44 protein-coding genes and 1 pseudogene (2 of these 45 running past the window's edge) are annotated in these 57,671 nt (G+C 70.8%); 9 read left to right on the top strand and 36 right to left on the bottom strand.

The features are described from left to right. Both ACIPSJ_RS05395 and ACIPSJ_RS05390 read right to left on the bottom strand, forming a co-directional pair. Positions 1-1,487, bottom strand: partial view of an FdhF/YdeP family oxidoreductase gene (locus ACIPSJ_RS05395; RefSeq protein ID WP_401343644.1) — the 5' portion only. Its footprint begins 865 nt before the window's first position; the window shows 1,487 of its 2,352 coding nt (coding positions 1-1,487); the start codon lies at positions 1,485-1,487; its stop codon lies off the left edge, out of view. A gap of 173 nt (positions 1,488-1,660) precedes the next feature. Continuing rightward, a complete protein-coding gene (locus ACIPSJ_RS05390) occupies positions 1,661-2,110 on the bottom strand; it encodes a Clp protease N-terminal domain-containing protein (RefSeq protein WP_355727039.1) in 450 nt (149 codons plus the stop codon). 106 nt (positions 2,111-2,216) lie between these two features. Between ACIPSJ_RS05390 and ACIPSJ_RS05385 the strand changes: the two genes are divergently transcribed. Further along, the gene (locus ACIPSJ_RS05385) at positions 2,217-2,684 is read left to right on the top strand and encodes a nuclear transport factor 2 family protein (RefSeq protein ID WP_359223171.1); all 468 of its coding nucleotides are present in this window, start codon (positions 2,217-2,219) and stop codon (positions 2,682-2,684) included. Between the two features lie 55 nt (positions 2,685-2,739). Here the strand turns inward: ACIPSJ_RS05385 and ACIPSJ_RS05380 are convergent, their stop codons facing one another. From ACIPSJ_RS05380 to ACIPSJ_RS05250, 27 genes are all read right to left on the bottom strand, one after another. Next, complete coding sequence (locus ACIPSJ_RS05380) at positions 2,740-4,161, bottom strand: MFS transporter (RefSeq protein WP_401343640.1); 1,422 nt, start codon at positions 4,159-4,161, stop codon at positions 2,740-2,742. Continuing rightward, positions 4,158-5,105 carry an alpha/beta hydrolase gene (locus tag ACIPSJ_RS05375; protein WP_401343637.1) on the bottom strand — a complete coding sequence of 316 codons (948 nt, stop codon included), beginning with the start codon at positions 5,103-5,105 and terminating at the stop codon, positions 4,158-4,160. The genes ACIPSJ_RS05380 and ACIPSJ_RS05375 overlap by 4 nt, the downstream gene beginning before the upstream one ends. After that, the gene (locus tag ACIPSJ_RS05370; RefSeq protein ID WP_355729664.1) at positions 5,102-5,686 is read right to left on the bottom strand and encodes an NAD(P)H-dependent oxidoreductase; all 585 of its coding nucleotides are present in this window, start codon (positions 5,684-5,686) and stop codon (positions 5,102-5,104) included. The genes ACIPSJ_RS05375 and ACIPSJ_RS05370 overlap by 4 nt, the downstream gene beginning before the upstream one ends. Further along, the gene (locus ACIPSJ_RS05365) at positions 5,656-6,657 is read right to left on the bottom strand and encodes a DMT family transporter (protein ID WP_401343634.1); all 1,002 of its coding nucleotides are present in this window, start codon (positions 6,655-6,657) and stop codon (positions 5,656-5,658) included. Before ACIPSJ_RS05365 ends, ACIPSJ_RS05370 begins: the two co-directional genes overlap by 31 nt. Positions 6,658-6,664: 7 nt before the next feature. Beyond that, a complete protein-coding gene (locus ACIPSJ_RS05360) occupies positions 6,665-8,419 on the bottom strand; it encodes an acetyl/propionyl/methylcrotonyl-CoA carboxylase subunit alpha (RefSeq protein WP_401343632.1) in 1,755 nt (584 codons plus the stop codon). A 53-nt stretch (positions 8,420-8,472) separates the two neighbouring features. After that, complete coding sequence (locus tag ACIPSJ_RS05355) at positions 8,473-8,706, bottom strand: acyl-CoA carboxylase subunit epsilon (RefSeq protein ID WP_401343629.1); 234 nt, start codon at positions 8,704-8,706, stop codon at positions 8,473-8,475. 11 nt (positions 8,707-8,717) lie between these two features. After that, positions 8,718-10,283 (bottom strand): acyl-CoA carboxylase subunit beta, encoded by a 1,566-nt coding sequence (locus ACIPSJ_RS05350; RefSeq protein WP_401343626.1) that lies wholly within the window; start codon positions 10,281-10,283, stop codon positions 8,718-8,720. 40 nt (positions 10,284-10,323) lie between these two features. Further along, on the bottom strand, positions 10,324-11,292 hold the full coding sequence (fabD, locus tag ACIPSJ_RS05345) for an ACP S-malonyltransferase (protein WP_401343623.1): 969 nt from the start codon (positions 11,290-11,292) through the stop codon (positions 10,324-10,326). Further along, a complete protein-coding gene (locus ACIPSJ_RS05340) occupies positions 11,289-12,365 on the bottom strand; it encodes a 4'-phosphopantetheinyl transferase family protein (protein WP_401343620.1) in 1,077 nt (358 codons plus the stop codon). Before ACIPSJ_RS05340 ends, fabD begins: the two co-directional genes overlap by 4 nt. Continuing rightward, positions 12,362-13,831 (bottom strand): MFS transporter, encoded by a 1,470-nt coding sequence (locus ACIPSJ_RS05335; RefSeq protein WP_401343617.1) that lies wholly within the window; start codon positions 13,829-13,831, stop codon positions 12,362-12,364. Before ACIPSJ_RS05335 ends, ACIPSJ_RS05340 begins: the two co-directional genes overlap by 4 nt. A gap of 64 nt (positions 13,832-13,895) precedes the next feature. Continuing rightward, positions 13,896-16,292: an SDR family oxidoreductase gene (locus ACIPSJ_RS05330; protein WP_401343614.1), complete on the bottom strand. Its 2,397-nt coding sequence runs from the start codon at positions 16,290-16,292 to the stop codon at positions 13,896-13,898. Positions 16,293-16,294: 2 nt separating this feature from the next. Continuing rightward, entirely contained in the window at positions 16,295-17,236 is a 942-nt protein-coding gene (locus ACIPSJ_RS05325) for an aromatase/cyclase (protein WP_365695697.1), read from the bottom strand. Between the two features lie 49 nt (positions 17,237-17,285). After that, positions 17,286-18,071, bottom strand: a complete 786-nt coding sequence (locus ACIPSJ_RS05320; RefSeq protein WP_355712811.1) for an SDR family NAD(P)-dependent oxidoreductase — start codon at positions 18,069-18,071, stop codon at positions 17,286-17,288. Positions 18,072-18,242: 171 nt separating this feature from the next. Further along, entirely contained in the window at positions 18,243-18,512 is a 270-nt protein-coding gene (locus ACIPSJ_RS05315; protein WP_355712813.1) for an acyl carrier protein, read from the bottom strand. Positions 18,513-18,584: 72 nt separating this feature from the next. Next, positions 18,585-19,799 (bottom strand): ketosynthase chain-length factor, encoded by a 1,215-nt coding sequence (locus ACIPSJ_RS05310; protein ID WP_401343610.1) that lies wholly within the window; start codon positions 19,797-19,799, stop codon positions 18,585-18,587. After that, positions 19,796-21,067: a beta-ketoacyl-[acyl-carrier-protein] synthase family protein gene (locus ACIPSJ_RS05305; protein WP_355712819.1), complete on the bottom strand. Its 1,272-nt coding sequence runs from the start codon at positions 21,065-21,067 to the stop codon at positions 19,796-19,798. The genes ACIPSJ_RS05310 and ACIPSJ_RS05305 overlap by 4 nt, the downstream gene beginning before the upstream one ends. Continuing rightward, positions 21,064-21,393, bottom strand: a complete 330-nt coding sequence (locus ACIPSJ_RS05300) for a TcmI family type II polyketide cyclase (RefSeq protein ID WP_355712822.1) — start codon at positions 21,391-21,393, stop codon at positions 21,064-21,066. Before ACIPSJ_RS05300 ends, ACIPSJ_RS05305 begins: the two co-directional genes overlap by 4 nt. An 82-nt stretch (positions 21,394-21,475) precedes the next feature. After that, positions 21,476-22,966 (bottom strand): FAD-dependent monooxygenase, encoded by a 1,491-nt coding sequence (locus ACIPSJ_RS05295; RefSeq protein WP_401343606.1) that lies wholly within the window; start codon positions 22,964-22,966, stop codon positions 21,476-21,478. 316 nt (positions 22,967-23,282) lie between these two features. After that, positions 23,283-23,906: an O-methyltransferase gene (locus ACIPSJ_RS05290; protein ID WP_401343603.1), complete on the bottom strand. Its 624-nt coding sequence runs from the start codon at positions 23,904-23,906 to the stop codon at positions 23,283-23,285. A gap of 77 nt (positions 23,907-23,983) precedes the next feature. After that, positions 23,984-26,341 (bottom strand): hypothetical protein, encoded by a 2,358-nt coding sequence (locus ACIPSJ_RS05285; protein ID WP_401343601.1) that lies wholly within the window; start codon positions 26,339-26,341, stop codon positions 23,984-23,986. Positions 26,342-26,742: 401 nt separating this feature from the next. Continuing rightward, positions 26,743-27,402: an antibiotic biosynthesis monooxygenase family protein gene (locus tag ACIPSJ_RS05280; RefSeq protein ID WP_401343599.1), complete on the bottom strand. Its 660-nt coding sequence runs from the start codon at positions 27,400-27,402 to the stop codon at positions 26,743-26,745. Between the two features lie 81 nt (positions 27,403-27,483). Beyond that, entirely contained in the window at positions 27,484-29,082 is a 1,599-nt protein-coding gene (locus ACIPSJ_RS05275; RefSeq protein ID WP_401343596.1) for an MFS transporter, read from the bottom strand. Between the two features lie 64 nt (positions 29,083-29,146). Then, entirely contained in the window at positions 29,147-30,124 is a 978-nt protein-coding gene (locus tag ACIPSJ_RS05270; protein ID WP_401343593.1) for a DUF6081 family protein, read from the bottom strand. Continuing rightward, a complete protein-coding gene (locus ACIPSJ_RS05265; protein ID WP_365695689.1) occupies positions 30,121-31,284 on the bottom strand; it encodes an acyl-CoA dehydrogenase family protein in 1,164 nt (387 codons plus the stop codon). The genes ACIPSJ_RS05270 and ACIPSJ_RS05265 overlap by 4 nt, the downstream gene beginning before the upstream one ends. A 54-nt stretch (positions 31,285-31,338) precedes the next feature. After that, positions 31,339-31,923 carry an NAD(P)H-dependent oxidoreductase gene (locus ACIPSJ_RS05260; RefSeq protein ID WP_355712841.1) on the bottom strand — a complete coding sequence of 195 codons (585 nt, stop codon included), beginning with the start codon at positions 31,921-31,923 and terminating at the stop codon, positions 31,339-31,341. 163 nt (positions 31,924-32,086) lie between these two features. Then, entirely contained in the window at positions 32,087-32,551 is a 465-nt protein-coding gene (locus tag ACIPSJ_RS05255; protein ID WP_355712844.1) for a nuclear transport factor 2 family protein, read from the bottom strand. Between the two features lie 104 nt (positions 32,552-32,655). Then, positions 32,656-33,339 (bottom strand): response regulator transcription factor, encoded by a 684-nt coding sequence (locus ACIPSJ_RS05250; protein WP_401343588.1) that lies wholly within the window; start codon positions 33,337-33,339, stop codon positions 32,656-32,658. Positions 33,340-33,786: 447 nt separating this feature from the next. Here ACIPSJ_RS05250 and ACIPSJ_RS05245 point away from each other — a divergent pair, with 447 nt between their 5' ends. After that, a complete protein-coding gene (locus ACIPSJ_RS05245; protein ID WP_401343585.1) occupies positions 33,787-34,353 on the top strand; it encodes a TetR family transcriptional regulator in 567 nt (188 codons plus the stop codon). A gap of 85 nt (positions 34,354-34,438) precedes the next feature. Here the strand turns inward: ACIPSJ_RS05245 and ACIPSJ_RS05240 are convergent, their stop codons facing one another. Further along, entirely contained in the window at positions 34,439-35,119 is a 681-nt protein-coding gene (locus tag ACIPSJ_RS05240) for a ScbR family autoregulator-binding transcription factor (RefSeq protein ID WP_401343582.1), read from the bottom strand. Between the two features lie 168 nt (positions 35,120-35,287). Between ACIPSJ_RS05240 and ACIPSJ_RS05235 the strand changes: the two genes are divergently transcribed. The 3 genes from ACIPSJ_RS05235 to ACIPSJ_RS05225 all read left to right on the top strand — a co-directional run bounded on the left by ACIPSJ_RS05235 (position 35,288) and on the right by ACIPSJ_RS05225 (position 39,189). Further along, on the top strand, positions 35,288-36,322 hold the full coding sequence (locus ACIPSJ_RS05235) for a ScbA/BarX family gamma-butyrolactone biosynthesis protein (protein WP_401343579.1): 1,035 nt from the start codon (positions 35,288-35,290) through the stop codon (positions 36,320-36,322). Between the two features lie 517 nt (positions 36,323-36,839). Next, on the top strand, positions 36,840-37,886 hold the full coding sequence (locus tag ACIPSJ_RS05230; protein WP_401343577.1) for an NAD-dependent epimerase/dehydratase family protein: 1,047 nt from the start codon (positions 36,840-36,842) through the stop codon (positions 37,884-37,886). A gap of 13 nt (positions 37,887-37,899) precedes the next feature. Then, positions 37,900-39,189: a cytochrome P450 gene (locus ACIPSJ_RS05225; RefSeq protein ID WP_401343575.1), complete on the top strand. Its 1,290-nt coding sequence runs from the start codon at positions 37,900-37,902 to the stop codon at positions 39,187-39,189. A gap of 312 nt (positions 39,190-39,501) precedes the next feature. Here ACIPSJ_RS05225 and ACIPSJ_RS05220 read toward each other — a convergent pair whose 3' ends face one another. The 4 genes from ACIPSJ_RS05220 to ACIPSJ_RS05205 form a co-directional block, all read right to left on the bottom strand. Then, positions 39,502-39,996 carry a hypothetical protein gene (locus ACIPSJ_RS05220; protein ID WP_401343572.1) on the bottom strand — a complete coding sequence of 165 codons (495 nt, stop codon included), beginning with the start codon at positions 39,994-39,996 and terminating at the stop codon, positions 39,502-39,504. 92 nt (positions 39,997-40,088) lie between these two features. Then, positions 40,089-40,283, bottom strand: coding sequence for a hypothetical protein (locus ACIPSJ_RS05215; RefSeq protein WP_401343569.1), 195 nt, complete (start codon positions 40,281-40,283; stop codon positions 40,089-40,091). Between the two features lie 96 nt (positions 40,284-40,379). Then, positions 40,380-40,913 (bottom strand): SMI1/KNR4 family protein, encoded by a 534-nt coding sequence (locus ACIPSJ_RS05210; RefSeq protein WP_401343566.1) that lies wholly within the window; start codon positions 40,911-40,913, stop codon positions 40,380-40,382. Beyond that, positions 40,910-50,542 carry a LamG-like jellyroll fold domain-containing protein gene (locus tag ACIPSJ_RS05205; RefSeq protein WP_401343564.1) on the bottom strand — a complete coding sequence of 3,211 codons (9,633 nt, stop codon included), beginning with the start codon at positions 50,540-50,542 and terminating at the stop codon, positions 40,910-40,912. The genes ACIPSJ_RS05210 and ACIPSJ_RS05205 overlap by 4 nt, the downstream gene beginning before the upstream one ends. 1,272 nt (positions 50,543-51,814) lie before the next feature. Between ACIPSJ_RS05205 and ACIPSJ_RS05200 the strand changes: the two genes are divergently transcribed. From ACIPSJ_RS05200 to ACIPSJ_RS05185, 4 genes and pseudogenes are all read left to right on the top strand, one after another. Then, positions 51,815-52,438 carry a hypothetical protein gene (locus ACIPSJ_RS05200; protein WP_401343561.1) on the top strand — a complete coding sequence of 208 codons (624 nt, stop codon included), beginning with the start codon at positions 51,815-51,817 and terminating at the stop codon, positions 52,436-52,438. Positions 52,439-53,768: 1,330 nt separating this feature from the next. Then, complete coding sequence (locus tag ACIPSJ_RS05195; RefSeq protein ID WP_401343559.1) at positions 53,769-54,083, top strand: PadR family transcriptional regulator; 315 nt, start codon at positions 53,769-53,771, stop codon at positions 54,081-54,083. 133 nt (positions 54,084-54,216) lie between these two features. Further along, entirely contained in the window at positions 54,217-54,939 is a 723-nt protein-coding gene (locus tag ACIPSJ_RS05190) for a hypothetical protein (protein WP_401343556.1), read from the top strand. Between the two features lie 474 nt (positions 54,940-55,413). Beyond that, positions 55,414-56,236, top strand: a pseudogene (locus tag ACIPSJ_RS05185) (IS5 family transposase). A gap of 20 nt (positions 56,237-56,256) precedes the next feature. Here the strand turns inward: ACIPSJ_RS05185 and ACIPSJ_RS05180 are convergent. Continuing rightward, on the bottom strand, positions 56,257-56,661 hold the full coding sequence (locus tag ACIPSJ_RS05180) for a hypothetical protein (RefSeq protein WP_401343553.1): 405 nt from the start codon (positions 56,659-56,661) through the stop codon (positions 56,257-56,259). A gap of 201 nt (positions 56,662-56,862) precedes the next feature. Next, on the bottom strand, positions 56,863-57,671 hold the final stretch of the coding sequence (locus ACIPSJ_RS05175; protein WP_401343550.1) for a CHAT domain-containing protein. The gene runs 2,053 nt beyond the window's last position; only the last 809 of its 2,862 coding nucleotides appear in the window; the start codon falls outside the window, past its right edge — the gene reads right to left on this strand; the stop codon is at positions 56,863-56,865.

Here is a 57,671-nt window from a genome sequence, read left to right as displayed (position 1 = left end):
GCGAGGGCGAAGTTGCCGCCCATGCCGACGAACACGCTGATGTCGCCGTGGAGCATCGCCCGGATGGTGCCGACGGTGTCGAGGCCGTGTGCGCGGGGCGGGTCGATCCCGCAGACCCGGGCCAGCCGGTCCAGGAACTCCGGCTCGGGCCGGTGGTCGATGCCGCAGGTGCGGTTGCCCTGTACGTTGCTGTGCCCGCGCACGGGTGAGGGACCGGCGCCCTCCCTGCCGAGGTTGCCGCGCAGCAGAAGGACGTTGACGATCTCCCGTACGGTGTCGACCCCGTGCTCGTGCTGGCTGACGCCCAGGCACCAGCTGAAGATGGAGCGGTCGGCGTCCCGGTAGATCCGGGCCGCGCGGAGGATGTCGGCGCGGCCGATGCCGGACTGGCGCTCGATCTCCTCCCAGGGCGTGGCCTCGCACAGCTTGCGGTAGTCCTCGAAGCCGCTGGTGTAGCGGTCGACGAACTCCCGGTCCAGCGCCTTGGGATCGGACGTGGACTGGTCGAGGACGGCCTTGGCGATGCCCCGCAGCAGGGCCATGTCGCCGCCGACGCGCACCTGGAGGTCGAGGGTGCCGGTGGGGGTGGCGTGGTTGACGGCCATGTCCACGAAGTCGTGCGGGATGATCGTGCGCCGGGAGGCGGCCTCGATCAGCGGGTTGACGTGCACGATCCGGGCTCCGCGCCGGTAGGCGTCGGCGAGGGCGGTGAGCATGCGGGGCGCGTTGGACGCGGCGTTCACGCCCATGATGAACAGGGCGTCGGTGGCGTCCCAGTCCTTGAGGTCGACGGTGCCCTTGCCGGTGCCGAGGGAGTCGGTGAGGCCGCGTCCGCTCGCCTCGTGGCACATGTTGGAGCAGTCCGGCAGGTTGTTGGTGCCGAGTTCGCGGGCGAGGAGCTGGTACAGGAAGGTGGCCTCGTTGCCGAGCCGCCCGGAGGTGTAGAACGCCGCCCGGTTCGGGTCGTCCAGCTCCCGCAGTGCCCGCCCGGCCAGGGCGAACGCGTCCCGCCAGCTGATCGGCACATAGTGGTCGGACTCGGCGTCGTACACCATCGGCTCGGTCAGCCGGCCCTGGTCCTCCAGCGCGAAGTCGCTCCACCCGGAGAGTTCCGTGACGGAGTGGGCGGCGAAGAACTCCCGTCCGACCCGCTTGCGGGTCATCTCCCAGGTGACGTGCTTGACCCCGTTCTCGCAGAGGTCGAGGTGGAGCCCCTTGGTGTCGTCCGGCCAGGCGCAGCCGGGGCAGTCGAACCCCTCCCCCTCGTGGTTCATCTTCATGATCGCCCGCGGCCCGTCCACGAGCGCCCGCTCCCGCACGAGGAACTTGGTCACGCTCTTGGCGGCGCCCCAGCCGGCGGCCGGGTGGTGGTAGGGGTGGAAGAACGGCTCGCCCTCGGGCCGGGGCCCCACCCGGGCCTCGACCCCGTCCCCCGCTCCCGTCGCCTGCGGCCGTGCCCGCTTCTGCTCGTCGTGGGAGGTGCTCACGGCTCTCACCCTTCGCCGTCCAGAGCGCACACCGCCGGACCCGACGGCGTCCTCTGCCATGCTAGGCACGCCGGTCGGGCGGGGCGAGGCGAGCGGGCCGCGGTGCGCGACGGGTACGGGCGGACACGGACCGTCACGGCCGTGCGCCTCCGCCGTCCGGGACGGCCCGGGGGTCAGACGTTCGTGTTCTTGCGCAGGGCGTCCAGGCTCTTGCGGACCGGTGCGTACGACAGGCCGAAGACGGCCCAGGCGCCCTTGCCGGGACGGTACTTGAGCGCCGCCAGCAGAAGGTGCTCGGTGCCGAGACCGCTGTCGCCGATCTCCCGCATCTCGGCGGCCGCGCCCTCCAGCAGGGCCGCGTGCTCCTGGCTCGGCAGGATGTCGTCCGCGGACGTCCGCGCCACCGGCGGAATCATCTGCCGGCTGCGGTTGACGGCGAATTCATGGAAAGCCGCGAGATCCACGCCGTTGGCCACCAGCAGAGCCGAGAAAGTGGAATCGTCCTGCGCACTGAGAACGGTGAGCAGATGAATGGTGAATAATTCGGGACTGCGCTGAGCGGCGGCGAGTTCGCTCGCCGACCGCACCGCGGCGGCCATCCGGTCGGTGTACTGGACCTGCATGAGAAATTCCCTTCGCGGGCGAACTTCCGCCGTCGAATTCACGCGAACTCGACTGACTAAATAGCAACTTGACGATACATCGGCCAGGGATGGCAGTCTACATGGCATGACAAGCCAAGAGGACGAGAGAGCAATAACTGTACTCGTGGGCCGGTTTTTCCGAGCCCTCAATGAACGCCGCTTCGAAGGGGATTGGGGCAGCGAATACTTCACCGACGACGTAAAGGCCGAGAGCCCGCACGGAACGGCCGTGGGCGCCGCGGCCGTTCGCCAGTCGCAGCAGGCCGTGGAGGACTGGGCGGCGATCCAGTACATGAACACGGACCTCCTCGTCGAGGGTGACGCGGCCGATCCGGACGCCGCCACGGCGTCCTGGAACTCCCTGATGACCCATATCCACCACGAGGCCACGCTCCGGAAGCTCGGCGAGGGTCTCGACCCGCTGTTCACCGTGGGCGGCGTCTGGGACGTGGACCTGCGCCGCACGGCCGACGGCTGGCGTTTCTCCCGGACCTCGGTCCGCCCGGTATGGATGTCCGGGACCGCGCCGCAGCTCCCGGCGGCGGCCGAGTGATCCGGCGGAGGCCGGGGTTCCGCGACGGAACCCCGGCCTCCGCCGCACCGGCCGATCAGATCCGGCCAATCGCGTCGGCTTCACCGTCCGCCCTCCCCTCCCGGGACACCCGGACGGTGCGCAGAGCCCGCAGAGCGAGCGCCGCCAGGCCCACCGCCGACGAGATCAGGCCGCCGTAGACCAGAGCGGCGCGAGCGCCCTGGTGGGCGGCGACCCAGCCGGTCAGCAGCGCGCCGAACGGGGTCGAGCCCTGCACCAGCAGGGTGTAGAGCGCCAGGATCCGGCCCCGGTGGCCGGGGTCGGACCCCAGCTGGACCCGGTGGTTGACGGCCTGGGTGAAGTAGAGGGCGGTCAGGCCGGTGACCGCCAGCAGCACCAGGGCGGTGCCCTGCCCCGGGGCCAGCCCCGCCAGCGCCTCCGCCGCCCCGAAGGCGAGGGCGGCACCGGCCACCAGCGTCTCCGACGGACGGCCCACGCGTCCCGTGCCGATCAGGGCGCCGAGCAGCGATCCCACGGCGACGGCCGAGGTGAACAGGCCGAAGGAGCCGGCGTCGGCGTGGAACACGGTCTTGGCCAGCAGCGGCAGGGTGAGCTGGAAGTTCAGGCCGAAGACCCCGACCAGGGCGACCGCGGCCAGCGGCAGCAGCAGGTCGGGGCGGGCCGCCACGTACCGCAGGGCGTCGACGGTCCGTCCGTCCCGCGCGGGGCCGGCCCGCCGCAGCAGTTCCCCGGGGCGCATCAGCAGCAGCGCCGCCACCGTGGCCAGATAGCTGGCCGCGTTGAGCAGGGACACCGGTCCGATGCCGAGCCAGGTGATCGCCAGACCGCCCAGCGCGGGCCCGAAGATGCGCGCCAGGTTGAAGTAGGCGGCGCTCAGCGCCGAGGCGTTGGGCAGCAGGTCGCCGCCGACCATCTCGTGCACGAAGGACATCCGGGCCGGCGTCTCGATCGCGTTGACCAGGCCGAGGCAGAAGGCCAGCGCGCACACGTGCCACACGCGTACGGCCCCCGTGAACACCAGAGGGGCCAGGATCAGGGACAGGGCGGCCGAGACCAGGTTGGCCGCGAGCAGGATCACCCGCTTGTCGTGGCGGTCGGCGAGCCGGCCGCCGTAGAGGGAGAGGAACAGCATGGGCGCGAACTGAAGCGCCGTCACCAGGCCGAGAACGGTGGCCGAGTCGCCGGACAGGGAGAGCACCAGCCAGTCCTGGGTGACGAGCATCATCCAGGTGCCGATCACCGAGACGAGCTGGCCGACGAAGAACAGCCGGAAGTTGCGCACCGACAGGGACCGGCCGATGGACCGGAGGTTGCGGCGTACGGACCAGGACCGGCCGATGGCACGGAAGTTGCGCACCGACAAAGCCCGGCCGGTGGCACGGAAGGTGCGACGCACCGACCAGGACCGCCCGATGGCCCGGAACCGGGGCGTGGGCCCGGTGGGCGGCGCGGGGCGCGGGCGGGTCTCCTGGTTCACGGGCCCGCCTGTTCGCGGCACGCGAGCAGTTCCTCCAGGAAGCCCAGGACGCGCAGATGGTAGGAGCGGGCGGCCCAGCCGAGGCTGATGTTGTGGCCCGCGTCCGGCTGCCGGTCCACCGTGACCCGGGCCGACCGGAGATGCCCGGCGAGCTCCGTCAGGGTGTCGGTGTCGTGCAGCCACCAGTTCTCGTACTCCGCGAACGTGAACCGGACCGGGACCCGGACCCGGGCGGCCACGCCGGGGAACAGCTCCGACCACTGCCCCAGCTCCCGCAGCTCCACCGGGGGCATCGGTGCCAGCAGGGGCCTGCTGTAGCGGAAGCTGTTCGGCGGGTAGAGCCGCAGCGGCCCCCAGTGCCACTTCCAGGACTCGCGGGCGAGGTCGCCCGGCGGTTCCCCGAGGTCCACGGCGTAGCGGTGGCCGCACCCGGACACGTCCACGCCGATGATCCGGTCGCACACGTCGTCGGCGGTGGCCGTCAGCGCCACCTTGCCGCCGAAGGAGTGCGCGACCAGCAGGAACCCGGCACCCGTGGGAAAGCGCCGGGCGTAGTCGTCGAGCGCCGCGTGCAGGGTCGCCGACTGTTCGGCGAGGCTCTGCCCCTCGGGTATCTCCCGGGCCGACCGGCCGTAGCCGGGACGGTCCAGGCTCAGCACCGCGAACCCGAGGCTCGCCCCCAGCCCCAGCAGCGACACGCTCGGATGCGCCTGCCCGTCGAAGTACCCGGCCGTCATCCCGCCCCCGTGCACGGCGACCACGACCGCCCGGGGCGGCGGCCCGTCCGGCGCGATGTGCAGCCCCGACAGGGTGATGCCGCCCGCGTCCAGGGTGATGTCCGTGACTCCGGAGGTCCTGGTCGCGAGGGTGCGCTCCAGGGCGGGGGCCGAGGCCGGGGTGTGCTGCGTCCGCTGCGTCGCCACCGTCGTCTCCTTCGTGCTCATGCCGTGTACGGGCGGCGCCCGCGGGCCTGTCGGAGGGCGACGGCCCACCACACCAGCTGGCCGAGCATGGTCTTCGCCGCCGCGTCGAGGCCCGGCACGTCCCGTGGGTTGCCGTCCTCGTCGAAGTGGCTGCGGGCGTCCGCGAAGCTGACGCCGTCCCGCAGGGTGGCGACATGGAGCTCGGCGAAGATCTGCCGCAGCTGCTCCACCGCCCGCAGCCCCCGGGAGCGGCCGCCGTAGGAGACGAAGGAGACCGGCTTGCCGCGCCACTGCGTGGGATGCCAGTCGAGCACGCTCTTCAGGACGGCGGGGCAGCCGTGGTTGTACTCGGCGGTGACGACCACATAGGCGTCGGCCGCCTCGATGCGGGTCGCCACCTCGTCGAGCCGGTGCCGGGCGGCGGCGGCCCGGTCCGGGGAGACCACCACCGGCAGATCGGCCGCGACGGCGTCGATCACGTCGACACTGAACCCGCCGTACTGCTCGGCCTGCCGGGTCAGCCAGCGGGCGACCACCGGACCCGAGCCGCTCTCCGGCGGACTGCTGGTGATCACTGCGAGGCGTACGGACTCTCCGGGCATGGCTGACCTCCCCTGGGATCGGAATTCTCTGTGGCACGGTCTCTGGCACGGGCTGACAGGCAGGGCACGGGCGGCTCCCCCGGCGAGGCGCGCGGGGCGCCGCCGGCCACCAGGACGGTCCGCTCGCCGCGGCCCGCGGCCTCGGGGCCGGTCCGGTCGCCGACCACCATCAGCAGTCCGACGGCCGCCGTCGCCGCCGCGGCCACCGCCAGGGCGCCGCCGGCGGCGCCGAGGTGGAAGCCGTCGTCCAGGACGGCGACGCCGACCAGGGACGCGACGACGGGATTGGCGAGCGTGGTGGCCACCAGTGGCACGGTGAGTCCGGCCCCGCGGTACGAGGCCTGGGACGCGGCCACCCCGGCGAGGGCGAGCACCCCCGTCAGGCACAGCCCCGCCGCCTCGGCGCCCGCGCCGGACACGCCCCAGCCGGCCACGACCGCCTTGACGTGGACCGAGGCCACTCCGAACGCCACTCCGGCCGCCACCCCGAGCACGGCTCCGCGCGCCGCCGGCCACCGGGTCGCGGCCGCGGCCCCGGCCAGCAGGGCCACCGCGCCGACGCCCAGGGCCGCGACCACCGACTGCTGCCGGACGGACAGCAGCACCTCCGGCCCGGTGTCGACCAGTCCGGTCAGCACCGCGAGCCCACCGGTGACCAGCCCCACCCCGGCCCACACCGCCCGCCGCCCCGGCACCGCCCGGCCCGGCGCGGCGAGGGGCAGGGCGAACACCAGGGTGAGCGCTCCCAGCGGCTGTACGAGGGTGAGCGGACCCCAGCGCAGCGCGAGCGCGTGCAGCAGTCCGCCGCCGCCGTTCAGGGTGAGCGCCGTCCACCAGAGGCCGGAGCGCAGGGTGGCCCGCACGGCCGACTGCCGGGCCGCGCCGGCGACCCGCTCCTGGAACAGCGCCCCCACGGCATAGCAGGCCGCCGACACCAGACAGAGCAGGACCGACAGCGCCAAGGAACTCATCGTCCGTTCAGTCCTTGATCTCGCAGATCACGGCGCCGGAGGTGAGGGAGGCACCGACCTCGGCGGCGAGGCCCTTGACGGTGCCGGCCTTGTGCGCGTTGAGCGGCTGTTCCATCTTCATCGCTTCGAGGACGACGATCAGGTCGCCTTCCTCGACCTCCTGGCCCTCCTCGACGGCGACCTTGACGATCGTGCCCTGCATGGGCGAGGCGAGGGTGTCGCCGGAGGCGACCGGGCCGGACTTCTTCGCGGCCCGGCGCTTCGGCTTGGCCCCGGCGGCCAGACCGGTGCGGGCCAGGGTCATGCCCAGGGTGGAGGGCAGCGAGATCTCCAGCCGCTTGCCGCCGACCTCGACGACCACGGTGTCGCGGCCCGTCTCGTCGTCCGTCTCGGTGTCGACGGGCACCGTGAAGGGCTTGATCTCGTTGGCGAACTCGGTCTCGATCCACCGGGTGTGGACCGCGAAGGGCTCGCCCGTGAAGGCGGGGTCCCTGACCACCGCGCGGTGGAAGGGGATGGCGGTGGCCATGCCCTCGACCTGGAACTCGTCCAGCGCGCGGGCGGCCCGCTGGAGGGCCTCGGCGCGGGTGCGGCCGGTCACGATCAGCTTGGCGAGGAGGGAGTCCCAGGCCGGGCCGATCACGCTGCCGGCTTCGACGCCCGCGTCCAGGCGGACACCGGGCCCCGAGGGCGCGTCGAAGCGGGTGACGGTGCCGGGGGCGGGGAGGAAGTTGCGGCCGGGGTCCTCGCCGTTGATCCGGAACTCGAAGGAGTGCCCGCGCAGGGCCGGGTCGTCGTAACCGAGTGGTTCGCCGTCGGCGATCCGGAACATCTCCCGCACCAGGTCGATGCCCGCGACCTCCTCGGTCACCGGGTGCTCGACCTGGAGGCGGGTGTTGACCTCCAGGAAGGAGATCGTCCCGTCCTGCCCGACCAGGAACTCACACGTACCGGCGCCCTCGTAGGCGGCCTCCTTGAGAATGGCCTTGGACGCCCGGTACAGCTCGTCCACCTGCGCCTCGGACAGGAACGGCGCGGGCGCCTCCTCCACCAGCTTCTGGTGGCGGCGCTGCAGGGAGCAGTCGCGGGTGGAGACGACGACCACGTTGCCGTGCTTGTCGGCCAGGCACTGGGTCTCCACGTGCCGGGGGCGGTCCAGGTAGCGCTCGACGAAGCACTCGCCACGCCCGAACGCGGCCACCGCCTCACGCACCGCGGACTCGTACAGCTCGGGGACCTCTTCGAGGGTCCGGGCGACCTTCAGGCCGCGCCCGCCTCCGCCGAAGGCCGCCTTGATGGCGATCGGCAGACCGTGCTCGGCGGCGAACGCGACGACCTCGTCGGCGCCGGAGACCGGATCGGGGGTACCGGCCACCAGCGGGGCACCGGCCCGCTGGGCGATATGACGGGCCGCCACCTTGTCACCCAGATCACGGATCGCCTGCGGCGGCGGGCCGATCCACGTCAGACCCGCGTCCAGGACCGCCTGCGCGAACTCGGCGTTCTCCGAGAGGAAGCCGTAACCGGGGTGGACCGCGTCCGCGCCGGTCTCCCGGGCGGCCCGCAGCACCTTGTCGATGTCCAGATAGCTGGTGGCCGGGGTGTCACCGCCCAGGGCGAACGCCTCATCCGCGGCGCGGACATGCAGAGCGTCACGGTCCGGATCCGCATAGACGGCCACGCTCGCGAGACCGGCGTCCCGGCAGGCCCGGGCCACGCGGACAGCGATCTCACCGCGGTTGGCGATGAGCACCTTACGCACGATGATCCATCCTTTCCTTGTCGCAGCCCTGGTGGGGGCCGGTCGATGAGGGGTCAGCCCAGCCAGGGCCGGCGGGCGGTGTTCCGCAGGTGCGCCGAGCGCCAGCTCAGCGGGGCGTCCGCGGTGTGGCGGGTGCCCGACCTGCTCCAGCGCGGGGACTGTGCGCACGGCTCCTCGGCGCACACCTCGTGGTGTGCGACGCGCTGCAGCAGTACGGCGGTGAGGGCGGCCAGTTCGGCGGGGCCGACGGTGCCCTTCTCGACGCGGATCAGTGGTTCGGTGGTCATCGGGACACTCCTCATTGCGGCGGGTTGCCGTGCTTGCGGGAGGGCAGTTCGGCGTGCTTGGCCCGGAGCATCGCCAGGGACCTGATCAGCACCGCCCGGGTCTCGCGCGGGTCGATGACGTCGTCGATCAGGCCGCGTTCGGCGGCGTAGTAGGGGTGCATCAGCTCGGTGCGGTACTCCTCGATCTTTCGCCGCCGGACCGCGTCCGGGTCGTCGGAGGCGTTGATCTCCCGGCGGAAGATGACGTTGGCGGCGCCCTCCGCGCCCATGACCGCGATCTCGTTGGTGGGCCAGGCGAGGGCGAGGTCGGCGCCGATGGAGCGGGAGTCCATGACGATGTACGCGCCGCCGTACGCCTTGCGCGTGATCAGGGAGATGCGCGGGACGGTGGCGTTGCAGTACGCGTAGAGCAGCTTGGCGCCGCGCCGGATGATGCCGTTGTGCTCCTGGTCGACGCCGGGCAGGAAGCCGGGGACGTCGACCAGGGTGACCAGGGGGATGTTGAAGGCGTCGCAGAGCTGGACGAACCGGGCCGCCTTCTCCGAGGACTCGATGTCGAGGACCCCTGCGGTGGCGGCGGGCTGGTTGGCGACCAGGCCCACGACATGCCCGTCCAGCCGGGCGAAGGCGACCACGATGTTGGGCGCCCACAGGGCGTGCACCTCGAAGAAGTCGCCGTCGTCGACGATCTCCTCGATGACGGCCCGGACGTCGTAGGAGCGGTTGGCGTCGGCCGGGACCAGGTCCAGCAGGGCGTCCGTGGGGCGGTCGGCCGGGTCGTCGGTCGCGACGGCCGGCGGGGTCTCCCGGTTGTTGGAGGGGAGCAGTCCGAGCAGGAAGCGGACGTCCTCCAGGCAGCCCTCCTCGTCGTCGTAGGCGAAGTGTGCGACACCGCTGGTCGCGGCGTGCACATCGGCGCCGCCGAGGCCGTTCTGGGTGATCTCCTCGCCGGTCACGGCCTTCACCACGTCCGGTCCGGTGATGAACATCTGCGAGGTGTCGCGGACCATGAAGACGAAGTCGGTGAGGGCCGGCGAGTAGGCCGCGCCGCCCGCGCACGGGCCGAGCATCACGCTGATCTGCGGGATGACGCCGGAGGCACGGGTGTTGCGCTGGAAGATGCCGCCGTAGCCGGCGAGTGCGGTGACGCCCTCCTGGATGCGGGCGCCGGCCCCGTCGTTGAGGCTCACCACGGGCGCGCCGGCCGACTCGGCCATGTCCATGATCTTGTGGATCTTCTGGGCGTGCGCCTCGCCGAGGGCTCCGCCGAAGATCCGGAAGTCGTGGGCGTAGACGAACACGGTCCGGCCGTCGATGGTGCCCCAGCCGGTGACCACGCCGTCCGTGTAGGGCTTCCTGGCCTCCAGGCCGAAGCCGGCCGCGCGGTGCCGGCGCAGCGGCTCGACCTCGTTGAACGAGTCCTTGTCCAGGAGCAGTTCGATGCGTTCCCGGGCGGTGAGTTTTCCCTTGCCGTGCTGGCGCTCGGTGGCCGCGGGGTCCGGTCCCGCGAGGACCGACTCCTTGATCGCGGCCAGTTCGTCCAGGCGGTCCTGGACGGTGTTCCCACTGGCGGGCATGGCTTCCCCCTTCTCGGCGTGGTGTGGTGTGAGGTGCCGGTCAGACGGCGGTGACGGGGTCCCCGGCCGCGGCGAACAGTTCCAGGGCGGACGCGACATGGGCCGCGTCGTGCGTGGTGTGGGCGGGGACGCCGGGGGCGATCCGGCGGCAGAGTCCGGCGAGGACCTTGCCGGGGCCCACTTCGAGGATCCGGTCCGTGCCGGCGTCGGCGATGCGGGTGACCGACTCGGTCCAGCGCACCCGGCCGGTGAGCTGCCGCCGCAGGGCGTCGACGACCTCGTCGGCACTGGTCAGCGGTGCGGCCGTGACCGCGGAGAGCACGGGGACGGCCGGGTCGCGGAACTCGGTGTCCAGCAGGGCGCGGGTGAACTCCTCCTCCACGGGCGCCATGAGGCTGCTGTGGAAGGGTGCGCCGACCTTCAGCGCGAGGGCGCGGGTGGCGCCGGCGGCCCGCGCGGCCGTGATCAGCTCGTCGACCGCCGCGGCCTGTCCGGAGACGACGGTCTGCGCGAACTCGTTGTCGTTGGCGACCTCGACGACCTGGCCGGTCAGTTCCTGGACGGCGGTGCAGAGGCCTTCCACGGTGCGCAGGTCCAGGCCCATCACCGCGGCCATCCGGCCGGGCACCCGCTCGTTGACGGCGGCCATCAGCCGGCCGCGCAGCCGGACCAGCCGCAGGGCGTCGCGCCAGTCCAGGGCGTCGGCGGCGACCAGCGCCGCGAACTCCCCCAGGCTGTGCCCGGCCACCAGGGCGGGGCGGACCCCGTGGCGGCGCAGGACGTCGAGCACGGCGACGCTGGTGAGCAGGATCGCGGGCTGGGTGATCGCGGTGTCGGCGAGCGTCTCGGCGGGGCCCTCCTGGCACAGTTCGGTGAGCGGGAGGCCGAGGAGTTCGTCGGCGGGCCGGTAGTAGGCGTCGAGCAGATGGGGCCAGGTCTCGACGAGGTCCCGGCCCATGCCGACGCGTTGGGAGCCCTGGCCGGGGAAGACGAAGGCGGTGGTGGTCATGTCGTTGTCTCCTTCACACGTACGGCCCTGGTCAGGTGCGCGATCCCGGCCAGCGCGGGGGCGGCGTCGCCCTCGTGGAGCCACTCGGCGGGCAGCGGCCGGATCCGCAGGGGCAGGGCCGGGGCGCCCGGGACGGCGACGGCCGCGTGGGCGGGGGCGCGGGACAGGTCGAGGACCGTCCAGTGCGGGGGCCGGCGCCAGGGGCCGTGGCCCGGCGTGCCCAGGTAGTCGGCGTGCGCGGGGCGTTCCAGTCCGGTGCCGATGCCCTTGAGGTAGGCCTCCTTACGGGCCCACAGCTGTCCGAGTGCGGCGCCGCGCCGGTCCCGCGGCAGCGCTTCGAGTTCGGCGCGCTCACCGGGGTGCAGCAGGCCGACGCACACCTCCGTGGCCCGCTCGGTGGGCCGACGCTGGATGTCGACCCCCACCGGCGCCGGGGCCACGGCGACCAGGGCGCACCCGCCGCTGTGCGACAGCGAGAAGTGCGGCGCGGGCGCGGGGCCGGGCCGCACGGCGGGCCGGCCGTGCGGTGCGCCGCAGCCCGGGCAGAGTTCACGCACGTACGCCACGTCCTCGGGCGCGAGGCCGAGCACGGCAGCGAGCAGCCGGCGCAGTGCGATATGCGCGGCCGTGTACAACAGCCCGTCCCGCGGCCGCAGAAAGCCTGCGGCCCGGCTACGCTCCCGCCCGTCGAGCTCGGCCACAGCAAGCCGACGCCCACCACCGGCCGGGACCGGCGACCGCACCAACCAGAGGTCGACGGGGATCCGGGCATCCTGCTCGGCAGACACCCGAACGCCCCGCTCGGCAGGCATCCCGTCGGCCCGCTCGGCAGGCATCCCGTCGGCCCGCTCCACCGGCACCCGCACGCCTCGCCCCACGAACACCCGGTCGTCCCGCTCGACGGCGATCCCGTCGGCCCGCTCGACGGACGCCCGAGCGTCCCGCTCCACGGACACCGGGGCATCCTGCTCGGCGGGCACCGGGGCGTTCCGCTCGGCGGGCTGCCGGGGGGCTCCGGTGGTGTGCCGGGTGGAATGGGCCGTCGGCGCCTTGTCCTCGCTGTGGTTCGTCATGGCGCGCTCGACCGGGAGGTGCGGCGGGGCAGGAAGGCGGTGGCCGAGACGGCGAGTCCGGCGGTGCCGACGGCGGTGATGAGGAGGAGGGCCGGGTGGTAGGCGGCGAGGGTGTCGGCGGCGGAGGCTCCGGGTCCCGGGCGGTGGGCCGTCATCAGCGCGGCCACCAGGGCGGGCATCAGGACGGCCCCGAACTGGACGGCCGTCTGGTAGACGCCGCCGGCGACGCCGGGTTCCGCCTCGGGGGCGGCGGCGAGGGCCTGGAGGTGCAGCGCGGCGAAGCAGAGGACGAAGGCCGCGCCGAGCAGGAGCAGGGTGGGCAGGACGTCGGTGGCGTAGCGGGTGGGGACCGACGTACGGAGGTACAGGGCGTAGCCGAGCGGCGGTGCCAGATAGCCGACGCCGATCAGGCGGGCGGCGCCGAAGCGCTGCACCAGCCGCCCGGAGTACGCGGCGGAGAGCGCCAGTGGCAGCGCGGCGGGCAGCAGGGCCAGTCCGGTCCTCGCCGGTGACCAGCCCAGGACCGTCTGGAGGTGGAAGGTGACGACGAACAGCAGGCCCAGATACGACCCGTTGAGCGCGGCGGCGCCGAACGCGGAGCGCCGCAGGGCGGGTCGGGCGAGCACCCGGGGCGGCAGCAGCGGGTGCTCGGCCCGCCGTTCCCTGGCCACGACCAGCGTGGTCAGGGCGGCGGCGAGTCCGAACGCGGTGAGCGTCCCGGGCGCGGCCCAGCCGTGCCGGGGCACGTTCACGATGCCGTACACCAGGGCGGGGAGCGCGGCGGCCAGGCCCAGCGCGGTGGGCAGTTCGTAGGGCCGGCCGCCGTCCGCCCGGGTCCTGCCGCGCTGTTCGGGTACGAGCCGCAGCCCGGCCAGCAGCAGCACCGCGGCGACCGGGGCGGGGAAGGCGAACGTCCAGCGCCAACTGGCCTCGGTCAGCAGCCCGGAGAGCACCAGGCCCAGGGAGAAGCCGCTCGCCCCGAAGAGGCTGTACACGGAGACGGCGCGGTTGCGGGCGGGGCCCTCCGGAAAGGTGCTGGTGATGATCGCCAGTCCGGTGGGTGCGGTGAGCGCGGCGCACACGCCCTTGACGATCCGGGTGGCGACCAGCAGCCCCATGGTGTCGGCCAGCGCCCCGGCCAGCGAGGCGGCGGCGAAGACGGAGACGGCGGCGAGGTACACCCGGCGCCGTCCGAGCCGGTCCACCAGCCGGGTGCCGAACAGCAGGGCCGCCGCGAAGCCGGTGGCGAAGCCGGTCATGACCCACTGCAACGTGGTCGGGTCGGCCCCCAGGTCCTTGCCGACGGAGGGCAGGGCGACCACGCTCACCGACACCTCCAGGGCGTCGATGAGCATGTTGCCGGCCAGCACCGTCAGCAGCGCCCACTGGCGCGGGCTCCACCGGCCGGCCGCCGTGCCGTCCGCGCCGGGCTGTTCGGCGACCGGTGTCGTGGTCGTCGGTCTCATCGTCCTGCCCCCGTCCCGTCCTGTCCCGTCCCGCTGTCTCGTCCTGTCCGTCCCCGTCGTGCGGTCAGCCGACGAGGGTGCCGCCGCTGGCGTCGACGAAGGAGCCGGTGATCCAGCGGGCCTCGTCGGAGGCGAGCAGCGCGACGACGTCGGCGACGTCCCGGGGTTCGCCGACCCGGTTGAAGACCGACAGCTGGGCCATCTGCTCGACGGCCTCGGGGATGTCGAAGACCGGGTTGTCGTTGCGGGTGATGCCGGGGGCGACGCTGTTGATCGTGATGCCGCGCGGGCCGAGGTGCTTGGCGAAGTGCAGGGCGAGCATCTCGACGGCGCCCTTGCTCATCGCGTAGGCGATCTCCTGGGGGTTGGCGGTCTTGGTGAGGCCCGTGGAGATGTTGATGATGCGGCCGCCGTCGGGCATGACGGTCAGCGCCCGCTGGATGATGAAGAACGGCGCCTTGGCGTTGACCGCGACGATCCGGTCGAACAGCTCGGGGGTGGTGTCCTCCGGCGCCACCCCGCCCATCACCCCGGCGTTGTTGACGAGGATGTTCAGGTCGGTGGTGCCGGTGCGCTCCTTGAGCCCCTGCTCCACACCGAGGAACAGCTCGTGGACGTCGCCGGGAACGCCGAGTTCGGCCTGGACGGCGAAGGCCCGGCCGCCCTCCTTCTCGATGGTGCGGATGACGTCGTCGGCCGCCTCCTGGTTGCTGGTGTAGTGCACGGCGACGAGTGCTCCCTCGCCGGCCAGGCGCAGGGCCGTCGCCCGGCCTATGCCTCGGCTCGATCCCGTGACCAGTGCTGTCTTGCCGGTGAGCGTTCCCATCGTGGCCTTCCTCAGGTTGCCGTGGCCGGCCGCTGCGGCGGATGCCCGGGCCGGTGTGTCGGTTGCGGTGGTGCGTGGGCCGGGCGCGGGGGCGCCGGGCGGGGTGCCGAACCAGCGGTGCAGGGCCGCCGGGAGGCCGGTGGTGGTGCCGGGCGTCGCCGCCCAGGCGGTGTAGCCGTCCGGGCGGAGCAGGACGGCGGCGGTGTCCGCGAGGTCCGCGCTGTCCGCGCTGTCCGTGGTGTCCGCGCTGCGCGTCGTGTCGGCGCCGTCCCGGAGGCGGGCCGTCACGAGGGACACCCGCCCGGCCCAGGGGCGGAGCACGGCGGACCACTCCGCCTCGCGCCCGGCGTCCCCGGAGAGGTCGAGCAGCACGCCCCGGCCCGCCCGCAGCAGCGCGGCCGGGGTGGTCTCGCCGTCCGGGGTGGTCAGGGCGAACGGGGGGCAGCGCCGGCCGAGCAGCGGATGCGCGTCGCCCGCGGAGTCGCCCGCAGAGTCGTACGCGATGTCGAGGCCCGCGATCATGGCGGCGAGGTGGGCGCGGGCGGGCGGCAGCGCGGCCAGTTCCGCGAACACCTCGCGGACGGCCTCCACCTCCGGGCCGCCGAGCAGCAGCCGGGCCTGGGTCCTGATGTTGCCCAGGATGCGGCGGCCGACCGGATGGCGGTCGCCGTGGTAGGAGTCGAGCAGTTCCTCGCCGGCCCGGCCGGTCACCCGGGCGGCCAGCTTCCAGCCGAGGTCGACCGCGTCCTGGAGGGCGAGGTTGAGGGCCTGGCCGCCGATCGGCATCTGCCGGTGGGCGGCGTCCCCGGCGAGCAGGACGCGTCCCCTGCGGTACTCGGTGACCTGCCGGGAGGCGTCGCCGAAGGAGTTGACCCACAGCGGGGTGCCGTGGCCGATCTCCTCGCCGGTGACCCGGCGCCAGACGCCGGCGATCTCCGTGAAGGCGGGGTCCGTGGTGCGGGGCCGGGCGGGGCTGCCGAAGGCGTGCACCATGACCCGGGTGACGCCGTCGGGGCGGCGGGCCGCGATCGCCAGCCCCCGTTCCAGCCGCTGGAAGCGCCGGTTGGGGATGTCGATGCCGGCGACGTCGGCCCGCAGCAGTTCCCGCTCGGCGTCCGTTCCGGCGAAGTCGAAGCCCGCCAGCCGTCGTACGGCGCTCTGCTCGCCGTCGCATCCGACGACGTACTCCGCGCGGACCGTCACCGGCCCGTCGGGGCCGGTGAGTTCGGCCAGGACGTGGTCGGAGGCGGTGGTGGTCAGCGCGCGTAGTTCGTGGCCGCGCAGCAGCTTCGCGTCCTGTCCGGTGCTCCACTCCTGCAGCACCCGTTCGACGTCCGCCTGGAGGATCTTCCACTGCCCGGGGTGGCTGCTGGGCAGGGTCAGGTCGAGCGGGATGCCGCCGAAGTGCCCGGCCGGTTCGTTCGGCGGGGTGCCGAACGACTCCAGCAGGCCGCGGGCGTCGAGGGTCTCCATGGTCCGGGCGTGCAGGGTCGAGGCCCGGGACTCGGTGGTGGGGGTGGTCAGCCGTTCGGCGACCAGCACCTCGGCGCCGCCGAGCCGCAGTTCCCCGGCGAGCATCAGCCCCGCGGGGCCCGCCCCGACCACGAGTACCTGGGTGCGCAGGGTGCCGGACATGGTCAGCGCGCCTCGGCGTGGGCCTTGGCGTGCCCCAGCGTGGCGCGGCTGTTGGTGCTCAGCGCGGTGTGGACGTACTCCCGGGCCTCGGCGACACCGGCGTCCGGGCCGAGGATCCGGCTGATGTTCGCGGTGTTGAGGACCACGGTGTGCTGGGAGGAGGCCGTCGTGCCGTCCGCGTCCTGGGTGAAGGTCCAGTAGCCGGTGTGCAGGGTCATCAGGGCGGGCAGGGTCACCTGCTTGTAGGCGATCTTCCGGCCCTCGAAGCACACCCGGTAGGACTTGGTGAGGTGGGTGGAGCCGTCCTTGGCGCGGGTCTCCATCTCCAGGGTCTGCAGCCCGGGCACGTCCTCGTCGAGCCGGACCGAGGCGACGTGCGGCAGCCGCTCCTGCCACAGGTGGGCCTCGTTGATGAAGTCGTAGGCGTCCTTGGCGGAGCCGGCGATCCGCACGGAGTCCTCGAAGGAGAAGGTCACCTCCTCGGCGGCGTGGGCGAGTTCGACGTTGGTCTTCAGGGCCGCGAGTTCGGAGCGCGAGTTGCGGTCCACCGCCTCGTCGATCCAGCGCAGGCCGTCCGGGTCGTCGTCGACGGCGCGGTAGTCGTGCAGCAGCCGGATCCGGGAGGTGGACTCGTCGAGCGGCTCGATGATCCAGGTGCCGCCCATGGCGGCGACCGGCGGGGTGGAGACCTCCTGGCGGAACTCGATGCGCAGCCGGCCGGGGTCCAGGACGCGGCGGGAGGTCCAGTTCTTGGCCTCGCCGTTGGCCGTGGCCCAGATCCGGATGCGTTCGGTGTCCCCGGCGCGCTCCAGGTGGTCCACGTAGATGGTCGGCGGGAAGATCCGCGGCCAGTTCTCGACCTCGGCGATCAGACGGTAGACGGCGGCGGCCGGAGCCGAGACCGTGATCTCGTGCTCCACCTCGCGCAGGCCGGGCTGCGGCATGGTCAGGCTCCTTGGGGTGAGTGCGGGGTCGTGGGGCGGGGCGGGGCGCTCAGAAGTTGCCCAGGCCACCGCAGACGTTGAGCGCCTGGGAGGTGATGGAGGCGGCGGTGTCGGAGGCCAGGTAGCCGACCAGGCCGGCCACCTCGTCCGCGGTGGAGTAGCGGCCCAGCGGGATCTTGGCCTGGAACTTCTCCAGGATCGCGTCCTCGGTGACCTCGTAGGCGGCGGCGTAACCGGCGCGCACCCGCTGTGCCATCGGCGTCTCGACGTAGCCCGGGCAGACCGCGTTGACGGTGATCCCGGTGGGCGCCAGCTCGTTGCCGAGGGCCTTGGTGAAGCCGACCACGCCGTGCTTGGACGCGGAGTACGGGGCGCCGAGGACGACGCCCTGCTTGCCCGCGGTGGACGCGATGTTGATGATGCGGCCCCAGTCCTTGTGGCGCAGGCCGCCGGTGTTGAGGACCGCGTGGGTGAGGCGGAAGACGCTGTTGAGGTTGGTGTCGATGACGTCGTCCCACAGTTCCTCGGCGATGTCGGCCGTGACACCGCCGCCGCTGCGGCCCGCGTTGTTGACCAGGATGTCGACGGTGCCGAAGCGGTCGACGGCGGCCTGGACGAAGGCGTGCGCCGATTCGGTGGAGCGCACGTCGAGGGTGGCGCCGTCGGCGTCGATGCCCTCGCTCTGCAGCTGCTTCACCGTCTCCGTCACGTTCTCGGCGTTGCGGGCGCCGATGAACACCCGGTGGCCCGCGGCGCCCAGGATGCGGGCCGCGGCGAGGCCGATTCCGCTGGTGGCGCCGGTGATCAGGGCGACCCGGCCGTTCTGCTCTGTCATGTGCTTCTCCTTGCGCGGGAAGGGTCGAGGCGGCCCGGGGCGGGCGGGACCCGGGAAGGGCATGGCCCGGGATGGGCGGAGCCTGGGGTGGGAGCGGGCCGGTCCGTCGGGGGACGTACGGTCCGGCCCGCTCGGTCGGCCTGATCGGGGGAGGTCAGGCCGGGTCTGGGGTCAGGCGGCGACGTCGGCCGAGAGGAGCTCGTTGACGGCGGCGACGAGGGCCCGCGGGGTGGTGATGTCGGAGAGGTTGACGTCGTCGAGGCTGACGCCGAACTCGCGCTCGATACGGCCGCCGGTCTCCAGGAGCGCGAGGGACTCGTAGCCCAGCTCCTCGAAGTCGCTGTCCTCGATGTCGCCGTAGAGGTCGACGCCCTCTTCGCTGCCCGCGCTCTCCAGCAGGATGCGGCGCAGGTCGTCGAGGGTGAAGGTGCGTTCGGGCATGACGGTTTCCTCCGTGTGCCGGTGTGGGTGAAGTGGGGTGGGGGTGTGCGGTGGGATCGCGCGGGCGGCGGGTCAGTCCGCGGCGCGTACGACCACCGCGGAGTTGAAGCCGCCGTAGCCGCGGGCGACCACCAGGGCGGCGCGGACGGCGGCGGTGCGCGGGGCTCCGGTGACCAGGTCGAGCCGGTACTCCTCGGCGGGCCGCACGTTGGTGGTGGGCGGGACGACCCCGTCCTGGATCGCGAGCAGCGCGGCCGCCACGTCCAGGGGCGCGGCGCCCGAGTAGAGGCGTCCGGTCATCGTCTTGGGTGCCGTCACGGCCACTCCGCGCGGGCCGAAGACCTCGGTGAGGGCGTCGGCCTCGACGCGGTCCAGTGCGGGCACGCCCGCCGCGTCGGCGAAGACCACGTCGATGTCGCCGGGTTCGGCGCCGGCGTCGGCGAGCGCGGCGCGGATCGCCTGGCGCAGGCCGGGCGGGCGGCCGCTGTCGGGCCGGGGGTCGAAGGTGGCGCCGTAGCCGGCGATCTCGCCGTAGCTCCGGGCGCCCCGGGCGCGGGCCGTCGCGCCGTCCTCCAGGACGAGGATGGCACCGCCCTCGCCCGGTACGTGCCCGCCGGCGAGCGCGTCGAAGGGCACGTACGCCCGGTCCGGGTCGTCCTGCCGGCTCAGCCGTTCGGCGGCGAGCTGGGCGACCCAGCCCCAGGGGCAGATCGAGGCGTCGATCGCGCCGGAGACGATGAGCCGGGTGCCCTTGCGGATCTGCCGGCGCGCCTGGGCCAGGGCGTCGAGACCGCCCGCCTGGTCGCTGACCACGACACCGCTGGGGCCCTTCATGCCGTTGCGGATCGAGATCTGGCCGGTGTTGACGGCGTAGAACCAGGCGAAGGACTGGTAGGCGCTGACGTACTGGCCGCCCTTGCTCCAGAGCTTCTGCAGCTCGTTCTGCCCGAACTCGAAGCCGCCGGAGGAGCTGGCGGTGATCACGCCCATGTCGTAGGCGTTGAGTTCGCTGGGGGTGACCTCGGCGTCCTCCAGCGCCCAGTCGGCGGCGACCAGCGCGAGCCGGGTCATCCGGTCGGTCTGCGGCAGCAGCCGGCCGGGCAGATGGTCCTCGGCCACGAAGCCGGGCACCTCGCCGGCCAGCCGCGCCGGGTACTGGTCCGGGACGAACCGGGTCACCGGCCCGATGCCGCTCTCGCCCCTGAGCGTGGCCGCCCAGAAGTCCTTGGTGCCGAGGCCGTTGGGAGCGGCGATGCCGAGGCCCGTGACCACAACCGGGGTCGTCATGCGATGCTCCTGTCGGGCCGGGCCAGCACCATGGCGCTCTGGAAGCCGCCGAAGCCGCTGCCGACGGTCAGGACGGTGTCGGTGCGCCACTCCCGCGCCGTGATCGGCACGTAGTCGAGGTCGCACTCGGGGTCCGGGGTGTGCAGGTTGGCCGTGGGGGGAACGACGTTGTTCTCCATGGCCAGCGCGGAGGCCGCGATCTCGATGGAGCCGATCGCGCCGAGCGAGTGGCCCACCATCGACTTGATCGAGCTGACCGGCGTCCGGTAGGCGTGCTCGCCGAGGCTGCGCTTGAACGCGGCGGTCTCGTGGCGGTCGTTCTGCTTGGTGCCGGAGCCGTGCGCGTTGATGTAGTCGATCGCCGTCGGGTCGATCCGGGCCTCGTCGAGGGCGACGCCGATGGCCTCGGCCATCTCGGCGCCGTCCGGACGCAGTCCCGTCATGTGGAAGGCGTTGCAGCGGGAGGCGTAGCCGGCGATCTCCGCGTAGATGTGGGCTCCGCGGCGCCGGGCGCTCTCCAGCTCCTCCAGGACGAACACCGCCGAACCCTCGCCGAGGACGAAGCCGTTGCGGGTGCCGTCGAAGGGGCGGGAGGCGTGCTCCGGGTCGTCGTTGCGCGGGGTGGTCGCCTTGATCGCGTCGAAGCAGGCGACGGTGATCGGCGAGATCGGCGCGTCCGAGCTGCCCGCGATCATGACGTCCGCGGTGCCCTCCCGGATGATGTCCACCGCGTGCCCGACCGAGTCGAGGCCGGAGGTGCAGCCGGTGGAGACGACGGTCGAGGGGCCCTCGGCGCCCACCGCCCAGGCGACCTCGGCCGCGAAGGAGCTCGGCACGAAGTGGTTGTAGAGGTGCGGGACCGCGTAGCGGTGGTCGACCAGGTCGAGCCGGCCGCCGTCACTGACGACCCGGTACTCCTGGTCGAGGCCGGTGGTGGCGCCGACCGCGCTGCCGATGGTCACGCCGGTGCGGTGCGGGTCGAGTTCGGCCAGGGCGATGCCGCTGTCGGCGACGGCCTCCCGGGTCGCCACCACGGCGAGCTGGGCGGCCCGGTCCATCCGGCGGATCTCCTGCGGGCTCAGCCCGTGTTCCTCGGGGTCGAAGTCGATCTCCGCGGCCACCCGGGACCGGAAGGGAGCGGGGTCGAAGAAGGTGATGCCCCGCGTCGAGGTCCGCCCCTCGCTCAGCAGATTCCAGAAATTCTTCGCGCCTATACCGCCCGGAGCGAGCACTCCGATTCCGGTGATGGCGACACGGCGACCGGTCACGAGGAGGCTTCCCAGTGGTAGAACGACTTGGCCATGGCATCGGCGGGAGAGCGCCAGGTGGCGGGGTCGTAGGCCTGAATGTACGGCTTGAGGTCCTCGCTTATCTTCACGAAGCGGGGATCCGTCTTGGCCTCTTCGATGATCTCTCCGCCGTTGTCGGTGTCGAATTCCTGGAGATGGAAGTAGAGACCCTTGTAGAGAAAGAGCTGGCGGCGCCGGGTGCCCATGATGTGCGGCATTTCGGTGCCGTCGAACTCCTTGAAGAGCCGGGCCACGTCATAACGTGCGCCGGGTTCCATCCGGGCGACGATCAGCGTGCTGTGCATGGTTTTCTTCTTCTCCTTCGCTGCGAATGCGCTGCGATGTCGCTGTGGTTTCGCTGCGCTCGGGTGCGGACCGGGACGGCGGTCAGCGCGGCAGGCCCGCCCGGGCCGGGCCGAACCAGCGCTCCAGCGCCATGGGCAGGTCGTGGTGGCTGCCGGGGGCGGCCCAGCCGACGTAGCCGTCGGGGCGGACGAGGACCGCGGCGGTGCCGGACAGCGGGCTGCCGGCGGTGACCCCGACGGGGGTCGCCGTGACGACGTCCACCCGGTCCGCCCACGGCCGGGCCCGCTCCCGCAGGGCGGCGGTGTCCTCCAGGTCGAGCAGGACCCCGCGGCCCGCGGTGAGCAGGTCGAAGCTGGTGGTGGTGCGCGCGGCCGAGGGGGTCCGCACCTCCAGCGACGGCATCCGCCGGCCGAGCAGCGGGTGGGCGCCGGTGCCGACGTCGTAGCGGATCTCCAGGCCGCTCACCATGCCGGCCAGGTGCCGGGACACCTCGGGGTAGGCGATGAGCTCGGTGAGCACGTCACGGACCGGCTGGACCTCGCCGCCGCTGAGGAACAGCAGGCCCTGGGCGCGGGTGTTCATCAGCAGGCGCCGGCCGACCGGGTGGCGCTCCTCGTGGTAGGTGTCGAGCAGGGCCTCGGGCGCCCGGCCCTGGACCACCGCGGCGAGCTTCCAGCCCAGGTTGACGGCGTCCTGGATGCTGGTGTTCATGCCCTGGCCGCCGGCGGGCAGATGGATGTGCGCGGAGTCCCCGGCCAGCAGGATCCGGCCCCTGCGGTACTGCGTCACCTGGCGGGTGGCGTCGCCGAACGCGCTCACCCACACCGGCTCGCCGTGCGCGATGTCGACGCCGGTCAGCCGCTTCCAGGCGGCCGCCACATCGGCGTACGCGGGGGCCTCGGTACGGCGCTGCGGAGGCGTGCCGCGCTCGCAGACGATCAGCCGGGTGATGCCGTCGGCCAGGTGACCGACCATCACCATGCCGCCGGGCAGCGTCTCGCCGATCATGCGCGGTTCGAGATCCAGGCCGCGTACGTCGGCGAGGTACATCTCCAGCGTGGCCGCGGTGCCCGGGAAGTCGAAGCCGACGGCCTTGCGGACCTTGCTGCGGCCGCCGTCGCAGCCGATGAGGTAGCGCGCGCGGAGCTCGTGCACGCCGTGCGGGCCGCGCACCTCGACGAGGACGCTGTCGCCGTCGTCCTTGACGGAGAGCACCTCGTGGCTGCGGCGGACGTCCGTGCCGAGGTCGGTGACCCACTGCTCCAGCACCGTCTCGGTGTGGGACTGGGGCACGGTCTTCGCCGCCTGGTGGGCTCCGTCGAGGAGGCCGAAGTCGACGGGCAGGCCGCCGAAGTGCCCGAAGGCGCTGACCTCGATCTCCCCGAACCGGGAGAGCAGACCGCGCTGGGCGAACACCTCCATCGTCCGTGCCGTGAAGCCGAGTCCGCGCGATTCACCGGTGCGTTCGGCGAGTCGTTCCAGAAGGACGACGTCGACTCCGGCGAGCCGCAATTCGCCGGCGAGCATCAGCCCTGCCGGGCCGGCTCCCACGACTATGACTTCGGCGTCCATGCCACTCTCCTCGGTCATCCTGGGGAATTCATTTCGGAATCGATGACTAACCGACGGCCGATCGACCTACCTTCAACAGGTGGTCAATTACTCGTCATTGGCCCGCCCATACTGACAGCTCGTCAATAGCGGTGCCCGCTGCGCCGTCTCCGGAAGCCGACTAAATAGTCCGTCAAACCGACCGACCCGTTCAAGAAGATTCGGACGGAACCTCGTCAGGGCTGTGCGAAGTTGCGTCAGGTCTCTGTGAAGTGATGCCGCACGGATGACGGAATTGTTTCCGCCGAATCGATTTCCCCTCACCGCCCGTCCCGGGTCAGCCCGGCCAGCGGCTGACCTCGAACCCGCAGTCGTCCACCGGCAGGGTGGTGGTGGCGATCGCCCCCCGGTCCTTGGCGAAGGCCGCGTAGTCCCGCAGATCCCAGGCGAAGACCGGGTGGCACACGTCATGGGCGATCACCAGCGCGCCCGGCGCCAGATGGGGCAGCCAGCGCTCCAGCAGCCGGGCGTAGCCGGACTTGCGCGAGCCCGGCACGTCGATGTCGATGAGCAGCAGGTCCCACCGCTCCCCCGTGCTGTGCTCCGCCGCCTCGAAGGCATCTCCTACGACGGCCCCGGCGCCCGGCGCGAACCCGGCCCGCCGCAGGTTGCCCTCGGCGAGCGCCACCGGCTCGGCGGCCACGTCCAGCCCCAGGGACCGCCGTCCCGGATACCGCGGCTCGGGCCCGAACCCCGGCCCCGACACCCACGCCATCAGGTTCCCCGCGAAACACCCCAACGTCGCCACCGCCGCCGGCCGCCGAGCCGCCGCCAGCCCGTACAGCACGCGTGCCGCGAGCGGCGTGAGCGTGGTGGTCGGCACCTCGAAGGACGCCGCCAACCGCGCCCGGAACGCGTGGAACTCCCCCCACGACACCTCGGGCGCCCCCGCGTCCAGCACCCCCGCTCCCCTGCAGTGCTCCAAAAACCGCCCCGCCAACGCATCCGCCTGAGGCCCCGTCAACCGCGGCAACGAACTCACGCCCGACCCCCTCCCACGACGACCCGCCCGGAACCGGAGACGCCGTCCACCACCGTCACGCCTGGAACTGCGGGTTCCCGCGCAACGGCCGCGTCCGGAGAGGCGGGTTCACGCGCCACGGCCGTGTCTGGAGAGGCCGGTTCCCGCGCAACGGCCTCACCTGGAGAGGCGAGTCCACGCGCGACGCGCCCATCCGGACCGGTCACCCTCTGCGCGACGGCCCCGCCCGGGTCGGCAACTTCCCGCGCAGTGACCGCACTTGGAGCGGCAGCTCCCCACGCGACAGCCCCGTCCGGACCGGCCGCCCTCTGCGCGACGGCCGCATCCGGGTCGGCGGCTTCGCGCGCCGCAGCATCGCCTGGACGTGCGGCTCCCCTTGCCGCAGCCCAGCCCCTCTCAGGCCCCCCTGCCTCCGGAGCCTCCCCTGCCCTGCCCGTTCCCTCGGCCGTGTTCTGCGTCAGCAGCGCGCTCGGGTTCTCGCGGGTGGTGATGCCGGCGAGGAAGCGGTTGAGGTCGCGGCCGGGGAGGCCTTCGAGGTCGACTGCGGGGAGGTAGGAGGGGAGTTTGGAGGAGGGGGGCGCGATGTCGGCGCCGGCGGCGGTCAGGGCCTCGGCGAGTTCGTCGCGGCCGGCGCCGCGGTCGTACGCTCCGGCCGCCTCGGGGTACCAGATGCGGGCCGCGGCCAGGGTGTGCCGGTCCCAGCGGGCGCCCTGCAGGGTCAGCGCCCAGAGCAGTCCCGCCAGGTCCTGGGCGAACGCCGTCTCGTCGCAGAGCCGGCGAGCCGTGCGCGCCGCGTCCCGGTAGTGGCGGGCGGCGCCCGGGTGATCGCCGCGCCGCAGGTCCGTGTAGCCCGCGGCGGCGAGCAGCTTCTCCAGGTGGAAGGGGTCCCGCAGGCTGTGGGCGACGCGGACGGCCGCCGCGAAGGAGGCCGCGGCCTCCTCGTGACTGCCCCGGCGCAGCTGGAGGACGGCGATCGCGTAGTGGTGGGGCACGAAGAACTCGGGCCTGCCGGTGCCGAGCATCGTCGCCGACACGGAGCGCAGGAACTCCTCGGCCTGCCGGTGCCGGCCGGTGATCTGGAGCAGGAAGGCCAGGTTGTGACTGAGGTTGTAGCGCAGGTAGAAGGCGCTGTCCCCCGGCATCTCACGGACCATCCGGAAGGCGTCAAACTCCAGTTCGAAGGCGCTCTGGAACAGCTCGTCCCGGCGCTCCGCGTCCGACGTCTCGCGGGCGTCGATGGCCGCGGCGAGCGCCAGGCCGTTGAGGATCCACGCCCGCTCCACCTGCGCGTCCACACCCGGCTCGGCCAGCTCGTCCAGGCACTCCAGGCCACGCAGGTAGAAGGTGCGCGCCGCGTCGGTGTCGTCCTTGCGCTTGGTGACCAGCAGCGCCACCAGGTAGTTCAGATGGGCCCTCAACTCCGGCTTGCCGGCCAGCTCCAGGGACCGCTCCAGCTTCGCGACGGCGCTGTCGATCCGCCCGGTCTGCGCCTCCGAGATCGCCTGGAGCCTGATCAGGTCGGCCGTGTCGTCGGCCCGCAGGGGGTCACCTCCGACGGCCGCAAGATGCGCGGCGATCAGCAGATCGGCCCGCTCGAAGTTCTGCAGGGCGATCGCGTCGCCGATGGCACGCAGTGGGCCGGCCGAGCCGTCGGAGTGCCAGGGTTCGACCGCGAGGCCGGGCACACCGGGCGCGCCGGGGAGAGTCTCCGCCACCGGCGGCAGCACCCCGCACACGCCGACCGCCCGCTGCCCGGAGAGCCGCTCCAGGAACAGGCTGCCGCCGTCCTTCAGCAGCCCCCGGACGGTGATGCCCCGGCCCTGCTGGTCCGCGAGCAGCACGGTCCGGTACAGGATGCGGACCGAGATACGGTCCCAGCGGTCGAAGGCGTCCAGGACCAGGACGGGCCGCTCGCCCAGCGCGGGAAGGGCGTCCACGAGGAAGCGGGCCGCGCGGTCGATCCAGCCGGCGGTGATGTGGGACTCCCGGCTGATGCGCCGGGTGGTGCCGAGCGAGGCGGTCTCGGACACCGGCACGAACCGGCCCCGGGGCGCCTGCGCGTCCTGCGGTCGCGTGAGCAGGGCGAGGACCTCGGCGTGCCGCTCCGGCACCTCGGGCCGGGCCTCGCGCACGGCGGGCAGCAGGACGGCCAGCAGCTCCTGGAGTCCGCAGAGATGGTCGTGACCGGCGGCGGGCGGGCCGACGGCCACGGCCGCCCCGACGGCGTTCGGGCCGAGGCAGTCGGCGAGGTCATGGGGTCGGGCGCAGAGCACCACACCGTGTACGGCGGGGCGCCATGCGAGGGTCGGTTCCTGCAGCCAGGCGGGCCGGGAGGCCACGGCACCAGCGGTCACGGCGCGCTCCTAGTTTCCTTGTTCCTGCTGATTCCGGCACCGGTGCCCGGTACCGGCTCCCGGGTTTCCGGTGTCCGGTGTCCGGTTCCGGCTTTCCGGGAGAAGAGACCGGCCCCCGCTGCGGGGCAGCGAGGGCCGGCTACGGGGAGACCGTGGACTACCAGGTCTCGTTGCCCAGGGCGAGCTCGAACTCGTTCTCGGTCAGCTCGTTCTCGGCCGAGAACGTGGCGAGGACCTCCTCCAGAGCGGCGCTCAGCGCGGCGTCGGTCATGGGTGTCACCTCCTCCCTTCGGTGTCGCGGATGTGCTGGGGACTCCCGTACGCACCTGGCGCGGGCCCTCCGGGGCGGACGGCGCACCAGGGGTGTACGGAAGGGTCTGCGACGGGCCTGTGACGGTCCGTCAGATCTTGGTGGCCTCGGTGATGTAGGCGATCCGCAGCGCGTACTCGCGGATGTCGATTCCGTCCAGGGCGGCGGGCCGGCCGCCGCTCGCGTCGCGGCCGGCACGGAAGGCCTGGTACGCCTCCTCGCTCTGCCACTGCGAGTAGCTGACGACGGCCTCGCCCTCGAAGTCCCGGTGCACGCTGTGCGAGACGTAGCCCGGCGTGGTGTCGAGCACCGCGTTGGGCTGGGCCACCACCGCGAGCAGCGCGTCCTGCTGGGCCGTGGACCGGGTGCGGGCCACCTCGATGACCGTGAAGACGTCCTGCTGCTCCGTGATCTCGATGGTCGGGTCGCCCAGCTTCGGGTTGCGCTGGGTGTACACGACCTCGCAGTGGATGCTGTCGAACGTCGCGAAGGTCATGACCTCCTTGAAGCGCTCCTGCCGGCTCGGATCGCTGAGGATGCCCTCCCAGGCGGCCTTGTCGCGCCACTGTATGTAGCTGATCACGGAGTTGCCGTCGTAGCTGAGGTGGGCGTTGACCGAGACCAGCCCGGTCCGCTCGTCCGCCGCGCCGAGACTCTGCCAGATCTCGATCAGCCGGTGCTGGTGCTCCGGGGACGTCTCGAAGATGTTGACCAGTGTGTAGTACTGGTCCTTGACACTGATCCTCGTCATACGAGGAACCTCCTTGTCGGAGCGGGCGGGGCCGGGCGGCGCCCCGTCAGGGGCGCCGGGCTGGGGTGGTGTGCGGAGCGCTCAGGCGCTCTGCGCGCCGGAGGGCAGCGTCTCCTCGGCGGCACCGGCGGCACCGGCCGTCTGCGGCGCCGGCTGCGCGGCCGGGGCGGGCAGCGCCCTGCGCAGCAGGACGGCGACGAGCGCGGCCATCGCGAGGAGCACACCGATGGAGACGTACGAGGCGACCTCCATGCCGTGGGCGAAGGCGTCGTGGGCCGCCGCGCTCAGCTGGTCGCCGAGCTTGCCGGGGAGCTGACCTGCCACGGCGGCCGCCTCGGAGACGCTGTTGCGCGCCGCGTCGTGGGCCGAGCCGGTGACCCCGGCGGGCAGGTGGTCGTCGAGGCTGGAGCCGTAGACGGCGGTGGCGAGGCTGCCGACGAGGGCGATGCCGACCGCGCCGCCGAGTTCGTTGGTGGTGGAGGCCAGCGCGGACGCGGCACCGGCCCGCTCGACCGGGGCCGCCTGGACGATGGTGCCGATGCCGAGCGCCATCACCGGGGCGAGACCGACGAACATGATCGCGGACGAGGTGATGACCAGCGCCGTACCGGAGTTGCCGTCGACCTGGGTCAGCACGCCGAAGCCGACGGAGCCGACCAGCAGGCCGGCGATGAGCACCGGCGGCGTACCGATCTTCTGGGAGATGCCGGTGCCGACCACGGCGGCGACCATGCCGGGGATGATGACCGGCAGCTGCCACAGACCGGCCTCGGCGGGCGACATGCCGAGGACGATCTGCAGGTAGGTGGCGAGCAGGTACTGGATGCCCATCATCAGGCCGGTGGTCAGCAGCAGGGTGCCGACGGAGACCGAGAAGGCCGGGCGGGAGAACAGGGAGACGTCCATGAGCGGGACGGACAGGCCGCGCTGGCGCAGCACGAAGGCCACACCGAAGGCCAGGCCGACGACGAGGCTGACGGTCGGCCAGGTCTCGAAGCCGTTGCGGGCCAGTTCCTTGACGCCGTAGACGGCCGGCAGGATCGCGGCCAGCGACATGCCGACGCTCAGCAGGTCGAGGCTGCCACCGGCCGGGTCCTTGTACTCGGGCAGCAGGAGCGGACCGGCGATCAGCAGCAGCACCATGACCGGTACGGCCATCAGGAAGGGCGCGCCCCACCAGAAGTGGTCCAGCAGCAGGCCACCGGCGATCGGGCCGACGACACCGCCGACCATGAAGGACGTGGTCCAGATGGTGACCGCGGTGGTGCTCTCCTTCTCGTCCCGGAACATGACGCGCAGCAGCGACAGCGTCGAGGGGGCCAGGGTGGCGGCCGAGATGCCGAGCAGGGCCCGGGCGGCGATCAGCATCTCGGGGCTGTTCGCCTCCGCGGTGAGGACCGAGGCGACCCCGAAGAGCACGGCTCCGATCAGGAGCAGCCGGCGGCGTCCGATGCGCTCGCCGAGCGTTCCCATGGTGATCAGGAAGCCGGCGATCAGGAAGCCGTAGATGTCGCTCGCCCACAGCAGCTGGGTGCTGGAGGGGTTCAGGTCGGCCGTCAGCTTGGGGACGGCCATGAACAGCAGCGTGAGGTCCATGGTGGTGAGCAGCGCCGGCAGGCAGAGGACTGCCAGGCCGATCCACTCACGGCGGCCCGCCTTGGCGGGCGTTACTGCGGTCACAACGAGTTCCTTTGCAACTCAATGGGGGGATGGCGGAGTTCTTCGGGCCGCTGGGGGCCCGCGGTCAGGCGGTGGTGACGGAGAGGTCGCGCACGTTCAGCGCGACGCCCTGCCCCCAGAGGCGGTGGGTGGGTGTGCTCTGTTCGTCGAGGAACTTCTGCGGCCAGGGCGCGCCGGCGCGCGGGTCGACGTAGTGGGAGGGCGCCGAGTCGATCCGCACCAGGCCGGTGGCGTCGGCCCCCAGGGCGCCGTCGAGCAGGGTGAACATGCCGATGCCGGATATCAGTTGGCGCGGCGTGATGTCCTCGGGCTCGCCCGCGTGGTCCAGCAGCTGGTGGGCGCGGTCCAGGACGGGGTGCCCGATCCGGTCCACCGACAGCGCCGGTACGCCGTTGACCTCCCAGGTCACGGTGGAGCGCGCGCGGTCCAGGGTGATCCGCAGGGTGTCGACGTCGCCGGGTGCCCGGTCGGCGACCGGGACGGCGTAGGTGTAGGCCGCGTAGGTGGTGCCGGGCAGGCGCAACCGCTCGTAGTTGGCGTACACGCGGGTGTTGGTGACGAAGAACCCGAAAATCGAGGCGGTCTCCAGATCGGCGGTGATCATCGAGCCGCAGGCCAGCCGGGGGTCGGCCTGCGCGTCGGCGACCGCCGTCCCGAAGGGGTGGTCCTCGGTGCCGTAGGTGGAGACGGCGAGGGTGGTGGTGCAGACGAGCGCGCCGGTGGCGGGGACGTCGAAGCCCGGTATCCCGGTGTCCGCCGTACGGTTCGGCATGGCCGTCCACTTGACGTGGTCCCGGGTGCCCTCGCCGCCGTCCGCCTGCTGGCCGGTGGTGGAGACGAAGGCGGGGGCGCCGGTGCGCGGGTTGACGCCGGTGGGCACCACGGCGAGGCCGAGCCCGGAGGTGTGGGCGACTCCGTCGCCGCCCGGGACGCCGGCGGTGTCCTGGGTGTGCCAGGTGGCGTCCGGGCCGGTGCTGGTGAAGCCGTCGCGGAAGTCCTCGTGGAACAGCAGGCCGCTGCCGACCGCGTCCGTGGTCGTCATGATCGGGGGCTCTTTCCTGCTCGGGCGGCGTCCAGGGGGCCACGGGTGTAGGCGAGGGCGGCGGGCTCGAACTGCAGCACCATGTGGCTGGCCGCGGAGTTGGCGTCCCGCCAGATGCGCTGGAGCGGGTCGGACGCGGACTGGCCGCGGGTGCCGGCGGCCCGGAAGAGCGTGTCGACGGCACCGACGAGCAGCTGGGTGGCGAGCGCGCAGTCCCGTCGGTTGCGCACCAGGACGTCCTCGGTGACCCGCTCCCGGTCGGCGCTCAGGGCGGCCCTGGCCAGCAGCAGCCCGGCCGCGTCGATCTCACCGGCCGCCCGGGCGTGGGCGATCCGCTGGGACTCGGCCGGCTCCGCGCCCCGGGCCGCCTTGTCGGCGAGGGCGCGTTCCGACAGCTTCAGCGCGCCCCGGGCCGCGCCGAGGACGGGGGCCGCGAAGGTGAGGCCGTTGACGGCGAACAGCGGCTGGGAGTGCCGGAGTTCGTCGGAGACCGCGCCCCGGCCGGTGAACATGTCGTCCATGAGGAAGGTGCGGTGCGCGGGGACGGACACCTCGTCCACGACGACCGTGTGGCTACCGGTCGCCCGCATGCCGACCGTGTCCCAGGTCTCCTCGATCCGGTACGCGGCACGGGGTACGGCGAAGAAGCGCGCCTCCTGCCGTTCGTCCGCCCCGGGCACCATGGCCATCAGCAGCGCCCAGTCGGAGAACTCGACCCCGCTGGCGTAGGTCCAGGTGCCGGAGAGCCGCCAGCCGCCGTCGGCGGGCACCGCGCCGGCGGTGGTGGAGACCAGGGAGCTGACCAGCCGGCTGTCCGGTCCGTCCGCCCAGATCTCGGCCTGTCCCTCGGCGGGCAGATAGGCGGCGAACCGCGCGGTGTAGGCGAGCAGCGAGCCGGTCCAGGCGGCGGAGGCGCAGCCCTCGCCGACCGCGGCGACGGCCTCGGTGAGGGTGGTGAACCCGATGGCCGTACCGCCGTGGCGGGCCGGGACCAGCGCCCTGCTGAAGCCGGCCTCGACCAGCGCCGCCACCACGTCGGCGGAGAGCCGTCGCTCGCGGTCCGCCCGGGCCGCGTCGCGGGCGGCCGGCTCGGCCGCGGCCCGGGCGGCGGACACGAAGGTGTCCGAGGTGGTGCGGGGAGCAAGGAGCATCCCGGTCATGGCTGTCTCATTTCCTGAACGTCTCGGCTGAGGCGGAGAGCGGGGCGGGCCGGCTCAGGCCCGGTAGGGGCGCCGGTCGCGGGCCTCGCGGAGTCCGACGCCCCACCAGACGAGCTGGTCGAGCATGGTCTTGGCGGCGGCCGCGCAGCCCGCCGGCTCCTTGGGGTTGCCGTCCGGGTGGAAGGTGGCGGCGGCGCCGTGGAAGCTGACCGTGTCGCGCAGGGTGACGGCGTGCATCTCGGCGTAGACCTGGCGCAGTTGCTCGACCGCGCGCAGCCCGCCGGAGAGCCCGCCGTAGGAGACGAAGCCGACCGGCTTGGCCTGCCACTGGGTGTAGTTCCAGTCGATCGCGACCTTGAGCGGGGCGGGGAAGCTGTGGTTGTACTCGGGGGTCAGGACGACGAAGGCCTCGGCCCGCTCCAGCCGGGCGCTGAGGGCGGCCGCCGTGGCCGCGTCCGCGGGTTCGGGTGCGTCGGTCACCGCGACCGGCAGGGGGAAGTCGGCCAGGTCGACGACGTCCAGCTCGATGTCGTCGTTCTGCCGGGCTTCCTCGGCGAACCACTTGGCGATGGTCGGGCCGAACCGGGTGGCACGGGTGCTCCCGATGATGAGAGCGACTCGAAGACGTTCCTCGGACATGGGGATCCTCACGATCGTTGGTGTGCTGTGTGCGCTGCTCGGAGTGCGGTGCGGTGCGGCGGGCCGTCCCCACGTCACCGCCGCACCGCGCCGGCACCCGCTACCGGCAGGGCCGTGGCCTCCGCTGTCGCCGCGGACCTGCCGGGGTCGGTGTCGGCCGGGGTCAGACGACCTGGCGGCGCGCGCCGGCCGCGTCGCGCGGCGACCACCACAGCGCGGTGGTCTCGGCGCCCGCCCCCAGCACCGTCCAACGGCCCTCGACGATGCGGCCGTCGCTCCAGCGCAGCAGGTGCAGCGCCTCGACGGCGAAGGTGTCGTAGGGGGAGGTGCTGTCCGCCTCGGCTCCCGCGCGCACCGCCGTGATGTGGTTGACGTCGACCGAGTAGCCGGCCTCGGGGTTCACCAGCACCGTCACGTTCTCGCCGTGCATGGTGCCGCCGGAGAGCCGGAACATGTTCCCGAAGAACTCCAGGAAGGCGTCGAGCCCTTCGTACCAGCCGGAGTAGGCGTGCAGTCCGGGAACCTCGAACCGCACGTTCTCGTCCCAGAATTCCGTGATCTTCGCGCGGTCCCCGGTACCGAGGGAGGCCCAGGCGGCGCCGACGCGCTCAGGAGTGAGATCAGACATGGGTATGCGGTCCTTTGACGTAAGGAGCTGAAAGAAGAAGAGGAAGAGGAAGAGGAAGAGGAGGAGGAGGAGGAAGAGACTGAGTGGCTCGGTGACTCGGTGACTCAGTGCATGCCGACGGGCTGGAAACAGAGGCCGACACCGCGGATCGTGGTGATCCACTCGTCGGGTCCGAGCTTGCGGCGCAGGCTCGCCACATGGGTGTCGATCGTCCGGCTGGGCGGCGACCAGTGGTCTCCCCACACCTGGCTCATGAGCCGACGGCGCGAGACGACCGCTCCCGGCTGTGAGGCCAGCAGGCACAGCAGGTCGAACTCCTTGCGGGTGCAGTCGACGCGCCGGCCGTCCAGAGTGACCTGCCGCAACCGCATGTCGATGCGCAACGGCCCCCACTCCATGACGTTCTGCGCGCGGGCCTGACGGACGGTCCGGCGCATCACCGCTCCGATCCGCGCCGTCAGCTCCCTGAGGTCGTAGGGCTTGAGAAGGCAGTCGTCCGCCCCGGCCTCCAGGACGAGCACCTGGTCCCACTCGCTGCTGCGGCAGGTGAACGCGATGATGGGGGTGTCCCCCGCCGCCCGGATCGCGGCACACACGTCGAGGCCGTGCAGATCCGGCAGTTCCAGGTCCAGCAGGACCAGGTCCGCGTGCTCGTACATCTCCAGCGCCTTGCCGCCGCTGCCGACGGCGACCACGTCGCAGCCCTGCCGCCGGAGACTGTGCGTGACTCCCCGTTGTGCGTGCGTATCGCTCTCGACCACGAGCACACGCCACCTCTCCACAGCCACGTTGACTCCCGACCCGAGAACCCCCACTTCCCGCGACGCGCGGCGCTGCGCATCGGAAGCGCGATGACGGTGATGCATGCCGTGTGTTCTGTGCCGAACCGTGCCCGGTTGGCTCATGACGTCGTTTCCCCCGCTCTGCGTGGACGCCCACGCCGAAAACCGATCGAGCACCCGCAGACTACAAACCGACACGCATGCATGTCAACGGACTTCGAGTGGCTTGAATCACGTCCCAAAAGCCTCGATCAGCACCTTCAAAGTGGACATTACCCATCAAAGCAACCATGATTCGGTGTTCAACAACTGGCCTGGCGGCCGACAAAAACCCAGAACACGCCGGGTAAAGATACATGCGTGAATGTTATATTCGCGTCTCTCGCCGTGTGGGTCCCCGCACTCGACGGCACCCGCAAGCCACCTGCACGGATGTGATGTGAGGAGTCGGCATTGAGCGACAAAGCCACCCGGACCCGCTCCCAGTTGATTCGTTCGGCCGCGACCTCGTTCGCCGAACACGGCTACTCGAGGGCGAAGTTGTCCACCATCTCCGCGGACGCGGGAGTGAGCAGAGGGGCCCTCTACTTCCACTTCCCGAGCAAGGAGGCGCTGGCGGACGCCGTGGAAGCGGCGGCGGCGGAGCGGTTCGCGGGCATGACGAGCCGCTGGGCCGAGGACGGCAACGAGAACCTGGCGGAGGCCGTACAGGCCTTCACCGAGCTGTACCGGCAGGACGTCACGTTCCGCGCCGGCGTGCTGCTGAGCCGCGAGAAGGACCGCAAACCCGCCGTCAACCTGCTGGAACAGTGGGAGTCGTACGTCCGGGGCGCGGTCGCGGTCGCGGAGCGCCGGCACCCCTTCACCCGTTCCGGTTCGGCCGGGAGCGCGGCCTCCGCGATCATCGCGCTCACCGTGGGGCTGGCCCTGCTGTGGCACGAGAGTGAGCAGTGGCTGACCGAGTCAACCGTCAGCGGTGTATGGAATCTGCTGCCGCCGCTGGTCGGCCGCATGGACTGAGGCGACGAAAGGGGCCCACCCGGCGGGTGGGCCCCAGCTCCTCGATGGCTGTTCGACAGCCCGAACATGCGTGAACGTCAGCGGGTCAGCACCCGTCGGACCCTTCCTGCCCCGCGGCCTCCTTGAGCCCCGCGAGGGCGCCCAGCTCCGCCCCGACCTTGAGCCCGCGGTCCGGGCTGAGGTCGAGCTGGAGCAGCACCGAGGGCTCGGCGATGTTGGGCAGCACATGCTTCAGCAGCGCCCGGATGCGCGCCTCCAGGTCCACCCAGCCGGTCATGACCTGCGAGAACAGCTGGACCCCGGTGAAGCAGGAGCACAGCAGCTCGGCCGTCTCCACCAGGTCCACATGCGGACGCAACTCGCCCTGCGCCCGCGCCTGTTCCAGGATGTGGTGGTTCCGGTCGACCCAGCCCTGGAAGGGAAGTCTCCGGTCGAGCCCGACCGCCTCCAGTTCCAGCGACAGCCGGACGCTGCCCTGCAGGAGCGGATCCCTGGTCAGCTGGCACGCGAACACCAGCCCCAGGTCGATCAGCTCCTGGAGCTTGATGTCCCGGACGACCGTGGGCACGTCCGCCTGGCTGGCGAGCACGGCCCGGGCGAGCTCCTCCTTGGAGGAGAAGTGGAAGTACACCGCTCCCCTGGTGAGACTCAACTTCTTGAGCACGTCGGCCACTGTCGTGGCGCTATAACCCCGTTCGGCGAAGACCGACCCCGCGGCCTCCAGGATCATGCGCCGGGTCGCGAGTCCTCGCTCCTGCGTCACCATGGCTTACCTCCGAGGGCTGTGCGCCCATCTGTGCTGGTAGAGCCGGTTTTACTCATCCTTAATCTCACTATGTGAGACTTACCGTTGAGTTACATACCGACTCACACGTATGTTACGACCCGCTCGAGTACGACTCGAGCTCAGCTTCGGCATTCCTGGGGGGAAGGCATGCAAGCAATCGCTGTTTGTCATGGGAGCGAACAGAGCTCCAGACCGGACGAAACGGGCATATCGCCCGAAATCTCGTTCCATCCGGTTCCCAAAGAACTGGTGCATCGCTCGAAATCACTGGATGTACTGCCTGTCGGCTGGCGGCTTCTGACCAACGACCGCTACCTGATCAGCGTCGAGTGGCCCGGGGATCACCCTTTTTATACAACGGTGAATGGTAACCCGGCAGCCAACCTCGTTGCCGAGACCGTCCGGCAGTGCGGCCTGCTGCTGGCCCACGCCGCCTACCAGGCACCCCTGGGCCATCACTTCGTGATGTGGGACCTGGCGTACACCCGGGAGCGGGTCCGGCCGGCCGTGACCGCGGGGTCCCGCCGCATCGAGGTGGAGGCCGTCTGCTCGGATCTCCGGTTCCGTGGCCCCCGGCTGGCGGCCATGACCTGCGAGATGACGCTGCGCGCGGATGGCAGGACGGTGGCCCGGGGCGGCGGCCGCTTCGACATCGTCAGCCCCGCGGTGTACCGCAGGCTGCGCGGGCCGCAGCTCGCGTCCGTCGTACGGCCCGCCGTACAGCCCGACCCCGTCACGCCCGCACTGGTCGGCCGCACCCGGCCGATCGACGTGGTACTCGCCCCGGCGGCAGCCTCCGGGCCGACGACCACAGCCACGGCCACGGCCCTCGCCACGGCTACCGCCACCGTCCCGTCCGGGCGCTGGCAGTTGCGCGCGGACTTCGGGCACCCGACGATCTTCGACCACGACAACGACCACTTCCCGGGGATGGCCCTCGTCGAAGCGGCGTTCCAGGCCGCGAACGCGGTCGTCGCACCGGGCCGGTACCACTGGTCCTCGACCGAGGTGGCGTTCCTCGGTTACGTGGAGTTCGGCTCCCCGTGCTGGATCGAGGCCCGCACCGGATCCCGCACCGGATCCATGGACGCGACGCGTCCGACGGCGGTCGAGATCACCGGCCACCAGGACGGCCGTCCGGTCTTCACCGCACTGCTCGAAGGCACCTCGGCGCACGGCTGACAGTCCCTTCGTCCGCTCACGCGTCATCCGACGGGTCCGCGTCACCGCCGACCGGCCCGCTTCTCCGCCGTTCGTCCTCACCACTGCCGGTGACTCCCGCACCACATCGCTCCGGGTGACGTCCGCCCTGCCGCCCACCGGTGGCATGCGCCGCGTCGCCGACCCGCGCTGTCCGGCTGCCGTCACCGACGCCGACGCCCGGTGGCATCCGTCCGCACACCCCGCCCACGGGGCTGTCGCCCGGGTGCCGCCGGGCCGCCCGGTGTGCGACGCATCGGTCCACGGCGACCCGCGGCAACACTTCCATTCCGGAAAGGAACGGGGACCTCCGTGCCAGACGTCCGACAGGCCGAGAGCATCGGCCGACCACCCCCGCACGCACCCAACTCCTGCCCGTACCGGCCCGGTTCCGCCCCGAACGGCGCCGTATACAGCAGTCGTATCGTATCCGGCGGGACCGGAATCACCGCCCCCTCTTCACAGAACCGGCTCGTCTCCTTCGCAAACTGGCGTGATCGTGTCCGGTGACGAACGGGCGGGTGACGGCGGACCGACCGTCCTCGTCACCGGCGCCACCGGGTTCATCGGCCATCAGGTCGTGCACCGGCTGCGCGCCCACCCTGCCCGCCCGCGGCTGCGGCTGCTGGCGCACGAGAGCGGCCCGGCCGACTGCTGCGCCGGCCCGTCCGACGTCGTCCGGGGCAGCCTCACCGCGCCCGGGTCCCTGCGCGACCTGTGCCGGGGCGTGGACACGGTTCTGCACCTGGCCTCGACGATCACCGAGGATCCGGCGACCGCGCACGCCGTCAACACGGCGGGCACCGAGGCCCTGCTGGCCGAGGCGGACCGGTCCGGCGTCCGGCGCTTCGTCCGGCTGAGCACCACCGCCGTCTACGGCCCCGGCCCGCACCGCGGCGAACCCCGGCCGTCCGCCGCTCCGCTCTCGGTGACCAGCGCCTCGCGGCTCGCGGGCGACCGGAGCGTCCTCGCCGCCGGCGGCACCGTGCTGCGCCCCGGCCTGGTCTACGGCGCCGGTGACGTCTGGGCCGTCCCCGCGTTCGTCCGGATGATCGCGAAGCTGCCGTACTGGATCGACGGCGGCCGGGCCAGGCTGTCCCTGATCTCCGTCGACGACCTGGCCCGGGCCACCGCCGCCCTTGCGGTCCGGCCGGCGCCGCCGCCCGCCTCGGCCGTCCTGCACGCGGCGCACCCCCGGCCCGTGGCCGTACGCGACCTCATCACGACGGTGTGCCGCCACCTGGGTCTGCCGCTGCCGCACGAGGACGTGCCCCGGGCCCGACTCCCAGCCCTCCTCGCCGGCCGTGCCGACCCGGCCCTGACGGCCCGGCTCGTCCAACTGGGCGCGGACCACTGGTACGACAGCGCTCCGCTGTGGTCCCTGACCGGCCTGGAACCCGGTCCCGGCCTCACCGACCACTTCGCCGTGTACGCCCCCTGGTACCGCGACCACCTCAGAGACCTCCTGCCCACCACCACACCCCCGTCCGTCCCCATCCCCACACCTCAGCCGAAACCCTCCACACCCTCCACACCCTCCACCTGAAGGCGACTCGACGATGCACCCCACCCACTCCGCGCACCCCACCGACTCCCCCTCCCCGCAGCCGCCCGCGAGCTGCCCGTTCGCGATCGACGCCACCGGCCGTGACATCCAGGGCGAGATCGTCCGTATCCGCGAACGCGGCCCCGTGATCCGGGTCGAACTCCCCGGCGGCGTACCGGCCTGGTCGGTCACCAGCGCCGAGCTGACCAAACAGCTCCTCCTCGACCCGCGCGTCTCGAAGGACGCCTACCGCCACTGGCCGGCGTGGATCGACGGGGAGGTGACGGCGGACTGGCCGCTGTCCATCTGGGTCTCGGTGCAGAACATGGTGACCGCGTACGGCCCGGAGCACACGCGGCTGCGCCGCCCGGTGGCCGGCGCGTTCGGCATCCGACGCGTCAACGCGCTGCGGCCGCGCATCGAGGGCATCGTCGACACCCTGCTGGACGGACTCACCGAGCAGGCGACCCAGGCACCGCCCGGTTCGGCGGTGGACCTCCGGGAGCACTACGCCCACCCCCTCCCCAGCAGCGTCATCTCCGAACTCTTCGGCGTCCCCAAGTCGGCCCGCGCCGAACTGCGCAGCATCATCAAGGGTTTCTTCGCGACGACCGCGTCCAAGGAGGAGGCCCAGAACAACGTCGTCCGCCTCTACCTGGCCATGAACGACCTCATCGAGCTGAAGCAGCGGGAGCCCGGAGACGACCTCACGACGGACCTCATCGCCGCCAGGGACGACGAAGGCGCCGCGATGACCGAGAAGGAACTGGCCGACAACCTCATCCTCCTCCTCACCGCCGGCTACGAGACGACGGTGAACCTCCTCGACAACGCCGTCGCCCGGCTCCTCACCCACCCCTGCCAGCTCGACCTCGTCCGCTCCGGCCACGCCTCCTGGGACGACGTCATCGACGAGTCGCTGCGCCTGGACGCCCCCGGCGCCCACTCCGTGCTGCGCTACGCCGTGGAGGACATCGAGATCGGCGGCGTCACGATAGCCCGCGGCGAGGCGATCTCCATCTCCTACGCCGCCGCGGGCCGCGACCCCGAACTCCACGGCGCCGACGCCGACGCCTTCGACCTCACCCGCCCCACCCGAACCGAACACCTCTCCTTCGGCCACGGCGTCCACTACTGCCTCGGCGCCCAACTGGCCCGCCTGGAAGCCTCCCTCGCCCTCTCCGCCCTCTTCACCCGCTTCCCCGCCCTCCGGCTCGCCGTACCCGAGAACGAACTGCGCCCGCTGACCTCCTTCATCTCCAACGGCCACCAGGAACTCCCCGTCCTGCTGACCGCGGTGTGACAACCCCCTTTGGACGGCCCGACGGCTCGGGCCGTCCAAAGGGCGGCGAGGAGAGCACAAGCACCACCGAGCCACAGCACGCCCCGGAGTCCGACCGTGTCGACGACGCGACCGCCGGCCAACGCGCCCAGGCCGATGGCCGGGTTGAACACGGCCACCCACAGCGACGAGGCCGCCTCCGCCGCCTGCGGGGCGGCCTTGGTCATCCAGGTCTGGAGCCCCACGGACACCCCGCCGCCGACGACGAAGACGTTCTCACCGGCCACCCGCCGATCGGCCGGGGTGGGGTTCTCTCACAGGCGCAGCCACTTGTCACCCGGCCACCGCGCCGGAGAGGCTCCGCGCGCTCACCGCGTCCGGGTCCAGATGTGTCGTCCCGCGCAGCGGCTGGTCGGAGATCACCACGAAGCGGGCATGCGGGGTGCCCCCCGACGCGAGGCGGGCGGCGACAGCCGAGCGGGCAGCGGTGCCCGTGGTGACGACGGTCGAGCAGCGAAGCCGCACAAGTGTGTTGACGTAGGCGACGGCGTCCGCCCCGGCCGGCAGGCGGTAGCGCTGGACGACGGTGTTCGAACGACTCGCCGCGACCATCTCCCGCATCGCCGCCCATGTGCCCGTCGGGTCCCCGTCCGTCGACGTCAGAAGGCAGTCCCGGGTCGCGGTGTCGACGTGCGACACCGGCTCCGGCGCGTGCGCTCCGGCCTCCGGGGCGGCACGCAGGAACCACACCAGGGCACCCGCGATCGCCAGGGCGGCCCCCGCACCCAGCAGAGCCGCCAGCCGTCGTGGTGAGACGCGCGATGTCATCGGTACGCCCATTCCTCGCTCTCAGAAGTTCCTGATGTCACGCCGGGTGAGGTCGAAGACGACCGGTGGGAACAGTGACGGAAGGCAAGGGATCAGAAGCCTTCAAGGTCGCCGTCCTCGTCCAGCAGACGCTGTTCTTCCTCACGCCATGATGCGCACGTGGCCGGCCTGGCGAGTGCGGCCCCCAGCGGCGGCCGGATCTCCGCTTCCACCGGGCGCAGCAGGAACTCGGCCACGCGCATGAAGGGCGGCGTGCGGATGCCCGTCGAGTCGCTGATCGTGCCCATGCCCGGTCGACCGTGTCGCCACCGTCCGGGGGCGCCGGGATGACGCGGCTCAGTTCTTTCACGGCCCAGTGCGACCCGCGGTCACGAGAAAGGGGGTCACTCGTCCTCATCACGCCAGTTTCTGTACAGAGGCCGACGCGAGGGAAAGTCGGCAGCGGAGAACGGGTTCGGATGCCGGCCGGTGAGGACCGCCAGGAGGAATTCCGCCATGCCTCCGTCGAACGACGACCACGACCTGGCCTGGTGGTTCTTCACAGCGACGGACCACTGATCCGGATCCTCACTCCTGAGCACCCAGAAAGCGTCGTCGCCATCCGGATCGGACGCCCAGCGGATCAGCTTCTCGGGGCCGGGGTAGGGAGGGTACGGGTAAGGATGCTCCGAGCCCTCTCCGGTCGGTGACCCAAGGTCGTCGAGCAGATCTCCGTAAAACGAATCACCCGTGGGCGGGGTGGAGATCCCCAGGTAGTCGTCAAGGGTGCCACCCCCGTAGACGGAGACGAAGGCGCGGTAGTCCTGTGGGAAATGAAGGCCGCACTGGGCGTGGACCGCGTCCCAGTCGACGATGTCGCCGTGTGACGGCGGAGCCATGATCTCCCGCAGCCGTTCGACAGCCCCATGTGTGGTCATGGTGTCGGGACATCCTCTCCGGTGCGACTGTGCACCACGGTGCCGAGATTCTTCCAGCCGGAACGCGTGTTCATGAGGTTGGGCACGTCACGGCGCTGGGTGCCCAGAGGATTTCCGTCGGCATCCCAGGAGGTGGCGGTCATGACGAAGGCCTTGGGAACGACCCGGTCGCCGGCATAGACGGGTACCACGCGGTACAGAACGGTGTCGCCCTCCGCCACCTCGCCCGCTACGCGGTCTTCGAACTGGACCATGTTGTCCATGGCCCCGAGCCCTCCCCTCGGCGGATAGGTGTTCGCGTCCACACCGCAGGTCGCGAGATTCCTCAGATCTGTTCCGGATCCGCCGAGTTGCCTGCCGAGCAGGTGGCAGTTGTTGACGACGCGGGAGGGGTTCGCCTTCAGGTGCCGCGCGTAATCCTGTGCCCAGGTGTATCCCGGCGGCCGGACGTCCCTCTGGGTGTGGGAACCGGGGTTTTCCTCCAGGAACTGACTGTTCAGGCAGGCCGTCACGCCCTGTGCTCGGTTTCCGTGCGCCGGGTCCGTGTCCATCGGGTCGTTCCAGCCTTGGCCGTCTCGTGTGCAGGTGGAGTCGGAGTCGTCGTCGTGGGGCACGCAGGCGCCGGTGACCACGCAGACGGCGGCAGTGGTGAGTCCGGCAGCGACGGCGGAAGCGGCGTTGCGCACCGAGTTGCCGATGTTGATCTGCACGGTCGGCGGCTCGGCGGCGGCCGAGATCGAGTGGACTTTCAGCGTGGACTTGCCGATGGACGCGGTGATCTTGATGGCGTGGGCGCGGATCGCCGCGCGGCGCGCCGCGGCGGCGGCTGCCGCTGCCGCGGCCGCCCTGGCCGCGGCGGCCGCCTGTTCCGCGGCGCTGACGCCGCTGCCCCCGCCGCCGCAGTAGTAGCAGGTGCCGCCGCTGGAGCCGCCGCCCCCGGAGCCGGATCCCGAGGAGGAGCGGCCGCTGCTGTGCGAGGGCCTGCTGTAACGGGTCTCGCAGGCCATCGACCAGTAGTCGACGCACTCTCCGGACGCGACGTGGGTGGCGCCGGCGCTGGAGCTGGCGGCGTGGGAGTGGCTGTGCGTGGTGGAGCTGGAACTTCCCCAGCTGGATACCGAGTTCCACGCGTCCGAGATGCTGTTGGACAGGCTGGAGCAGTACGCGATGCAGGTGCCGATCAGGGCCGTGCCCAGGAGGTAGGCGCCCTCCGCTTCTCCGATGCACAGGTCCCACAGGCAGTGCCCGCTCGGGTCGGTCCCGGTGAGCGGTGCGTCGTTCGCGTAGGCGTAGTCGTTCGCGTTGACGCTGCCGCCGACCGCCGGGTTGTCGACCGTGTCCGCCGAGTCGAAGCTGCCCGTGCCGGGGCTGTACCAGCGGGAGTCCATGTTCACGTTGCCCGTCGCCGGGTCGGTGTACTCGCTCTGGTATCCGGCACTGCCGGTCAGCGTGGAGGCGGTGGCGGTGCCCCACGGGTCGTAACTGGCGGATCCGGTCAGCGTGCTGCCCGTCGCCGTGAACTGGCCGATGACGTCCGTGTGCAGGTCGGTCCAGGCCAGGGTGGCGCCGGCTGCCGAGGACTCGCCGGTGAGGGCGCCCGAGGGGTCGCGGCTGTAGGTGGTCGTGCCGTCGGAGGCGACGGTGTTGTCGGTGCCGGAGTAGGTGAGTGCGGTCGAGCCGTCGGTCAGGGCACGGCCCAGAGCGTCGTAGGTGTAGGCCGTGGCTCCGGCGGTGGCCTGCTGGCCGTAGGCGTCGAAGGTGTACGTCGTGGAGCCCTTGGCGGCGAGGGTGCCGCGTGCCGTGTAGCTGTAGCCGAGCGTGCCGTCGGAGGTCAGCTGGTCCCGGGCGTTGTAGGTGTAGGTCTTGGCGCCCGCGGTCAGGCGGTTGCCGTCGCCGTCGTAGGTGTATCCGGTGGTCGTGGTGCCGGACGTCCAGGACGTGAGGCGGTCGGCGTAGTCGTAGGTGTACGAGTTCGTCGCGGCGCCCTGGAGTCCCGTGGTGGTCTTGGACGTCAGGTTGTCGTTCTTGTCCCAGTCGTAGCCGACCGAGGCCACGGTGGTGCCGGTGGCGGTGGTGAGGGTGTCGGAGGTGAGGCGGTGCAGGGAGTCGTAGCCGTAGTTGCGGACGTCGCCCGAGGTGCCGTAGGTCACCGACTTCGGCTGGGAGAGGGAGTTGTACTGGTAGGTGAGGGTGGTGCCGGTCGCCGCGTCCGTGTCGGTGTTCAGACGGCCGTCGGTGTCGTAGGTGTAGCTGCTGGTACCGGAGGCGTCGGTGCGGGTGGCCGGGTTCTCGTCGGCGTTGTAGGTGAAGGACGAGTTGCCCGCCTGGCCCGAGGTGGTGAGGACGTCGCCGAGGGCGTTGGTGTCGTAGTACTCCCAGGTGCCGCCGACGGCCGAGGCCACCAGGTGTCCGTTCAGCGAGTAGGCGAAGTGGCGGTCGGCGGTGCTCGCGTCGGCGCCGGTGCCGGTCTGTGCGGTCAGGTCGTCCAGGGCGTCGTAGGTGTTGGTGAGGGTGACACCGCCCGGGTCGGTCTGGGTGACGAGGCGGCCGCGTTCGTCGTAGGTGTAGGAGGTGGTCCGGTCGGCGTCGCTCGTGTAGCCGGTGACCGCCGGCACCTCCTTGCTCGCCGGCAGGCCCAGCGAGTTGTACGTGTAGTACGTGGGGTCGCCGTTGCCGTCGGTGTAGGCGGTCTGGTGGCCGGCCGTGTCGTAGCCGAACCTGGTGGTGATGCTGGTGCTGTCGGTGACCGGCTCCGTCTGCTTCGTCAGGTCGCCGACGGCGTCGTACTCGTAGCTCGTGGTGTGCTGACGGGCATCGGTGGCCGTCTGGAGTTGACCGTCGTTCGTGTAGGTCGCCGACGTGGACGACAGCACCGTGCCGGCCGGCGTCTGGTTCGCGGTCGCGGTCCTGCGGCCGGCCGCGTCGTAGGTCGCGGTCTGGACGCTCTGGTCCGGCAGGACCGTCTTGGTGACGTCGTCACGAAGGTCGTAGGTGTAGGCCGTGGAGTCGCCGGTCGTGTCGGACACGGTCCGGGTCCGGCCGAGCGCGTCGTAGGTGTAGCCGTCGGAGACCCCGGTCACGGACGTGGTGGTGGCGACGCGTCCCGCGCTGTCGTAGGCGGTGTCCGTCTCCTGTTTCGTCTGCGCGGTCGTGGAGGTGTAGACGTACCCCCAGGTGCTGCTGTCGCGGCCGAGGTCGTCGTAGCCGTGGTGGGTGACCGAGCCGTACGGGGAGGTCTCGGTGAGCTGGTCGCCGGCCAGGTCGTAGGAGGAGGTGTACGTGCCCTGGGTGGCGGTGCCGGAGATGTCGATGGCGGGGTTGGTCCGCTTGACCAGGTCGCCGAGCTGGTCGTAGGCGTAGTCGGTCTCGCCCTTGGCGTCGGTCTCGGTGAGGACGTCGCCGGCGGCGTCGTAGGTCCAGGCGGTGGTGGCCGAGGTGCCGTTGTACGACGGAAGGGTGGTGCCGGTCCTGCGGCCGTCCCGGTCGTAGGCGGTGGCGGTGATGTGGCCGTCCGCGTCCTCGGCCTCGGTGCGGTCGCCGAAGGTGTCGTAGCCGTCGAGGGTGATCGGGTACTCGGTGTCCGTGGCGCCGGTGCCGGGCGCGGTGACGGTGATAGCCGGGCTGGTGGTCGTGGTCAGCCGGCCGGCCTCGTCGTTGGCGTAGCGGGTGACCTGCTGCTCGGCGTCGGTCGAGGTGACCTGCAGGCCGCGCTCGTCGTAGGTGGCGCCGGTGGTGAGGGTGAGGGAGCTGGACACGTACTGCGCGGAGGACAGCGTGTCACCGGCCGTGTCGTAGGTGTACGTCCACTTCTGCGCCGGGTCGCCCGCCGCGTCGGTCTGTGTGGAGGTCAGGACGTGAGAGTCGGCGTCGAAGGTGTAGGCGGTCGACTGTGCCAGGGAGTCCGGGTCCGCGGTCGTGCCCGTGGTGCGGTCGGCGGCGTCGACCGTGTATGTGCTGGTGAGTGTGCCGTTGGCGGTTGTCTTGGCGCTGAGGTTGCCCGCGTCGTCGTAGGAGTCCTGCTCGTCGACGTAGCTGGTGCCGGCGGAACCGGTGCGGGTGATCTGCTTCGTCAGGCCGTTGTCGTAGTAGGCGTAGGTCGTGGTGACGCCGATGCCGTCGGTGAGGGTGTGCAGGCGGCCGCCGTCGTCGTACGTCCGCTGCTCCAGGAGCTTGGCGGCGGAGGCGTCAGGGGTGGCCGAGGAGCCCGTGTAGTTGGTGAGGGTCGTCGTCAGCGGGTTGCCGTCGGCGTCGTAGGTGAAGGCGTAGGCCTGGCCGTCGGCGTCGGTCTCCGTCTGCTTGTTGCCGTAGGAGTCGTAGGTGAAGGCGGTGGCGTGCTGCTCGGGGTCCGTGATGGTCTTCGGTTCGCCGAAGTCGTTGTAGACCGTGCTCGTGCCCCGGGCGGTGTCGCCGCCGGTGGTGTCGGAGACCGTGCTGGTGAGGGTGTTGCCGTCGGCGTCGTAGGTCCTGGTCGTCAGGGCCGTGTGGACGACGTTCGCCCGGACGGCGTTCGTGGTGCCGGGGTCGAGTTCGGTGAGGACGCGGCCCAGCGGGTCGTAGGTGTAGTGGGTGACCAGGCCCGCCGGGTAGGTGTCGGAGATCTCGGTCTTGGTCAGGACGCGGCCGACGGAGTCGTACGTGTACCGGGTGACCAGGCCGAGCGGTGAGGTCGCCTGGGCGAGGTCGCCGTTCGCGTAGTAGACGTACGAGGTGGTCGCGCCGCCCGGGGTGGTGGTCGAGGCGAGCAGGCCCGCCGGGGCGACCGTGCCGGAGACGTAACCGGCCGTGGTGGACGTCGTGTACGTCTTCTTCGTCGTCAGGCCCGCGCTGTGACCGGTGACCGCCGGTGTCGTGGTGTTCAGCAGGTTGCCGTTGGTGTCATAGGTGTTGACGGTCTGGTAGGTGGTGTCCGTCGAGCCGGCCGAGCGGCCGTCGGACGAGGTCAGCAGCTGGTCGTTGCGCGGATCCGTGTCCGAGGAGGTGTTGAGGTAGTACGTGAAGTACGACGTCGAGCACTTGGCGGCCGACTGGTCCTGGCACGTGGTCCGGGAGACCACGTCACCGCGGGAGTTGTGGCCGGTGGTGGTCACGTCACCGTTGCCGTCGGTCGTGGTGTACACGAAGCCCGAGGTGTCGTAGCCGTAGGAGGTGGTGGCGCCCGTGCCGTCGGTGTCGGTCAGGATCCGGCCGCCGTCGGACAGGTCGTAGGTGCTGCTGAGGGTGTTGTTCCCGGGGTCGGTGACGGCCACGGACTCGGTGGCGACGGTGCCGCCCGCCTGCTTGTAGGCGTTCCACTGGGTGGCGACCTGGGCGGAGGTGAGGTTGTGGCCGTAGAAGGCGACCTCGGCGATGGAGCCCTTGAAGTAGCTGACGTCGCCGGGCGAGTCGAGCCAGCTCTTGGCGAAGCCGGCGCCGATGTAGGTGAGGGTGTTGGACTGGTCGGCGGGGGTGCCGGAGAAGGTGTCCTGCTTGGTGCCGTCCAGGAACAGCGCCTGGCTGTCGACGTCGCAGCTGAGCACCGCGTAGTGCCAGGCGTTGTCGGTGACCGTGCCGGTGGAGCCGAAGTCGGCGCTGCCCGAGCCGCTCACGCTCCACCAGTGACCGTGCAGCTTGCCGTCGGAGCCGACGTACAGCACCGGTGTCCAGGTGCCGGAGGCTGCGGTGGCCCCGTCGATGGCGGTCGACTGGTCGCCGATGAGCACGCCGGCGGTGGAGGTCTTGAACCAGATGCCGACGCTGCGCTTGGTGTCGGTGTGCAGCAGGTCGGCGGGGACGGAGACGTAGGAGTCGGTGCCGTCGAAGGAGGCGGCGGCGTTCGCGGTGGTGTCCTTCGCGCTGAACGGGCCGCTCACCCCGAGGGTGACGTTGTTGAAGGTGCCGTCGCCGCCGTCGACCTCGTCGTCCGCGTAGGCCGCCGAACCGTCGTCGCTGTCGTCGCCGAGCTGCCAGTACCCGGCCGGGTCGGCGCCCAGGACCGAGCCGCGGAAGACCGCGCTGGAACCGGCCACGGTGGGGGCGCCGAGCTTCCAGGTGCCGCCGTGCTCGTCGGTGACCTGGGTCAGGCGGTCGGCATCGGTGTCGTAGGAGACGGCCGCGGTGGTGCGCCCGGCGGGGCTCACGTCCTTGGTCAGCAGGGCCGCGCTCGCCGTGCCGGCCGAGTACAGGTCACCTGCCTGGGAGGCGGTGAGCGGGTGGCTGTAGAAGGAGACGTCGGAGATGGAGCCGGTGAAGTAGCTGACGGCGCCCGGGGAGTCGATCCAGGAGTCCGCGAAACCGGCGCCGATGTAGGTGTCGACGTTCGACTGGTCGTCGGGGGTGCCGGAGAAGGTGTCCTGCTTGGTGCCGTCCAGGTAGAGGGTCTGGGTGGACCCGTCCGAGCTGAGCACGGCGTGGTGCCAGGTGTTGTCCGTGACCGTGCTCGTCGAGCCGAAGTCGGAGCTGCCGGAGCCGCTCACGCTCCACCAGTGGCCGCGCAGTTTGCCGTCCGAGCCGACATAGAGCACGGGTGTCCAGGTGCCGGAGGCCGCCGTGGCGCCGTTGACCGACGTGGACTGGTCGCCGATCAGGACGCCCTTCTTGGACGTCTTGAACCACAGCGACACCGCACGGGTGGTGCTGGCGTGCAGCAGCCCGGCCGGCACCTTGGCGTATCCGCTGCCCGCGAGGGTCGCGGCTGTCGCCGAGGATCCGGTGAGCGGCCCGGTGGTGCCGCCCAGCGTGGCGGTCTTGTAACTTCCCGCGTCCGTCTGCTCGTTGGCCAGGACCGAGGATGCGGCCGTGGTGCTGCCGGACGCCTCGTCGAGGCGCCAGTAGCCGCTCGGGTTCGCGTCCAGGGCGGCGGCCGGGTAATTGGAGCCGGACTCGTAGGTGTACGCGTAGCACGAGGTCGACGCGGTCGACGGAGCCGAGGTGGCGGGCGGGCACACGGAGGTGAGCTGGTCGCCGGTGTAGCCGTAGCTCCACAGCGCGGCGGTGCTGGTGTCACCGCTGGTGGCGGCGTCGGTCGTGACCGTGTGCACGTGGTAGTGAGCGGCGCCGGACGGCTTGGACCAGGTGAAGTAGAGGGTGCGGCCGGAGACGTTGTTCTTGATGGTGCTCAGCCGGTACGAGGTGTCGTAGGTGAGCGACTCGGTCAGCCCTGCGTGGGTCTTGATCCCCGACAGCAACCAGATGTTGGTGCCGCCCGGGGTGTCGAAGGTGTACGTCGTGCCCGAGGTCTCCGTCAGCGAGTAGCCGGCCGAGAGCGCCTTGAAGGTGCCGTAGGTGCCGGTGGGCGGGGTGTAGCCGGACGTCGAATAGCCCCAGCGCTGCTGTTTGCCGCCGTCATCGGTGATCACCACGCTCTTGGACCCGTCGTCGTCCATGACGGCACGCATGTCGGCGAGCGCCGACCAGCCCGCGCCGAACGCCCCGGAGGTGCTGGTGTCGAGGGAGTTGTAGGAGCGGGTCACCTGCAGGTCCGGGCCGACGGTGGACACGTCGGCGTCGGTCGCGGAGGTGGTGAAGTTGCCGGCCTCCTCGTCGTAGCCGTGCCCGCCGTTCTGCGCCAGACGTGAGGCGACCAGGGGTTGGGCCACCAGGGTGGACAGGGCTCTGCTACCGCTCGTCGTCGTCGACCAGCCGTCGTTGGCGGAGACGGTCCAGTAGTACGACGACGACCAGTCCAGGTCTCCCGACGGAACGGTCCACTTGGCGGAGGTCTGCCAGCCGGAGGTGTCGATCTGCTTGCCCGCCGAGTTGTACACGGCGAAGTCGTACTTCAGGGCCGAGTTGGGGAAGGTGTCCGGGTCGACGGCCTTCGCCTGCAACTGCGGGCGCAGCGACGGCGAGACGAAACCGGCCGCCGGGTTGGTGCGTTCGATGTCCGGCGCCGAGTTCTTGCTGTAGGTCACCGTGATGTACGGCGCGTGCGAGTCGACCTGGGAGGAGTCGAACTTCTTCCACTGGTAGGAGCTGGTCCCCGAGGAGAACACCGACAGGCCGTAGTTGCTGGTCTCGCCGAGGGCGACCTTCTGGAACCAGTCCGTGTCCAGACTGGTGGTCTGCCACTGGCCGGTGCCGGTGGAGACGGAGGTGTTCCCGCAGACCGTGTCGGACACCGTGCCCGACCAGGTGCCTATGGACGCGGCCGTCGCCGGCCGGTCCGACCAGGACTTGCTGCCGGTCACCCACCACTGCTCCGTGATCGGCATGACGTTGTACGAGGTGGACGAACTGCACGTGTACGCCCACACGTCGAACAGGTGCAGGGAGGCGGCGCTGATGTGGTAGCCGTCGCTGTCCGGCAGCCCCAGGAACTTCATGAACGCCTGACCGATGTAGGCGCCGCCGTCCGGGGTGCCGACCCGCATGGTCGTGTCCGACGAGTAGTCGGCGGTGTTCGGGTAGTAGACGTACGTCGTGAGGGTCTGGCCGGCGGTCGACACCGTCATGGTCGGGTCGACGGTCACCGGGAAGGCGATGTCGGAGCCGGACAGCCAGGAGGCGTCCAGCGACATCTTCACGGCCGGGGTGCCGTCGACGTCGGTGACGCTGTACGTCATGCCCCAGTTGTCGTGGGACTCGCCGGTGGCCGGGTCTACGTAGGAGTCCCGGGCGAACGGCTGGGGCAGCGTGGCGGCGACCGTGCCGCTGCCGTCCACCAGCTCCACCGTGCCGTCGGCGGCGGTGGTCAGCGTCAGCCCCTTGAGCGACATCGGAAACACCCAGCTGGTCGGCGCGTTCGCCGAGGTCAGCACCAGGGACTCCTTGACGCCGTCCGCGGTCGGCGCGAGCACGAGGTTCGTGTCGGTGAGGACACCGTCGTACTCGACGCCGGAGCCGGAAGCGGTGCCCGACACGGCGTTGGCACCGGCCAACGACCAGGACACCGACTCGGAGTCGGAGATGGTCAGCGTGGCCAGGTCGGCCTGGGCGGAGGTCCCGGCGCTGACGGTGGGGCTGGGGGTGGGAGTGGGGGTGGCCGTCGGGTCGTCCGCCTGGACGGCGGACGTGGTCTTCCAGCTCAGGGCGGCGGGCACGACCGAGCCGGTGCCGCCGGCCCGCAGCGCGGACTGCCGTACGGAACCTGCCGTTGCCGTGGCGGGCGCGAAGGACACGCCGAGGGAGTTCGCCTTCTCGTGCCAGCGGCCGTCGTCGCCCTTGGCCACCCGGGTGTCGATGGACTTCCACGCCCCCGTGTCGTCCTTGTAGTTGATCCGGGACTGCGACATCTTCCGGGTGAAGGATCCGTCGGCGTTCTGGAAGTAGTCGAACTGCGCGCCTGACTTGGCGGCGACGCGCTTGCTCGTCTTCGGGTCGAAGCCCACGGATGCCCTGCCGGAACGTTCTTTCTCGGCTCGGGTGCTCGGCGCCTTCCAGGCGGCCAACTGCCCCTTGCCCTTGCCCGGCGCCTTCCCCGAGGGCCGTCCGCGACCGCTCTTCGCGGCCCGCACGTCACGCGCCGAGCCGGTCTTCGACCCCGGGCCCGGACCGTCGGAGCCCGACAGCCACTTCCAGACCTGGTCCAGTCCGGCCCCCAGGGAGGCGGACGGCCGCGTCGCCGCGTAGGCCGCGCCTCCCTCCTGGGCCCAGAAGGACACCAGCAACGGCACCACGGCCAGCCACACACGCCACCGCGACAGCGGACGCACCCCACCCACCGACCTTCACGAACGCACCGCCAGGAAACAGAGACAGCCGGGGCATGCGGACTTGACCGTAAACGCACAGGCTGCGGCGACAAGTTGTAAGCGCCACGTGAAGGAGGGGGCAAGATCCCTTTTGCCAACCCTGAACATCCCTTTGGCGAGCTCTGAACAACCCGAGAAATCGCAGCCCTCCGTTCACTTTTCTGTCAACCCGAAGCCACCTTTTCGACGACCGCCCCGCACGGCACGGCCCGAACGCTGCCGTGCTCGCCTCGGGCAGGTTCGTGCCGTCCCGCGAGAACATCGGCGTCGAGTGCGAGATCATCCAGCGGGGCCGCACCCGACATGACCACGTGGAACTCTTACGGGCAGACGGGCAGGATCTAGCCCCGACTGGCGACCCCAGGAATGGGGGACCGCGAACCGGAAGGCACGGTCACGCATCCGCCGCCATCCGACGGGCGGTTGCCGCAGGCCGCCATCGACCCGACCGGCAAGGTGTGCCCTGGGCCCCTTCGGCGACAAGATCGGTCAGACCGGTGATCGAAATGTGGGCAAGGTCCCGGGGCCGGTGATCTACGGTGCTGATGTCGACCAGTCCATCCAGAGGATCACTCCGGGGTTCGAGGCCCTCGCCTAAGCCGTGGCCGACGCCGTGCGCCATCTGTCCGCTACAGGCGTGCCGACAGACGTCCGCGCGGACGCGTCGGATCTCGCGACGACCATCCGTGCGGAGGTCGCACGAGACGAACCGGACCCCGGCACCCTCCGACGCGCCGTGGCGACGCTCAAGGGATACCTCGCACCATCGCCATCGCCATCGCCATCACCACGGCACGTGCCGTGGCCGGCGGCGAGGAGACGGCCCGGGCGCTGATCGAACGTCTGGGCAACGCGCTGTGACCTTCCCGGAATCCGGTGCGTCCTGGGCCAGTTGGACTCCTACGCCCGAGGCGAAATCCACTCATACACCCGCGTGATCACGACTCGTAGAGGACTCCGTTCATGACCACGCTCAGCAACACCTCCCCTGTGGGGCTACTGACCGTCCGGCCCGTCGACGTCCGCTGCATCGGCGCTCCCCCGGACATGGCCTGCTCATCTGGCGCAAGGTCCCTACGGCTGGTTGAGTGACACCTTTAGTTGGCACAGTACGACCTGGGGGGCCAAGGCATGGCAACGGATACCCACGACGGACCGGATCCGGAAGCAGCCGTACGCGGGCAGCGAGTCCTCGACCTCCTGGACAGGGCGATCGACCTCCAGACCCCACTGGTGCGCAAGAACATCGCCCGTGCCCGCCAGCGGAACGCAGAGGCCACACCGGCACAGGTGATCCGCAGCCTGGAGCGGATGTACGTCAGTGCCCTGACCGGGACGGGTGCCGCGGTGGGAGGAACCGCAGCCGCGCCCGGCGTGGGCACGGGCCTGGCACTGGCGCTGTCGGCAGGCGAGGCTCTCTCGTCCCTTGAGCTGAGCGCCCTCTTCGCGCTTTCGGTCGCCGAAGTCCACGGAGTCCCCATCGACGAGGTCGAGCGCCGCCGAACGATCGTGATGGGAGTCCTGCTCGGCGGGTCCGGCTCCACCACCATCGGCAAGGTCGCCGAGCGCACGGGGCAACACTGGGGACGTCAGGTTGTCGCCAAGGTACCCGCCGAGACATTGCGTCAGATCAACAAGATCCTTGGGAAGAACTTCATCACGAAGTACGGCACCAAGCAGGGAATCATCGTTCTCGGTCGAGTGGCACCGTTCGGTATCGGCGCTGTCATCGGCGGTGGCGCCAACGCCGGCCTCGCCACTCTGGCGGTGCGGGCCGCCCGCCGGGCGTTCGGCCCGGCCCCGACGTGGTGGCCAGGGCACAAGGGCGACACGCCGTCGACGTCCGAGAGCTCCTAAGGCCGGCCTTCGGTGCGCTGAAGGGGGCGTGCGCACCGCGCCCACCATCGGGGGGGGACTACGCCACACGCGATGCCGTCGTCGGCGTCAACGATGACATCGCGCCTATGAACAGCACCGTCACCGCAGAGGAGACCGACGCCCAGCAGCACCGAGAGGACGTGCTGAGCGAGTTGAGCCTTATGTTCGTCGCCTGCCCCGGGCTCACGAGGCGCTGACGGTCTCTTGGCACCGACCGCGGAGCCCTTTTCTCAGCAGCGTCGCAGGAGCCTAGTCGGCGCAAGCTGAGAGGCAGACGAGTCGGGCTGTACGCCGGATCGGCTGTGACCTGCTAAGTGGGGTTGCAGAGGCGATCGGAGGAAGTCGCAGGAAACCGCTCTCATTCGACCCCGGTTCGACCTGGGTCGCTCAGGGCCAGCCAAAGGCAATTGCCCCTGCTCGGCTGTGCGTCGGCTGAGGTCAGGGGCGGTGTCAATTGGGCCGGGGCTCCTCTGGAGACCCTCCGAGTCGTTCTCGGTCGAGCCGCGACAGGATGGCTGCCCTGATGCGGGATCAGGCATACGAAGGCCTCCAGGACTGCAATCCTGGAGGCTTTGCCTGGCAGCGATTGAAGGTTGGTTAGAGACCTGGAGCCTTGCACCTCGCGTGCTGAAGGGCTTCGGTGTCAGCTCGCCGGATGCCGCTCCCGGCCCGACCTTGCACTCGACACACGGTTGGGACTTGATCGTCCAGCGATATGGCACCGCGGGCGTCGCGGACCGGCGCAAAGCGCTGCACACTGCCGAGCGCCCGGCGTATCGGGATGCACTGGAGCGACTGCGGAGAGGCCGCAGCAAGCTCGTAGTGCTCGTGCGTGACGGCCATCAGCGCCTCGTCCCCACGCTCCGCTCCGCCGAGATCCCCTCTGCGCGGCACGCCCCAGTGTGTTCTCGATCCGGTCACCGGTCGTGCCGCTACCACCCCTGACAACGCAGGAGTTTCATGGGTTGCGGGACGTTAGCCCGTCGCCCGGCCAATGGCCACGTTGAGAACGCTCAGAGATTCGACGGTGAAAGCATGACCAGCACGACACCCGATGCGAGCGATCCGTCCGCCGAAGCCGGCAGTAGCCAGTGGTTGCGACTCGACGGAACCATCCTGGCGCGGGCCTCAGCGTCCAGGACGTCGCCTGCTTCATACAGATAGGCAGGGCTGACCTGCTGGGATGAGGTGTCGTTCGGTCCTAGCTGATCGCATGGCCCGGGGCGGCCCGGAGACATTGACCACCCAGGCAACTTCGTACTCGATACATGCTTGCCTGTCGTGCTCGATACATGCTCCACTGGTGCGCATGGCCAACATCCGGCTCACCAAGCCGACCATCGCCGTCCTGGAGACACTGCTCGCCGCCACAGACGACAGCCCCGCCTGGGGGCTGAGCATCTGCCGCGACGCCGACCTCGGACCCGGCACCGTCTATCCCATCCTCGATCGGCTCGCCGAACGGGGATGGATCACCAGCCACGAAGAGACCGGGCCCCATCCCGGCCGGCCCGCCCGCCGGTACTACGAACTCACCGGCGCCGGGCGGCAGCAGTCGATGCAGGCCCTCGAAGCACGTAAAGCCCGCCGGTTCGGACTCGGACTGGCGGGACGTACCACGTGACGGTACGCCTCGTCCATGACCTCAACGGCGAGTCACGATTCCAGAGGAATACCTGATGCACCACTTCAATGTTCGATACAGCGCTCTCGCTAGCGCCGAACTCCTGTCCCTGCCTGCCTCCAGTAGACGTGACATGGAAAGCGCCATTTTACAGCTTGCAGAACTGGCCGACCAAGGCATCGTTTTGGACAGCACATCAAGCAATCAACTTTTCGAAAACTGTCCCGGCTTGTTTTCACTCACCACTCGCACGCACACAGCTTTCCTTCGCTTCCACTTCCAGGGAGTCATCACATCGAATAGAAGGATTCCACTAAGTCCCGGCTTTAGCGTCTACCGTATCGTCACAGCCGGTCAGGAATTGAACGCGCTTCAGCATATACTCACTATCGAGGAGCGCGTCCGGAACGATTTGACTCCCACCGCCCGCCGGACAGCCAACCTTGCGGCGCGCGTCGCAGGGCGGCGGCGAAACCAACTGTATGACGAATGGACGGCTATCCTCGCAGGGGCACCGGAGGACGACATCACTTTCTCCCCTCAGCGTCAGGTTGTACTGGCATTCGGATTCCTCATTGCCGCAGTGCAGATGCGCGCCCGAGACACTGTCCGCCCTGCCTGGCGCCCCGTCGACTGGCTGCTGCGCACCCCGTCGCGCACTAACGCTTTCATCACCACGGCCGTCGGCACACAGGCGGTGTACATCGTCGGCGGTGACGGACTCGGAGCGCTGGCGACGGAGATATGGGAACCGTGCGGCATCGCGGGTGCCAGTCTGTACGCCCTATCGCGTTGGCTGCGCCGGGTACGAGGCGTTGAACTCGCTACGGCTGAACGTGAGTCGGCTGACGAATAGCACTCTGTGGGCGATCCCCACAGGGTCTCCCCCGGAGTGGTGAACGCGCTGATACTGGATCTATTTGATCCGGAGAAAAGCGAGAGCACCGCCGATGGCGATGAATGACTACTCGGACAAGTTCAAGGCCGATACCGTGACCCCGTACGAGTTCGAGCACAAAGCGACCCACAAAAGCATCGCCGCTGACTTGGGCATTAACCTCGATCGGATCGCATCGATGGTGGCCGTCTTGCCGCTCTCGTTCTCGCCGACGAGAACGTATCGATCCGAAGATCGTGCAGACACTCTCCCGACACGGGATTTCTCCGAGACCTGGGACACCTAAACCCACCCACCCCTCGCTGTAGAGCAAGTCACGGTCACCGTGTTTGGAACCGCGTTCTCAGACCGCGTTTGAGATCTGCCGTGGCCCGTTGGAGGTGCGGTCGTTGAGCATGCCGTGAACAGTGCTGGGGTGGGTATCCGTCCGACTTGACGGACGAGCAGTGGGCGTTGGTGGAGTCGTTGCTGCCGCCCGCGAGGGTGGGGCCCAGGGGCGGGCGGAGGGAGAAGCATCCGCGGCGACGGATCGTGGACGCGATCTTCTATGTCGTGCGGACCGGTTGTGCTTGGCGGCAACTGCCGAAGGATTTCGCGCCGTGGCCGACGGTCTACTGGTACTTCACGTGGTGGCACGACGACGGCACGGTCCAGCGCATCCACGATGCCCTGCGCCGCCAGATCCGCGAAGCCGATGGCCGCAACGCCGAGCCGAGCGCGGGCCTGATCGATTCGCAGTCTGTTCGTACTGCCGACACCGTTCCCGCCGCCACCAGGGGATTCGACGCGGGCAAGAAGGTCAAGGGCCGTAAGCGGTTCATCGTCACCGACGCTCTCGGCCTACTACTGGCCGTGCACGTCGTCGCGGCCAGTGTCCAGGACCGCGACGGCGCGCGTCGACCGCTGTTGTGGACCCGCCTCGACCATCCAAGGTGTCAAGAAGACCTGGGCGGACCAGAGCTTCGCCGGCCGACTGGTCGATTGGACCACCACCGTGCTCGGCCGCGATCTGGAGATCGTCCGTAAAGACCCCGACCAGCAGGGGTTCCAAGTCCAGTCGAAACGGTGGGCGGTAGAACGCACCTTCTCGTGGATCACCGCCCACCGACGCCTGGCCCGCGATTACGAGACCAGTCCCGCCCGCTCCGAGACGATGCTCCGCTGGGCGATGATCGGCATCATGATTCGCCGCCTGACCCGAGTGGGGCCGGTATCCCGGGCACGTCGACGCCCGTTGACCCGAACTTCGGCCTGATATCTAGGCGCGGGACAACATCAGTCCAGCTCACCTTCGTCTCCGATGAGCGACGTCACCATCGCTTCGAGGTGCTCGTTGCTGACCTGCGGAACAGTCCAGTTGTTGCTTCGCGCGTGCTCGATGAACGTCGGGTCGAGCTCCACGTGGTAGCGCTCCACGTAGTGGGCCAGGTCGGAGTACCACAGCCACTGTCCGTCTGTGAGCAGGTGCAGCCCTCTGATGAACGCCCCAGTCTCGCTCAGCACGTCAGGCACAGCTGAAGGCGTGGCGACCAAGGCCGTACCGGCGCGCAGGTACCGAACCAGATCGCCTTCATACCCTGGCGCAGCCATGCGCGCTGCAGCTCGGATCGACGGCCCGTCCGGACTGCCGTACTCCAGCTCCCTGAAGCCGCCGACGAAGGGGAACTTGTCGAAGATCACCTGGCCGAGCCTAGAGCACCCTCCGAGAGGCCACCCAACCAGATCTCAAACGCGGTCTCACACATCGACGCACCGGCAGGCGCACTACGAAATGGGGCAACCTTTGCAGCTCGGGCATCGGACACGTCCTTCCCGACACCTCCGGCGTGGGCAGCTCCGATCTTGACAGCATGCTGAAAGGGAACGGTATAGAGATGTAACTCAGACAACTCCGGTGATCTTGAATGCGGCCCAGAACAGCGGGTTGTCGGCGACCTGTTGGTCAAGGTGGCTTCGCCAGTCCGGAAGCATCGCGTCGATTGCCGATTCGGCGGCGCACACCGGACCTGCCTCCGAGGACACTCGCCACCTGTGTTCACGTAGGTAGCGGATGGTGTCGGCGTAGGCGGTGTGGGAGTCCGCGCCAACGCTGAGGTGCGCGTGAAGCACAGCGGAGAAGACGACGCCTTGCAGGTCAGTGATGTCCCACAGAGTCGAGATCACCGCTCTTGCGCCGCGGGCAAGAAACGCGGACTCGATGCTGCGCAGAGTCTGCACAGTACGACCGGTGCCTTCGTGCGTGCCCGTTCTGCAAGCGTTCAGGATTACCAGCTCGACACTGGAGAAGGTTCCGTCTGCGAGGACCTCACTGGAAGTGAGCATGGCCGTCCCCAATGAACCGCCGTGCAGAGCGAGTCCGGCAGCCCAGCGATTCGGATGTGTGAGGCCGTGTGCCGCCACGTGGACGATGCGGGCCGTGGACATCATGTGCAGAGCACGGTCCGGGGTCGCCTCCTCCTTCGTGAGAACTTCCACGTTGTCGTGGAGACCGGCGATCACGTCGGCTTCGCAGAGTGGCCCGCCGATCGGTTCGAGGCCGGGAAGGTGACCACCGCCGTGGGCCACCACCAACACCTCGACCACGGCCGCATGGCGCTGGGAACTCTCGATGGCGGACACGAGTCGAGCCGTAGGGGCGTAGACCACCTGCTCGAAGGCATCGGTCAGGCTTGGGGTGCGGGTGCTGTCAA

The organism is Streptomyces sp. NPDC090088, assembly GCF_044747345.1.
GTDB lineage: Bacteria > Actinomycetota > Actinomycetes > Streptomycetales > Streptomycetaceae > Streptomyces.
This window is presented reverse-complemented; position numbering and strand designations above follow the sequence as displayed.

What these genes read in the sequence shown, in the direction of transcription:
- ACIPSJ_RS05390 (WP_355727039.1), bottom strand. Translation starts at nt 2,110, where the DNA reads ATGCAGGTCCAGTACACCGACCGGATGGCCGCCGCGGTGCGGTCGGCG.
- ACIPSJ_RS05385 (WP_359223171.1), top strand. Translation starts at nt 2,217, where the DNA reads ATGACAAGCCAAGAGGACGAGAGAGCAATAACTGTACTCGTGGGCCGG.
- ACIPSJ_RS05375 (WP_401343637.1), bottom strand. Translation starts at nt 5,105, where the DNA reads ATGAGCACGAAGGAGACGACGGTGGCGACGCAGCGGACGCAGCACACC.
- ACIPSJ_RS05370 (WP_355729664.1), bottom strand. Translation starts at nt 5,686, where the DNA reads ATGCCCGGAGAGTCCGTACGCCTCGCAGTGATCACCAGCAGTCCGCCG.
- ACIPSJ_RS05365 (WP_401343634.1), bottom strand. Translation starts at nt 6,657, where the DNA reads ATGAGTTCCTTGGCGCTGTCGGTCCTGCTCTGTCTGGTGTCGGCGGCC.
- ACIPSJ_RS05355 (WP_401343629.1), bottom strand. Translation starts at nt 8,706, where the DNA reads ATGACCACCGAACCACTGATCCGCGTCGAGAAGGGCACCGTCGGCCCC.
- ACIPSJ_RS05350 (WP_401343626.1), bottom strand. Translation starts at nt 10,283, where the DNA reads ATGCCCGCCAGTGGGAACACCGTCCAGGACCGCCTGGACGAACTGGCC.
- fabD (WP_401343623.1), bottom strand. Translation starts at nt 11,292, where the DNA reads ATGACCACCACCGCCTTCGTCTTCCCCGGCCAGGGCTCCCAACGCGTC.
- ACIPSJ_RS05340 (WP_401343620.1), bottom strand. Translation starts at nt 12,365, where the DNA reads ATGACGAACCACAGCGAGGACAAGGCGCCGACGGCCCATTCCACCCGG.
- ACIPSJ_RS05335 (WP_401343617.1), bottom strand. Translation starts at nt 13,831, where the DNA reads ATGAGACCGACGACCACGACACCGGTCGCCGAACAGCCCGGCGCGGAC.
- ACIPSJ_RS05330 (WP_401343614.1), bottom strand. Translation starts at nt 16,292, where the DNA reads ATGTCCGGCACCCTGCGCACCCAGGTACTCGTGGTCGGGGCGGGCCCC.
- ACIPSJ_RS05325 (WP_365695697.1), bottom strand. Translation starts at nt 17,236, where the DNA reads ATGCCGCAGCCCGGCCTGCGCGAGGTGGAGCACGAGATCACGGTCTCG.
- ACIPSJ_RS05320 (WP_355712811.1), bottom strand. Translation starts at nt 18,071, where the DNA reads ATGACAGAGCAGAACGGCCGGGTCGCCCTGATCACCGGCGCCACCAGC.
- ACIPSJ_RS05315 (WP_355712813.1), bottom strand. Translation starts at nt 18,512, where the DNA reads ATGCCCGAACGCACCTTCACCCTCGACGACCTGCGCCGCATCCTGCTG.
- ACIPSJ_RS05310 (WP_401343610.1), bottom strand. Translation starts at nt 19,799, where the DNA reads ATGACGACCCCGGTTGTGGTCACGGGCCTCGGCATCGCCGCTCCCAAC.
- ACIPSJ_RS05300 (WP_355712822.1), bottom strand. Translation starts at nt 21,393, where the DNA reads ATGCACAGCACGCTGATCGTCGCCCGGATGGAACCCGGCGCACGTTAT.
- ACIPSJ_RS05295 (WP_401343606.1), bottom strand. Translation starts at nt 22,966, where the DNA reads ATGGACGCCGAAGTCATAGTCGTGGGAGCCGGCCCGGCAGGGCTGATG.
- ACIPSJ_RS05280 (WP_401343599.1), bottom strand. Translation starts at nt 27,402, where the DNA reads ATGACGAGGATCAGTGTCAAGGACCAGTACTACACACTGGTCAACATC.
- ACIPSJ_RS05270 (WP_401343593.1), bottom strand. Translation starts at nt 30,124, where the DNA reads ATGACGACCACGGACGCGGTCGGCAGCGGCCTGCTGTTCCACGAGGAC.
- ACIPSJ_RS05265 (WP_365695689.1), bottom strand. Translation starts at nt 31,284, where the DNA reads ATGACCGGGATGCTCCTTGCTCCCCGCACCACCTCGGACACCTTCGTG.
- ACIPSJ_RS05260 (WP_355712841.1), bottom strand. Translation starts at nt 31,923, where the DNA reads ATGTCCGAGGAACGTCTTCGAGTCGCTCTCATCATCGGGAGCACCCGT.
- ACIPSJ_RS05255 (WP_355712844.1), bottom strand. Translation starts at nt 32,551, where the DNA reads ATGTCTGATCTCACTCCTGAGCGCGTCGGCGCCGCCTGGGCCTCCCTC.
- ACIPSJ_RS05240 (WP_401343582.1), bottom strand. Translation starts at nt 35,119, where the DNA reads ATGGTGACGCAGGAGCGAGGACTCGCGACCCGGCGCATGATCCTGGAG.
- ACIPSJ_RS05235 (WP_401343579.1), top strand. Translation starts at nt 35,288, where the DNA reads ATGCAAGCAATCGCTGTTTGTCATGGGAGCGAACAGAGCTCCAGACCG.
- ACIPSJ_RS05225 (WP_401343575.1), top strand. Translation starts at nt 37,900, where the DNA reads ATGCACCCCACCCACTCCGCGCACCCCACCGACTCCCCCTCCCCGCAG.
- ACIPSJ_RS05220 (WP_401343572.1), bottom strand. Translation starts at nt 39,996, where the DNA reads ATGACATCGCGCGTCTCACCACGACGGCTGGCGGCTCTGCTGGGTGCG.
- ACIPSJ_RS05215 (WP_401343569.1), bottom strand. Translation starts at nt 40,283, where the DNA reads ATGGGCACGATCAGCGACTCGACGGGCATCCGCACGCCGCCCTTCATG.
- ACIPSJ_RS05210 (WP_401343566.1), bottom strand. Translation starts at nt 40,913, where the DNA reads ATGACCACACATGGGGCTGTCGAACGGCTGCGGGAGATCATGGCTCCG.
- ACIPSJ_RS05195 (WP_401343559.1), top strand. Translation starts at nt 53,769, where the DNA reads ATGGCCAACATCCGGCTCACCAAGCCGACCATCGCCGTCCTGGAGACA.
- ACIPSJ_RS05190 (WP_401343556.1), top strand. Translation starts at nt 54,217, where the DNA reads ATGGAAAGCGCCATTTTACAGCTTGCAGAACTGGCCGACCAAGGCATC.